The organism is Aestuariivirga sp. (assembly GCF_046294715.1).
In the GTDB taxonomy this organism is placed as follows: Bacteria; Pseudomonadota; Alphaproteobacteria; order Rhizobiales; family Aestuariivirgaceae; genus Aestuariivirga.
The window spans coordinates 1-57,671 of the sequence record NZ_JBKBKI010000008.1; the positions used below are offsets into that span (position 1 = coordinate 1).

Sequence of the window (57,671 nt, forward strand, 5' to 3'; positions counted from 1 at the left end):
CTCCCGTAGGATCGCGATGATCTGCTCTTCGGTAAACCGGCTCTTCTTCATCGTCCAACTCCCCTTTTTGAGGCCGTCGGACTCTACTCATTTTTGGCTCAGTTTGCGGGGCTCACACCACAGGGAATGCTAGAGATAACTAAAAGTCACGGAGCCGTCCGCCAGTTGCGCGATAGAGACTGGCTCGTCGATTATACATCTATCTCGTCTTAAGGTCAGCAGGAGGCTGTCAGTCCGGAAGTGGCCTGAGAAGGATCAAAGGAAGTGCGCCAGGAGCCTGTCCCCTCTCAACTGCCGCATCGAACTCGCTTTGATACAGCTCCACCTCTGCGGAGCGATCCGGACGAACGCTACAGGTCTGAGAGGTGGCGAGCTGACGGGCAAAGCTCGGGAGACCTCGCAGCGGAGCAACAAACCACCCCTTGGCAAGCCGCTGGGCGTCTGCGAGATCGAGCGCCTGGAACACTCCGATCTCAAAGTCGCCCCAGGCTAGAACGTAAAGGCCATTGCTCATGGGAGCATCCTTCGGGTGTCTTCATTCAAGAAAGCTGTATTCATGAAAACTGTGTTCTGGCAACGTCGCATGGGGACGGCCTAATCTGAGCGTGGCACGCTGGTGCGCAACAGCGAGTGTGCATTATGCACGCTGAGGGGAGCGGGTACAGCCTATCAGTGTGGCTGGGCTGAGCGTACCGACACGAGGTTTGAGCCGCCTAGGAGAAGCGGCCCCGCAGCCAGAAATAGGAATAACTGACCGCGGAGCCGCCCGCCGGGTGCACGAGGCACCTGCGAAACGGACTATATACTTTCGAAACACTCGACGCGCTCGGACACTGCAGCGCAGGGGCGGGAACTTTTTTTCCCGCAACCGCTCTTTAAGCAGCGCAACCAGTACACGCTTAGCCCTCCAGGGAATCTGCCCCTGGCTCTCTAGCCCCTCCAACCACTCCTCCGGAGTGGCTGCGGGGGCTTCCGTTTCGGTTGACTGGAACAAATCTCCGCATCCCGCCGTCGTGCGATAAAACAGGAGATGCGAGATGGAGGACGCCCAGCCGGATGGCGCCTTTCTAAGGATCATCAGTCGCGCTCTATGGTTCGTCACAGGCGCATGTGGCGCCGCCATGATCATAGCTGCGGTTGTCGGTAGCCCCTCGACCGCGGACACTTCAGCGATTGCCGCGGAGAGTCGCCCATTGACTGAACAGAGTGGGTTAGCCACAAACTGATCATCCATGCCCTTGGCACGGTGTGAGCTCCGGTGGTCAGCGCCCAGTCCAGAACTTGCCCAGTGTTCGGCGATCAATGGGAGCTATACCTGGATCATTCATGTCCAGCTGACGCGCCAGCTCTTCCCATTCGTGAGCCTGCCTTGCCCACTCCGGGGCAGACTGGGAATCGGCTAACGCCTGCTGTCGGCAAGCCGCTGCACGCTCGCGAACCATCTCCACGAGCTGCATTTGTCCGGGGCTGCTTTTGTATTGGCTGATCTCTCCAGACACATGGCCCTCCAGCATCTGCAGAGTAGAACCCGCTCCCTAAGAGGAAGGTTTCAGTTCTATTCATATTTTAGCTAACGGAAAGTTTCGTCGTTCCGTGCTCGAGACGCCGGCCCTCCAGAGCGCCTGCTGACGGTCGGCCGCTCGTTTATCTGGCTGTGTGGTCACTTGTGGACTATCAGAAAGTCTTAAGGCTTCTACATTGAGAATACTGCCGCACCAGTTATGAGCCCCGGCATCTGAGAGACATAACGCGCGCTCCCGCTCATCGTGAAGGGCAGCCGCCATGTCAGCCATTTGCCTGCAGATCATTCGTAAAGTCCTCACTGAGGCAGCGGCAACCGGTCAAGTCATTGACGTTTATTCTTTGACAGACCGACTTCACTCCGCGTGCCCTGACCTTCGCCGTGAGGAACTCCTCGAAATGATCCTTCGCGAGTCGGCAAGTGTTCCCGGGTGTTCCATTGTCTGGGACCAAGCCCAGCAACCGTAGAGGAACTGCTCTACCGCTCACCCTGCTACTTACCTGGGAGTGCTATGCGCCCGGTTCGCTCTGCCTGTAAGCCTGATGGGTGCTGTTGAGCCAGGCGAGCTGGTTTGGGGTAAGGTCTCCGGTGACGGGTATCTTCGGCAGTGACCGGCCTTGAGCCAGGGCATGGGTCCCAACCAGTCGGCCGATTTCATATGCCCATTGCCAAATTCCCCATCTGTCGTCGAACTTCGGCTTATGGCCAAGTCTGACATCAGCGAAGCCTTGCCGGTAGGCAGTGCTCTCCAGAATGACGCGCGTCGGGACTCTCGTGGACCCCAGCTGCAATCGGCGCTTTTCCTTGGTGGACCCCGGTCCGAAATGTGTCGGATGAGGCAATCCGCTTCTCGTCTCATGCGTAGAAGGAATGTGGTCCCCCGCCGGGGGGCGTTTCGGGGACCACAGCGGTGGGTGGCTAGGCAGCCCCTGTCAATCGAGGCTTCCCGGAATAGCTATGATGTGCGCTTTACACAGGCAGGCCAGCCTGATGAAGCCCTTCGAAGAACTTTTCCAAGGTAGGCCGATCGGTGATCGGAATGAGACGAAGGAAATAGGCTCGCCACTGTTCGGCGTTGTCTCCAGGATAGCTCGCCATCTTCTTCCGCTTGATCGCCATGAACCGCTCCATGGCGGCGTTGGCAGTATTGTGCTGTCCTAGTTTCCAGAGTGCTGCCGCCATACAGGCAAGAGCTTCCTCATAGACCCGGGAGACCCGCACAAAGCCATTGACCGCATCAGCGTACCTGCCGTCGAGATATGCTCCCAGAGCGAGCGTGAAAAAGCAGGACTCGGGCGCCAGGGGGTTGAGCTTGAATGATTCAGCAGAGAAGTGTTGCCGTTCAGCGACCTTGCCATTGCATGTCAAGGCGAAGCCCAACAAGCAGATCGTGAACTGATCGTTCGGATTTTGCGCCAGCGCCGTGCCGGCATGTGCCTTGGCGGCATCGAAATCGAGGTTGCAGTAGAATTCGGCCATGGCAAGCGCTCGATGGGCGTTGCTGTTGGTTTGGTCACTGGCAACCGCCTGCCGGGCGATAGCCAGCGCCTCGTACCTCGCAGCGGAATAGTCGGGACACCAATCGCTTTCATATTCCAGCACATATCCGATCGAGAGCTCGGCATAGGCAGAGGCGAAGTTCGGCTCGCGCGTGATGGCATCGCGAAGCAGGAAACGCGCCGCGAGAATACCTTCCTCGCTGTTTCCTTGTTGCAGAAACCGGGCTTTGAGGAACAGGTCGTAGGCCTCATAGTCGATGACCGGCTTTTGCAATGTGCTGGCCATCTCAAAGGCTTCGATTCGGCCAGCAAGCACAGCGACGGTACATCGAACGATGTCGTCTTGAAGCGCAAATATATCAGCGAATTCACGATCGAAGTGCTCGGACCAGAGCATCGTGTCATCAGCAGCATGAACGAGGCTTGCAGAGACGCGGAGGCGTTGCCCAGCTCGCCGCACGATGCCGCGTACCAGATAGTCAGCGGCCAGGGGGCGCCCCCTGTCTCTCCCGGATTGGACATGCTCCCTCACCGAAGCCGGTGCGAAGACCGCTAAGTCCGCGAATCGGGAAAGTCCGGTCCTCAAATCTTCCGTCAGACCTTCCGCGAAATGCAGGTCATCCGTGGTTCGACTGAGCAGCTCAAAGGGCAGAACAGCGATACAGGCCTTCGGCTTGCGTGACACAGCAGCAGGAGCCGACATCCCCACCGATCCGGTCGGCACGGCCTGTGGCGTCGATACGGTCCGTATTACGTGTTGGGTCAATGCGTCTGGCTCTACACCAAGCTCGCGGTCGAGCTTCTCCCGGAATTGCTGATAGTGCCTGAGCGCGAGGCTCCGATTGTTCATGGCGAGGTGCGCTCTGATGACCGACTGGTGGGCCAGCTCACATAGCGGATCGACGGATAGCACTTGGGTGGCGATTTCCAAGCTTCGACGATGATCGCCCTCCCGCTCGAGAACCCGCAGCAGTCTGGCGGTAGCCTCGCTCCACTGAGCGTCTATAGTCCGGCGATTGTCCTCGATCCAATTGGCGAAGGCGGCATCCTCCGGCGCAAGGCCTTCAATGAATTGGCCACGCCTGAGCGCGAACACCCGCTCCAGTGTCATCCGGTCGTCCGCCCGACGGAAACGCTGAAAGTCCGCAAGATCGGACTCAACGGCAGCCCCTTTCAGCGAAATTGAACTATCGGCTGCGATTTCGATGACATCGCCCACCTTGTTAAAATCGCGGCGCAAATCGACCAGAAGTTGCCGTAGGCTTGCCCGGGCCTGGGCGGTCTGCCGATCCGACCACAGCAAGGCACAGAGCTGATCTCGGCTGACCGGCTTGCCACCGGCCAGCGCAAGGCAAGCCAGCAGACCGATGCCTTTCCGCGGGCGAACCATGATCGAATGGCCCGCCGAAGTTTCGAATTGTGGCGGACCAAACAGCAGGAACCGACAGGCTATCATAGTGTTCTCGTTTGCAGCGCCTTTGGACCCATGTCTAGGCGATCTGCCGCCAGCTTAGCAGAATTGACGCGCAATTGACGGCCACCTGACGCTCCCATTGGCAGAGGTCTGACGGGGCATAGGTAGCTTGCTCCATGAGGAATAGCAGGCAGCTTCCCAGATCAGGAGGAACCCCATGGCCTTTATCATATCGAGCCAAGTCGCCAACCACGGCGCTCTGGTTCCTGGTGCAAGTACGTCAGCGATGATGTTCGGTACGAGTATTGGCCACCTTTTAAGGTCATGCGTTGGTGGCCTTGTACATGTGTCGACGGCGTACGCCCAGGCTCAGGCGCTTGTGTTTGTGAAGCGTGGCGGCGCCACTGTAGAGAGGCAACAGTTGGTCTTCGATACCGACGGCGAAGGGCGCGACCCGAGCTGGTAGTGACCCGTTTCAGTGTTTGCGATTCTTCCATCCCCCAGCACATTCGCGCTCGAGTCCGCAGAGTGGTAGTTGGTGACTACAGGGGTGGACTCCTCGTTCGGCGATCACCTTAAGAACCCGCACCGGTGACCCTGCGCAGCGTGAAGCCGGCCATGGGCTGATCAGGTCTCGCTTTCGACAGCATCTGCCAGTTCGGCAAGCGACCTGAAATGACAGTCCGGACGGATGACCCAGCCGGGGGACGGGCCGCATCCCAGCAGTTCCTGCCGTCATCCAATTAGCCAAGTGCGATGGAGGTCATCATGAAGCGTATCCTGTCGTCACTCGGCGTTGTTCTGCTACTCTCGTCTCCTGCTCTCGCGGCTGGCGAGGACGTTTCGAAGTCACCTCCAGTTGGGGAATACCAGGCCGTCAGCAAGCTGGTGAAGCTGCCGGACTTCCTGCCCGGGATGGGTCAGCTGTTCGTTGACCGCAAGACCCTGCCCGCAGGGCCATTCCCGGACTATGACCATGACGGAAAGCTTGTCAGCACGGAGCGAAAGCGTTCCCAAGAAAAGAGGAATGCGGGAGTGTCTGCGCAGCTGTGGTGCCCTCAAGCGCCATGTCGCCGCGGTTTCACCGAATGCATCCTCAAGTGCGAGAACGAAGAATCTGGTGCGCTTCGTGACTCGAACACTCAAGTGCAACTTACGAACTAGCTGGGGCTGTCCTGCTTTTCGTCTCGGTCAACCACTTTCGATCAAGCCTGCTCTCGAGGAACTCGACTGCACTAGGAAAGTCTTAATTCTGGGCAGCCAAAGTAAAGAACATGACGCCAAGGAGAAAGAGACGGATCTTGAGAATTACATTCTTTGCCGCTTCACTGAGCCTTCTTCTCATCAGCAACGCTCAGGCTGAAGCAAACGTGGTCGAAGAGATTTCGAGGCTCTGCGAGCACTTACACCCTGATGACCTTAACCAACAGGATGCGTGCAACGAGGATCAGGAATTGGCTGTATTTCACCTCGATGCTCAATCTCAGGTTTTCAAAGCTCAGGGCGGCAGTCAGAAATTACTCTCCAAGTCTCTCATCGATTGCAAGAGAAAGGCGATATCCAAAGCTTTGAAGCTTGTTGATTACGTGAAGTTGGACTCGTGCGTGGCCGAGAAGCTCGGCAGCGCTAAGAAGTGAAAAGCAACGCACGGCTGCGGCCGCGTTCTAGGAGGGGCTCGTTCCGGGACGAAGCATCGAGGATCTGATCACTGAACGTCGCTTGTTACGGGAAGGCCACCTCGCGTCGCTGCCCTTCTAAACGACCAGCCGCCTGAACACGCATGATCCGTCGGACGCTGTGCTACCTGAGGGTTCCGCGTCGATAGCATTGCGTCCACCATCGACCAATTATGCCGCTTAGGCTCTACCTACGTCCGGATCGAAAAAGCGGCACAACAAAACCGACTGCGACCTGGGAACCGTAATGCTCACGGTGGAGACCCAGTGATCTATACGTCTGAGGGTACTCTCCGAAAGAAGCCGCTTAGGATATTGGTCCGGTCTCTCCTTCACGAAGCCTGATCCCGTCTCCAAAGGTGTTCAGCGTCACCTTCTTGAAACCATAGAACGCCAAGAGGTTCACTAGCGAATCAGGGTCGAAGTGGTGGAGATGCTCGTCGGGCAGGCGCATGCGCCAGTTGCGGAACCAGTCATCTCCGAGTTCACGCCAGCGACAATACGAAACAGCAAGCGCTAGATAGTTGGTCTTTAGGCGTGCAAGAAAGCTGAGGTCAGGCACGTGTTCGAGGACGTCGAACATGGCGACCACATCCCAGGCAGGCTCAAGAGCCTCCGTCCAGTCCAAAAATCTGACCGCGGCTGGCAAAGGAAAGGCAGTGATGTCACAACCGGCGCAGAAGCGTACACCAGCAATTTGGGCCGCTTCAATGAAGGTTCCAGTCCCATAACCAATTTCCAGCACAGATTCTGGTATGCGATCCAAAAGCCCCAGAATCCAGCCGAGCCTTTGATAGCCCAGTTTAATGGTTCGATCGCTTTTGGCCTGATAATAGGAAATGTAGGTTTCGTCATAAACAATCGGCGTATACTTATTCTGGTGAATGACGCCGAATTGGTCCATGCTGTAGTTGTCGATCATGGCATCTCCGCTACCCCAAGGCCGAAGAGGCATCAATAGCGTCAAAGGATTGCTCAAATCTGACTCTCTGCTGGCTGACCGTTCCGGTGCCGAGGGGCGACTGAGCTATCAATGATCTTCCGAAACCTCGGGTGGGTGCACGGTCCTTGATGCTAGCGGGTGCTCACGACGATCGGCCGTGATCGATCACGAAGGCGCTGGCGGGAAGGGTCGATGCCGATGCCCTCTATGAAGCTCTCCACGAAGGGGGTCGCCGGGCGTTCCATGATATCCCGTGCACAGCCGACTTGCACAATTACCCCCATATCGAGGATGGCGACACGGTCGGCGAGCTCGAAGGCCTCATCCTGGTCATGCGTCACGAACAATGTGGTGTGGCCCGTGCGCTTGTGCAGTTCCTTAAGCCATTTGCGAAGATCTTTCCGCACCCGGGCATCGAGCGCACCGAATGGCTCATCGAGGAGCAGCACGCGAGGTTCGATCGCCAGCGCGCGAGCCAGGGCCACGCGCTGGCGCTGTCCGCCCGAGAGCTGGGCGGGATAACGGCCCTCCAGGCCATCGAGCTGCACGAGACTCAGAAGTTCCATGACCTTTAGGCGGATCAGCTGCTCCGAAGGCCTGCTGCGGCGCGGCTGGGCGCGGAGCCCGAAGGCAATGTTGTCAAGCACCGTCATGTGCCGGAACAAGGCGTAGTGCTGGAAGACGAAGCCGATGCGCCGCTTGCGCAGGCTCAGCGTGTTGGCGTCGAGATCGCCGAAGTAGACATGGCCGGCATCCGGCCGCTCGAGCCCTGCGACGGCGCGCAGGAGCGTTGTCTTGCCGGAACCCGAAGGCCCGAGGAGGGCGACGAGCTCGCCCGCCGCGACATCGAGCGATACGCCTTTGAGCGCCGGGTAACGGCCGAAGTTCTTTTCAAGGTTCCGGATGCTAACGGGAACGGACATCGATGTCTCCTTTGAGGGATCAGTGACGGCGGCCGGCGGCAAGTTCGCCTGCGAAGCGCCATTCGAGCAGGCTCTTGGCGATGAGGGTGAAGAGGGCGAGACCTGCGAGCAGCGAGGCCACCGCGAAGGCCGCTGCGAAATTGTATTCGTTGTAGAGGATCTCGATGTGGAGCGGCATCGTGTTGGTCAGCCCGCGGATGTGGCCCGAGACGACCGAGACTGCGCCGAACTCGCCCATAGCGCGAGCGTTGCAGAGAAGCACGCCGTAGAGGAGTGCCCACTTCACATTGGGCAGTGTGACGCGAAAGAAGGTGTACCAGCCAGAGGCGCCCAGCGTGAGCGCGGCCTCTTCCTCCGCCGTACCCTGCGCCTGCATCAGCGGAATCAGTTCCCGTGCGACGAAAGGAAAGGTCACCAGCACGGTGGCGAGCACGATGCCGGGCACCGCGAAGATGATCTCGATCCCGTTGGCGGTGAGCCAGGGCCCCAGCCAGCCATGCGCGCCGAACAGCAGCACATAGACGAGACCGGAGATCACCGGCGAGACCGAGAAGGGCAAGTCGATCAGGGTGAGCAGCAGGTTCTTGCACCGGAACTCGAACTTGGCGATGGCCCAGGAGGCCGCAAGCCCGAAGATGGCATTGAGGGGGACGGCGATCGCCGCCACCAGAAGGGTGAGGCGGATCGCGGCCTGCGTGTCGGGCTCCGCGAAGCTCTCCAGAAGCACGTCCGCACCCTTGCGGAAGGCTTCGAGGAACACCGTGATGAGCGGCAGGAACAGGATGGCGACGAGGAAGAGGGCGGCGAGCCCGATCAGCAGCAGCCGAGTGTGGGCCGTCTCGCCCGTGGCGCGCTCCGGCGCATGGGCAAGCGGCAGGACGCGGTCAGACATTGCCATATTTTTTCCGGCTCCGGGCTTGCAGGGCGTTGATGAGGAACAGCAACGCGAAGGAGATGGCGAGCATGACAGTGGCGATCACGGTGGCGCCGCCATAGTCGAACTCTTCGAGCTTGATGACGATGAGGAGGGGCGCGATCTCCGAGACCTGTGGGATGTTGCCGGCGATGAAGATGACCGAACCGTATTCGCCAACGCCTCTGGCGAAGGCCAGCGCGAAGCCAGTGAGCAGCGCCGGGTAGACATGCGGCAACACCACCTGGAACACGGTGCGGGCCCGCGAGGCGCCGAGAAGTGCGGCGGCCTCCTCGATCTCTTGCTCGACTTCTTCCAGAACCGGCTGAACGGTGCGCACCACGAAGGGAAGCCCAATGAAGACAAGCGCGATGGTGATGCCAAGCGGCGTATAGGCGATCTTGAAGCCAAGGGACTGCGCGATGGAACCAATGGGCCCGTTGGGCGCATAGATCGCTGCCATGGCGATGCCTGCGACGGCGGTGGGCAGTGCAAAGGGCAGGTCCACGGCTGCGTCGATGATGCGGCGTCCGGGGAAGCGGTAGCGCACCAGAACCCAGGCGATCAACAGCCCGAACACCGCGTTGACGGCGGCCGCGAAAAGGGCCGTGCCGAAGGACAGCCGCAGTGCCGCCAGCGTGCGCGGGTCGATGGCGATCTCGAGGAAGGCCTGAGGCCCGATGGAAGCGGCCCGCAGCACGAGCGCCGCGAGAGGGATCAGCACGATGAGGCTCAGGGCAGCCAGCGTGAGGCCGAGCGCCAGCCCGAAACCCGGGATGACGCTCGGCTGCCGCAGGGAGTACGGCGAAACGCTCATGATCAGTTTGTCGGCTTGTAGATCTGGTCGAAGACGCCGCCGTCGGCGAAGTGGGTCTTCTGTGCCTCGGCCCAGCCGCCGAAGTCCTTGTCGATCGAGACAAGCTCAAGCTTGGGGAAGCGGGCGATGTCGGCGGGGTCGGCGGCAGACGGATCGACCGGGCGGAAGAAGTGCCTGGCGGCGAGCTTCTGTCCGGCGGGCGAGTAGAGGAACTGGAGATAGGCCTGGGCGGCTTCGAGATTGCCCTTGACCTTGGCGTTGCCCTCGACCACTGCCACGGGGGGCTCGGCGAGGATCGACAGAGAGGGAACCACGATCTCGAAATTGTCGGCACCGAATTCCTTCTGGACGAGGAAGGCTTCGTTCTCCCAGCTGATCAGCACGTCGCCGATGCCGCGCTGGGCGAAGGTGGTGGTTGAGCCGCGGGCTCCGGTGTCCAGAACGGGCACGTTGCGGTAGAGGTCCCCGATCCAGGTCTTGACCTTGGCTTCGTCACCGCCGAGCGCCTTTTCGGCATAGGCCCAGGCTGCGAGATAATTCCAGCGCGCACCACCCGAGGTCTTGGGGTTGGGCGTGATCACCTGCACGCCATCCTTTACCAGGTCGTTCCAGTCCGTGATGACCTTGGGATTGCCCTTCCTGACGATGAACACGATGGTGGAGGTGTAGGGGGCCGCATTGTGCGGGAGCTTCGAGGCCCAGTCCTTGGGGAGCTTGTCCGTCTTCGCGGCGATCTGGTCGATGTCCCCCGCCAGCGCCAGCGTCACCACATCAGCCTCGAGCCCGTCGATCACCGCGCGGGCCTGCTTGCCGGAGCCGCCGTGCGACTGGTTGATGGTGATCGCCTCGCCGGTCTTGGCCTTCCATTCGGCGGCGAAGGCTTCGTTGAACTCCTTGTAGAACTCGCGGGTCGGGTCGTAGCTGACATTGAGCAGCACCTTGTCGGCCTCGGCGGTTGCGGCCGAGAAGGCAAAGGACAGGAGGGCGGCGGCCAGAAGAAGAGTTCGGCGGGTCTGAGCAAGCATGGGTGAACCTCCGTTTCGAGCTTGTAGACCTAATACTATATGGGCTTAATAGGGAATCAAGTGGGAAATGTTCTTTTTAGCGAACAAACTGTTCGATTTAAGGAAATCAATCGCTTACCAGCACATCCGCAATAGTCTTGCGGCTCGCGTCCGCTGTCTTTGCAGAGTTCATCACCTCAGCCAGCGTTGTCGTCTCGAGGGCGGAGAGATACCGCGCATAGGCCTTGGAAAAGGCGATCCTGAGTTCGCAATGGGCCTCGTCGCGGCAGTCCTCGCACTTCCGGTAAGCAGTGCGGGACAGGCATGGAAGCGGAGCAATCGGCCCATCGATGACACGAAGCAGAGGCCCGATTGCAATCGTGTCTGGAGGCTTCAGCAGCTCGTAGCCACCATCCCTGCCACGCCGGCTCGTGAGATAGCCGGCCGCCTTCAGCGCCAGCAGTATTTGCTCCAAGAATTTGCGCGGCAATCTCTCCTGTTCGCAGAGCTGACGGATCTGCAGTCCCTTCCCTGGCTCGGCCCGAGCAAGGGCAATCATCGCTTTGAAGGCATAGCGAGCACGTTGAGATATCATCTCTGCCAATTTAGTAGAGAATTCTTCGTAAAACAAGTCATGCTTGTCAGTAACCATAACTTGGTGCTGTCGTCCCGCTCACAAATTCCCCGAATTAGTGTGCACTGTTGGCACCCGGACTGTACAGATCATTGATGGCAAGGAAATCTCTCGAGCAAGCGGAGATGGACGCTGTGGAGCGCCAGCGGTATTAGTTGGAGGAGGCCCGACAGATGGGCGGGGCGACAACGGAAATTGCGCATCACGGCGCCGACCATCGAAGCGGTCTCACACGGGAAAAAAATTCAGGACGTCCGGTGAGTGACAAATGCGGCGAGGATTGTCGTACTCTGTGTCGAATTGGCACCCAGAACTCACCCGCAAAACTCCTCAACTGTTGTCCGCGCACGATGCCCCGCCGCAACGATTGGCCGAATATCTTGCCTTTGAAATGAAACGACCTCCGGGCGAAATAAGCGACCTAAGGCAAAGTTTCGTGTCCCTTCGAGGAACGTTTTGCCACCGCGCACAAGGACAGCTGCGGCCGGAGACATAGGTTCACCTAATCGTTGACCGGGTTTGCTACCGCATAGGCATTCGGCCCGGGCCGTACCCACCGCAAGGGTCCCTCGTGCCACGAGCAAAAGTTCCGCAGGGCGCTTGGGGCCCGCGGCCGCAAAAAGCGGTTGAGGGGAGCAACGGCAGCAGAGTAACGTTTTCTCTTGGTCAGTTGCCTGGATGAGCCGATGGCGAGCACAAATGATCGCGTGAACTCGTCTCCGGAGCCTCCTGCCCGGCTATTGCTGCTCGCCGGGTTCGGCGCCTTTGCGGCTAGCGTTGCCGGCCTCCAGGTCCTGTTCCAGACTCTGCCTGCGGACACGGGAGAAGCCTTCATCGTCTACGTCCATCTCGATCTGACGGCTACAGCAGGCCATACGGTGTTTCCCCTGGTTTAAGATTACCGATGAGAATGTCATTAACGACTAAACGGAATTCCTCAGAACGAAATGTCGTCAAGGCGACAACAGCACTTCTGTTTGTCGGCCTAATGACCCTGTTGTTCATAGTCGGCATGACGTTCTGGCTGAATCAGCGAACCGAGACCCACCTGGCTGAAATTGTCGCCGCCAGAGACATCCGGACCGCAGCAGTGGAAGCCCGCGCAGCCATGCAAGCCGCGGAGGCGAGCCAGCGGGGCTACTTGCTTACTGGTAACGAGATCTATCTTGCCCCCTATAGCACAAGCAAATTGGCCGCAGATCGCCGCCTGTCGGAGCTGAAGAGGTCGATCGCGACCAGGCAAGAACTGCAAACTCCAGTAGAGAAACTCACCGCTCTGCTGGACGAAAAGTTTAGTGAGATGGATAATACCATCGACCTGAAGCGAAGCCGCAAGGACGAGGACGCACTCGCAATCATCCGCACCAATCGGGGCAAGCGTTCCACAGACGAAGCAAACGTGTTTTTTGCCGGCATCATACTTGCAGCTGACGATCGCTTGACGAGAGGGGGTCAGGAGCAAAGCGCGAATGCGAGGTTGCTCAGTGGCGTATCGATTATGGGAGCGGTGCTCATTGTGCTCGTCACCAGTGCAGCAATCTTCGCCGTATCGAATTACGCACGTACCTTGACCGCTGCATGGGAGGAAGTCAGAACGCTGAATAGCGACCTAGAAAAGCGGGTGGCAGAGCGAACCGCACACTTGGCACAGGTCAACGAGGAAGTGCAGCGCTTTGCCTACGTCGTGTCGCATGACCTGCGAGCTCCCTTGGTCAACATCATGGGATTTACTAACGAGATCGAGCAGTGCATGAGATCGCTCGAGGCTGCCGCAAGCGCGCCTGTTGGCGAGCCAACAGAGATAGCGGATCCACAGTTCCTACAAGCGCTAAAGGAAGACGCAGCCGAGGCGATTGGCTTTATTCGCAGTTCCACCAAGAAGATGGATAGTCTAATCAACGCGATCTTGAAACTATCCCGGGAAGGATCGAGAAAGCTCCAGATTGAGGACCTCGACTTGGCCGAACTGCTGCAGTCGACCCTTGGGGCTCTAAAGCATCAGCTGCAATCCTCCGGGGGTACGGTGCGTGTAAACATCAGCCGATTTAACCTCAAGTCTGACCGCCTTTCACTGGAGCAAATCCTCACGAATCTCATCGATAACGCCATCAAGTACAGATCGCCACTCAGACCTCTCCTAATCGATGTGACTGCCCGGCGGGCCGATGAAGGAGTCGTTTCCATTCTTGTAACGGACAATGGCCGAGGCATCGCCACGGAAGGCATTGATCGCGCTTTTGAGATGTTCAGAAGATCCGGTAAGCTCGACCAGCCTGGTGAGGGGATCGGTCTCGCCCACATCCGCACCTTGGTCCGCAAACTCGGCGGCGAGGTCAGTCTGAGCTCCGAGCTCGACGTCGGGACCACTGTAACTGTCAGAATACCGGATTCATACTCCGGAAGGGATGCATAACATGAGCAATGCGGGCAAGCCGGTAACCATCGTGATGATTGAGGACGATGCAGGTCATGCTCGTTTGATCGAGAAGAACATTAGAAGGGCGGGGGTCAATAATGAAATTCGCGGGTTCAGCGACGGCGCCACTGCACTCGAATACCTTCTTGGTGAGGATGGCACGGGGCAGGTCTGTGCGCGACGGCAGCTCCTGATATTGCTGGACCTCAACCTTCCCGATATGTCCGGTCTGCAGATTCTCTCCTCCGTGAAGAGTAATATCCATCTGCGTCGCTCACCCGTCATCGTGCTCACGACGACGGACGACACGCGCGAAATCCAGAAATGCTACGATAGCGGCGCAAATGCGTACGTCACGAAGCCGTTGAGTTATGACGGCTTTTCAGCAGCGATCCGACAGCTTGGCCTGTTCCTTTCGGTCATTCAGGTCCCGGAAAATGCCTGACCGCTTCAAGAAGCCTCTGCGCATTCTCTACGTGGATGATGACACGGCTCTTGTACGGCTGGCCCAACGTGTCCTTGGAAGGCAAGGATTTGACCTGGTCCATGCAAGGAACGGCGACGAGGCACTTGATTTGCTCCGAAAAGGTAAAGTGCACGTCGTCGCCCTTGATCACTATCTTCCAGATGGCACTGGGCTAGAACTGCTCGAGCGTTTTCGCGAACTCGACGGGATGCCCGCTGTCGTTTATGTGACGGGAGCTTCAGAACTCAGCATAGCAGTAGCCGCACTCAAAGCCGGAGCGGTGGATTTCGTACCAAAAACAGTCGGCGACGAATTCATGGTCTTGCTGGCGTCGGCGCTGGAACAAGCCGTCGAAAAGTTCCGCCTGCAGGCTGAGAAAGAGCTGGCAGAACGGGAGATGAGAAGAGCAAAGGAAAGAGCGGAGGTACTGCTGAAGGAGGTTAATCACCGTGTCGCGAATAGCCTTTCGTTGGTCGCTGCGTTGGTGAAGCTCCAGGCCGGAGCCATAGCTGATCCGGCAGCACAGCGCGCATTGAACCAAACCCAATCGAAGATACATGCGATTGCGATGATCCATAAGCGGCTCTACGCATCTGACGATGTTCGCCTCGTACCGCTGCATGAGTATCTGACGGGTCTGCTGGATCATCTTCTGCAGTCTTCCGTGGACCAGTGGCGAGGGCTTCGACTGAAAACGCAGCTTGAGCCGATGTCCCTCACCACCGATCGAAGTGTTAACCTCGGCGTAATCGCTGTCGAATGGATCACGAATGCCTGTAAGTACGCCTACCCCGCAGGCGAAGGCGAGATACGAGTACTGCTGCGGCATCTGGGCGGTGGCAGAGCCCAACTGTCGGTGGAGGACGATGGCATCGGACGAGGCGATCAGACTGTCACGAAAGGAACTGGCCTCGGAAGCCGGATTGTCGGTGCTATGGCCATTAGCATGAATGGAGATGTAGAATATGCAAACCTCTCGCCCGGCACCGCAGCAAAATTGAACTTCTCAGTTCTTGAGGAGGAGCGCGCAAGAGGCGATTCCCCAAGGGTAATTCAATGATCGTCAAGAACCAGTGGCAGTGTGCGGGCCTGAAGAAGACAGTGGTGATGGCATCATTGGCGATTAATTCGCTGGGAGTCGCACCTTCAGGAAGTGAAGAACTGCCACAAGGCATAATCACGCCGAAGGTGTTTGCACCATTTGACTCCTCTGCTCCTTCCTGCGAGTCGCCGCCCCACCATCAGAGGGTGCTGACATTCGCGCAAGATAACCGACGCCAGTTCATGGAGGGCATAAGCTACGGACTGTCGTTGGCCGCGAAGGATCGTCAATTGCGATACGAAGTGCGGCTTGCCGATAACAACGCCGCAAAGATGTTCGAGCAGGTAAACGCTCTAGCGTCTGACAAGATCGGCGCCGTCGTGGTTGCGCCAGTCGATCCGGCGATCCTCAGTCCGGTCTTGCAACGAATGATGCTCGATGGAACCTACATCGGAACCATCGTTGCGCCACCAGCGACAACACTCCTCAATGCTCCGCAATATCTTACGGGACGCGTATTAGGGGATGCAGCAGCTGCCTACATTCGCGACAAATTGGGCGGGACGGCAAATGTCGTTCTACTTACCCACGACAGCATCCAATACCTGACACCTCGCTTCGTGGCAATGCGCGACGCATTGGCATCACTTCCGGGAGTAAATATCATCGCTGACATCTCTCCAGCTACTGTTGACGAACAGGGCGGCTTTGAAACGATGAACACAATCCTGCTCGCGAACTCCAGGATCGACGTCGTGCTCGGTGCTGACACTGTAGTGCTCGGAGCTTTAAAGGCACTGCGAGAGGCCAAACTCGATCGGCCGGAACAGTTTCTGGGCGGAATTGACGGGGAGCCACTGGCCGTGGCGGAAATCAAGAGCCTGTCGAGTCCGTACAAGACAACGGTCAGCCTCAACTCTCCCGTGTTCGCTTACGCTATGGGCCAGCACGCTGCTGACTGGCTAGAGGGCAAGAGCATACCGAAGGCTATGGATATCCTGCCGAGCATCATTACGGCGGAGAATGTGGAGGCTTACGAAGGAGATCTCAAGAATCCAGCCTCCGTTTACTATAACTCGGAAAGGAGGGACTTTTATCTGCGAATGTATGGCAATACCTGCTACACAGATCGCGATCAATTTGTGAATTTCCCGTGGTCTTCCGAGCTAAAGTGAGATTACCTTCGCCCGCAGCCCGCCCGTCTTCTCAGGCCTGGCAGGAGCTCCGGATCGTCCATTCTCTCATGGCTGAATTCAGCGGCGACGGCACGCAGATCGTCTTCCTGTAGCGACGGAGAACGCGTCATCAATTCAACATGTGCTCTCCAGAAGTCCTCTGGAGAAACGCACTTTACAAGCTCCGCCGCCCGGCGGGCGAGTGGGCTGTTGGCGAGCGGCCGGTGCCGAAACACGTATCGCAGAGACTCTCCCAAGCGGTCGCGCACCTTCGCTATGCTTTCGTTCGCAGCGCGACAGTAGGGGCAGGCGTAGCTTCCGTACTCCACGAGGGTAATCGGAGCATCGTTGGTCTCTAGAACGTGATCGCGACCGGCCTCGACCGGGCGGTCAAGCCATCTTTTTCTGGTGCTCTGCGTCATATCGGCAACCTTTAAACAGCCGGAGCTCCCCGGGAGGGTATTCACCCGGTGGAGGTACTCTCCGTGGAGGAACCTTTCTAGTTCTGATCGGTTCAGACCGGAAGCGCCGGTGCCACTTTGCGCAGGAGGCCATGATGCGCATTTCAATTCTGCTAGCGTTTCTACTCTTGCCGCTGCCTGCCCAAGCCCAGGAGGTGCTGACCGGCGAAGCCGCCTTCGGCAGCGCCGAGAACGATGCCGTCGGAATGCGCCGTCATATCACCCCGGACGCGCTCCCCCCGCCGAGTCATCACGAAAATGATTCCGAGGCCCCGGATTTTGATAACGCCCCGACCCTTGTCAGTCCGCCGGAGGGGACACTGCCAAAGGTGCCGGAAGGGTTTAAGATTGAGGTGTTTGCGACAGGCTTGACCCAACCGCGTGTTCTCGAGGTCGCGCCGAACGGCGACATCTTCGTCGCGGAGAGTGAGGCCGGACGGATCAGCGTCTTCGCGGCTGAGGCGATCAGGAACTTGCCGGCGCAACCTGATATATTCGTGAAGGGTTTGAATCGGCCCTTCGGCATTGTCTTCTTTCCACCGGACAATCCCGAATTCATCTATGTCGCCGAAACCAATCAGGTTGTCCGCTTCCCGTATAAGCCAGGCGACCGCGCCGTGACCGGCAAGGCGGAAGTCATTATTCCGAACATCCCTACCGAGCGACACTGGACACGAGATCTCGCAGTGGCTCCCGATGGCCAGCACCTTTTTGTATCCATCGGTTCGGCCTCAAACGTGGCCGGAGCCATGCCCGACCGGCCTCCGGAGGAGATCTCAGCTTTCGAAAAGTCGCATGGTGTGGGTGCCGCCTGGGGTGAGGAGGAAAACCGGGCCGTGGTGCGGATCTTCGATCCCGACGGCAAGAATGTCCGCAATTTCGCAACGGGGCTACGCAATTGTTCGGGTATGGCCGTCCAGCCGGGTACGGGCACGCTTTGGTGCACGGGCAACGAGAGAGATCATATTGGTCCTAACCTTGCCCCCGATTACCTGACCACGGTCGAAGATGGGAGCTTCTACGGCTGGCCCTGGTATTACACTGGGGCCAACGAAGATCCGGCCCATCCAGGTGAACGTCCCGACCTGGCGCAGAAATTGAAGACACCGGACGTCTTGCTGCAGGCTCATTCATCCACCATGCAGCTCGTGTTCTATGAAGGAACGAGTTTCCCGGACGAATACCGCGGTAACATTTTCGCCACTATGCGGGGATCCTGGAACCGGGAATACCGCACTGGCTACAAGGTCGTACGAGCCCATGTGGAGAACGGTAAAGCGACGGGAGTGTATGAGGACTTCATGACAGGATTTGCTCTCGATCAGGAAAACGTCTGGGCGCGACCGACGGGAATAGCTGTTGCGCAGGATGGCTCGTTGCTCGTCAGTGACGACGCCACCGGTACGATCTTTCGAGTCTCGCACGAGTGACGGAACGGTAGCGCACTACCCTTAGGCAAGCCTCCCGTGAGTTTATTCTGGAGTACGCTCGCTGTCTTCAAACGCAGTTGCGCATACTGTTGGACGCGCTGCTCACTCAAGGTTCAAGATTCAAGGCTCTTCCATGTTGTTTCGCTTCGCCCAGTCGATCGGAAACAAGGCGTAAAAGTATGCGCAGCGACGGCCCTTCATGTCATAATCGAGCGTCACGCCCTCAGGTAACCAGACGATATCGCCAGGATGGCACTCCAATTCACCCTGGTCCGTTCTCACGACCATCGACCCTTCGTGGATGAAGAGGATCTCGTCATAAAGGGTCGTCCAGTGAATGCAGACATCTTCTCCAATTTCCATTCCACCCCCCAGGTGCTGGCTGATGGCGGTGGTGATGGTCCTTGCGGTCTGGGTGATCCCCGTCGCCGTCACACAATCCTTGAACGGTAACGCGCTTCTCTTGAACAGTCTGGCTTGAGGCACGGTTCAGTCTCCCTGAGCTTTGACGGTGGACGTGGTGATTCCGCCCGGTGCGAGTTGTGCAAGAAGACGCGCGGCGGCCCGTGGCCTCCTTCCCGATTGCTCCATCCGGTCCTTGTGCCGGACTGCGCCTCTCACCAAGTGCGCGCCGATATAACGGAATGGCTCTGGAGGCAACCAGCGGTCAGGCGGGCGCACCAGACCGCAGGTCGACCACTCGTCCTTCTGGTCCAGGGCCAGGCTCGCGAGAATCCTGGCAGTGACCGGCGTAGTGGCCACTCCGTTGCCGGAAAACCCGTAGCCATAGAGAATGTGAGGAGAGCCGGGGAGGCGGCCGAACAGCGGGAGCCCGCTCCGCGTCCTGTCGATGGGGCCGCACCAGCTGTCGGTGAAAGGAACATGGGCGAGTTCCGGAAAGCCACGTTCCACGCTGGCCCTGATCGCCTCATCCCGCGTGGACCGCCCTTCGAAGCGCTGCCCCTCGATGCTTCCGAAACCGATGATCCCGCCGCTGATGCCGGGCTGGAAGCGATGGTCGGCCGTCGTGCGGAAGCCGGTCACGAAGGTCTGGCTGTCGCCCATAAGCGGTTTGCGCAAGTAACCGACTTTCTCGAGAAGCTCCGGAATTGGTGCGGTGACGGCATCGTCGCTGGCGATGACGAAGATCGCGGAGCGCAGCACGGGAAACATCAGCGACCAAGCATTCATGGTCAGGATGACCGTCCTCGCCGTCATGCGGCCTGTCGCAGTCTCCACAACTGCTGGAACATTCTGTTGAAGGCGCCGCATCGGTGAGTTCTCGAAGATTCTTACACCCCTGGCGAGGGCCACGCGCCGGATGCCGCGCACCAGCTTGCCGGGATGAAGCGTTGCAGCGCCGGGATCGTAAATGCCGCCGCGGAACGACGTGGTCCCGCAGCGCGCCGCGATTTCTGCCGAGGATATCACCTGAAACGGCTCCAGACCGCTCCGAGAGAGCGAGGCGAGGATGCCGCTCCAAGACTCGTCGTGCGCAGCGCAAGTCGAACCCCACACCCAGCCATCTGGTCGGTATTCCGCATCGATGTGGTTCTCCCGGCAGAAGGCGTCGATATTTGCAGCCGATTGCGCGAAGGCATGACCAAGGCGGACCGCGCCGTCCTCGCCGCAGAACGCGCGCAAGGCATCTAGCTTCGCCCACTGCGACAGCACCATACCGGAGTTGCGGCCGGATGCGCCGCCGCCGCAGATGTCCGCCTCGATAATGGCAACCCCACAGGCGGGATCGCGGCTCTTGATCTCGAGAGCAGTCCACAACCCAGCATAGCCGCCACCAACAATGGCAACATCCGTGCGGTTCTCACCGCGAAGGGGCTCCGCATCGGTCTCCCCTGGGGCGATCGCCTCCCTCAGCCAGATGCACCGACCCTCGCGGCGGGTTGGCGTCATGATGCAAGTTGCCTCTCTGCCAGGCCCCGGATCTCCTCCGTCAATGCCGCGGCCTTGCGCCCGACCAGATCGAACAGCACGGTTACGTTTTCGCAGGTCGCATGCTTTTCGTTCGTTTCGACATTCTGCATGCGGTGCATGTAGCTCACCGAGCTGCGGCCGATCCGAATCGGAGACGTTCTTATGATGATCAGTTCACCTGCAGTGAGCTCCCTTTCATAAGTTATGATCTGCTTGCGATCGGCCCATCCAAGGCCTGCGGACTTCAGCTCCCGGAAGCTGCCGAGACTCGCGAGATAATGGAACGTAGCTGAATCGAACATGGCGCAATAGTGCTGCGTGTTCATGTGCCCCATGGAGTCGCAGAGCCAGGGGTAGATCACTCCGCGATGGGTCTCGATGGTAAGGGTCACGGATCTCTGCTCTCACTCAGAATGCGACCATGTCGCCGCCCTTGAGTTTTAGCATCGCGCGCGCCTCCGCTGGGCTCGCCACGTCAAGCGAGAGTTCCGCCAGAATGCGGCTGATTTTCGACACCTGATCGGCATTGCTCTTGGCCAGTTCGCCGGGGCCCAGATAGATGCTGTCCTCAAGTCCTACGCGGACGTTGCCGCCCATCGTAGCGCCCATCGTGACCAGCGCCATCTGGTGTTTTCCGGCAGCCAGAATGGACCAGTGATAGTCGCTCCCGAAGAGGCGATCGGCCGTCTCCCGCATGTGGCTAAGGTGGCTGGGATGGGCACCAATCCCGCCGAGCACGCCGAAGATCGTCTGCACGAACAGAGGAGGCTCCAACAGCTTCCGATCCAGAAAATGCGCCAGCGTATAGAGATGGCCCACGTCATAGCACTCGCATTCAAAGCGCGTGCCGCAACCTTTTCCGAGGCGTTCGATGAAGGTCTCAATCTGATTGAACGTGTTGGAGACGATCACGTCCCGGGTCTTTTCGATGTAAGGTTTCTCCCAGTCATGCTTCCAATCGCTAATCTTCGCTCCTGCGTGGAAAATGCCGAAGTTCATCGAACCCATGTTGAGCGAGCAGAGCTCTGGTTTCGCCAGCAGGGGCGCTGCCAGCCGGTCCTCAATGCTCATGCCGAGCGAACCGCCTGTGGTGATGTTGATCACCGCATCGCAGTTCTGCTTGATGCGGGGCAGGAACTGCATGAATACGGCAGGATCGGGCGTGGGACGGCCGTCCTGGGGGTCGCGCGCATGAAGATGGATCACCGATGCACCCGCCTCGGCCGCGGCGATCGATTCTTGCGCGATCTCATCCGGGGTAATCGGAAGATGCGGCGTCATGCTTGGGGTATGCACTGAACCCGTGACGGCGCAAGTCACGATCACTTTACGGCGCTTTCCCCTCGGGCCTGGATCCTGGACTGACGCCATTTCGACCTCCCGCTGCATTGACAAGCCGCTCCTCTTGCTAATAGCATCACATGGCTTGTGATCACAAGCTAGCAGGTACAGGCAGTCTGTCAACGCCAGCGCGGCGCAGCCGCCGGCCCAAGGAGGAGAAGCCATGAGACTCATGTCGTTCTTGAAGCCGCACGCGCTTGCCGCGGGCTTCGCGTTGTTCGCCATTCAGCCAACGTTGGCGCAGGAGCAGGTGGTCGTCGTGGGATGGGGCGGCGTCTGGCAGGACGCCTACAGGAAGGCGCTATTCCAGCCGTTTGAGAAGGCGACGGGGATCAAGGTTGTCGAAGAGGAGTTCGGCGGGGAATTTGCGAAGATTTCGAGCCAGGTTGAGGCGGGCAAGGTGACATGGGATCTTGCGGCCTTCGAAAGTCCGCAAGTCATACAGGGCTGTGATGAGGGTGTTTTCGAGAAGCTCGACTGGAATGCGCTCGGGGGCCGCGATAAGCAAATCGAATATGCCGCGCACGAGTGCGGAATCGCGTCCGACATCTGGTCGACCGTGATGGCCTGGGACGGCGACAAGATCAAGGATGGTCCGAAGAGCTGGGCTGATTTCTGGGACGTGGCGAAGTTCCCAGGCAAGAGGGGCGCCTACAAGGATGCCCGCATTATGATTGAGATCGCGCTCATGGCAGATGGTGTGAAGAAAGATGAGATCTACGCCGTCCTGGGTGCGGAAGGCGGATTCGACCGTGCCTTCAGAAAGCTCGACGAATTGAAACCGCATATCATTTGGGCGGAAAGCGCTGCCGAAGGTGTGCAGCGGCTCATGGCCGGCGATGTCGCGATGATCGTGAACTTCAACGCCCGTATCACCGGCGCCGCCCAGGAGAACAAGCGCAATCTGGTGATCGGCTGGGACAGCGGCTTCTGGGTAGGCACCGACTTCTGGGTGAAGATCGCCAACGGCCCCAACCCGGCAGCGGCGCAGAAGATGCTCGAGTTCTACGCGAAGCCCGAGACGCAGGCGGAACTGGTGAAGTACCTCACCTACGGTGTTCCGACGCTCGCGGCCTATGATTTGATGCCCGAAGAGACCAAGGCCATTCTCCCGACAGCGCCGGCCAAGGCGTCCGCAGCGGCCGTCTATAGCGATGCCTTCTGGGTGGAAAACCAGGCGGCGGCCACCGAGCGCTTCAACGTCTGGGCCTCGAAGTAGCTCTGTCCTTATTGTTTTGCCAGGCACCCGGGTGGCGGCAGCGCCACCCGGGCTTCATCCGGGAGCAGGCCATTGCTGAAGTCTGAGACGATACCTCTGGTGAACCAGGACATTGCGTCGGCCGTGGCCGAGGCCGAGGAACAATACGTCGCGGCGCACCCGCAATGTGCAAGGCTGGCGAACGCGGCGAGCGAACACTTGCCGGGCGGCAATACTCGAACCACCGTCTTCTTCTCGCCCTTTCCCCTGTTCATCGAAAGCGGGAAGGGAAGCGTTTTGACCGATATGGACGGCAACCGCTATGTTGATTTCATCAATGAATTCACCGCAGCACTATTCGGTCACTCGAATGAAGTTGTTATCCAAACCATCGCGGAGACCGCTAAGAAGGGTATGAATTTCGGCGCTCAGACGAAGCATGAGGCGCTGCTGGCGGCCGAAATCCGGCGCCGCTTTCCCGCGATGGAACTTCTGAGATTCTGCAACTCCGGAACCGAAGCAAATCTCCTCGCCATTGCTGCGGCCAGAGCGGTGACGGGCAAATCGAAGGCGCTCATCTTCGACAGCGCCTATCATGGAGGGCTCTACAGCTTCGGGGCACAGTCCGCACCGCTTAACATGCCGATTCCTTACGTCATGTCCTCCTTCAACGACACCGAGGCCGTCACGCGGGATATCAGAACCCATGCGCCGGATCTCGCCGTCGTCATTGTCGAGCCTCTGCAGGGCGGAGCCGGCGCAATCCCTGGCGAACAGGGATTTCTGCATGCGGTGCGGGAAGAGACCCGTCGCAACGGGGTGCTCCTCCTGTTCGATGAGGTCATGACCTCCCGCACGGGGTGGGGCGGAATGCAGGCGCGCTACGGTATCAAGCCCGATCTGGTGACGCTGGGAAAATACATTGCCGGCGGCATGACGATCGGGGCCTTCGGAGGCCGCGGTGACATCATGAAGCGGTTTGACCCCGCTGTTCCCGGCTCGTTTCCGCATGGCGGCACGTTCAACAACAACGTTCTGGCGATGGCGGCCGGCTACGCGGCGCTCAGCCAAGTGCTGACCGAGGAACGTGTAACGGCCGTCAATTCGCTTGGCGACATGCTGCAGCGGGAGCTGCGTGCAGTTTCAGCCGCGAACGGCGTTCCGATGACCATCACCGGACTGGGCTCCGTCTTCGGCATCCACTTCCATGAAGGCTCCGTGCGCAACGCGCTGGATTTGAGGCGGGGGGAGGTCGGACGAGAGGCGGGGATCGCTGCATTGAAGAAGCTCTTTCAGTTCGACATGCTGAAGGCGGGCTTCTATATTTCCCGGCGCATCATGGGCAGTCTCTCTATCGAGAACACCCGCGCCGAAGTGGAAGGGTTCGTTGCGGCGGTAAGCGAGTTTCAGCAGAGCCGCGGGAGCCTCATCAGATCGGTATTCAGATAATTTCGGAGGCGAGGCGCGATGCGATGGTCCGGGCTGCGTCGTCGATATCGCCGATGATGGCCTGTTTTACCTTTGCCGGGCGGTTGGCTTTGAGGGCTGAGAGCGCGGCATGATGGCGCTCCCAGACGGTGGGCTGCCGGCCGCGAATTTCGGTAACGGGCACATTCAGCAGCGGCCCGATCTGAAGCCACAGCCCCTCTATCATCGCCACGAGCCGCGGCATCTTGCTCGCCTTGTAGAGCGTAAAGTGAAATTCCCGGTTATACGTGAGGCTTTCCGGTGCCCCCCAGTTTTCCTTGCGCTCCATCAGCGCCGTCATCTCTTCCATGTAGGCGATCTCGGTCGGAGAAATCCTGCGTGCTCCTTCCTCGGAAGCCAGCCCCTCGAGCGAAAACCGGATGAGCGTGATCTCCTGAAATTTCTCCTTGGTCAACACGGGCAGGGTGACGCTGCGGTTGGGCAGCAACACCAGAATGTGTTCGGCAACCAGCCGCCTGAGCGCCTCTCTCACCGGCATCATGCTTGTGCCGAAGGAATCGGCCAGGGAGCGGATCGTCATCACTGCTCCGGGCGCGATCTTCCCCTGTATGAGTGCGTCCTTCAGCGTGTCATACACTTCATCGTTGAGCGTGCTGCGCGTGAGCTTTGGGAGGTCAAAGCCGAGACCCGGGTCAGGGCCGCCGGCGTTCTCGAAACTGCTTGCCATTATTCGATTGCACTGGGGTCAGTGTTCTTGGAAATGTGTTATGATCAGGTGTAACGCGTGATCACAAGAAACACAACAGACAAATTGAACATCGGCAAATCGGTCCGCCTCGCCCAGACCATGCGGACATTGCGCAACGTGCTGCTGTGCGTGCCCCTGCTATTGTTTCTCGTCATGGTGTTCGTGTTTCCGCTCGCTGCCTTCACCTATCGGGCCATCGACAACCGTGTTCTCTATGAGACATTTCCACAAACCCATACGGAACTGGTGTCCTGGCAGGCGGAGCACGACGTACCGGAAGCTGCCTTCGCCGCACTTGCGGCCGACCTCAAGGCCATTGAAGCCCCCGAGCGGGTCGCTGTGGCGGCCCGCAACCTCAACAATTTCGCCGAAGGCTTCCGAAGCCTGCTGATGAAAACGGCGAACCGCCTGCCCGAGGCGCCTCCGCCATCCTGGCGTGACTTCTTTTTTGCCGTCGACAAGCGTTGGCAGTCCGCCAATTACTGGGGAGTCCTCAAGCATCAGACCTCGCGCTTCACGCCGAGTTTCCTGCTCGCCGCGCTGGACCTGAAGATCGGCGACAGCGGTGGGATCGTTCGGGTCGATCCAGACCGGCGCCTCTACGTACCGCTGTTACTTCGAACCTTCGAGATCAGCTTGTGGGTCGCTGCGATCTGTCTCGTGCTGGGCTATCCGACGGCCTACGTAATGACCCGCCTGCCGCCCCTGGCCGCCGGGCTTGCGATGGTTTGCGTCCTGCTGCCTTTCTGGACGTCCCTTCTGGTGCGCACCACGGCCTGGATCATCGTGCTTCAGGGGAATGGCCCGGTGAACGGCCTGCTCATGTTTCTCGGCATCATCGGTGCACCGCTCGAACTGATCTTCAACCGATTCGGCACGCTGGTCGCCATGAGCCACGTGCTCCTGCCTTACATGATCCTCCCGCTCTATAGCGTGATGAGGCTCGTGCCGGACAACCAGGTCCGGGCCGCGCAGTCGCTCGGGGCGAATGCGCGGACAGCTTTCCTGCGCGTCTACCTTCCGCAGACCGCCTCCGGGATCGCGGCAGGCCTGCTGCTCGTATTCGTGCTGGCCCTAGGCTACTACATCACGCCGGCGCTGGTGGGTGGCCCGCGGGACCAGATGATCAGCTACATGATCACCTATCAGGTGAACGAGGTCGTCAACTGGGGAATGGCTTCAGCTCTCGGCGTGCTGCTGCTGGTCTCCACACTCCTCCTGCTCCTGGTGCTCAGCCGCTTCATTCGCCTCAAGCAGATCGTGGGCTAGGGATGGCGCTGAAACCCTACGCCACCGCCGAGGACCGCCTGTGGTATTATCTCTCGCGCGCCGTCTGCTTCGCCGTGCTTGGCTTTCTCGTTCTTCCCATTCTCATCGTGGCGCCGATCTCCTTCACCTCCGGCAATCTGCTGGCTTTTCCTCTCCCCGGCTTTTCGCTGCGCTGGTATGAAAGTCTCGTGGAGACCACGGTCTGGATCACCGCTGCCAAGAACAGCGTGGTGATCGGCCTGGCCTCTTCGGCCCTCGCCATGCTTCTCGGTACCACGGCAGCGATGGGTCTCGCCCGCTCGAGCTTTTCCTTGAAGCCGCTCATTATCGGGCTCGTCCTGTCGCCGGTCCTCGTTCCCATCGTTATCACGGCCGTCGGAATCTACTTCGCTTTTGCGGCGGTTGGCCTGTCGGGAACCTATCTCGGGCTCATCATCGCTCACACCGTTCTTTCGGTTCCTTTCGTTGTGATCACGGTGACGGCCTCTCTTGAGAACTTCGATTTTACGCTGGTGCGTGCCGCGAACGCTCTTGGCGCAAGTCCGCTGACCGCCTTCCGGCGCGTGACCTTGCCGATCGTGTTTCCGGGAATTGCGTCGGGCGGACTCTTCGCCTTCGCCACGTCCTTTGACGAAATCGTCGTGACCTTGTTCCTCGCGGCGCCCGATCAGCGCACATTGCCGCGGCAACTGTTCAGTGGCGTGCGAGAATATGTTAGCCCCAGCATAGCCGCGGTTGCGACTTTGCTCGTGATTCTTTCCGCGCTGCTCCTGATCGTCGTACAACTTCTCAGCCGCAGGTTTAACAGGCTCTCGGGGAGGAAGTGAGAACATCGAAGTGCCTTCATCAACTCCCATGGGGAGATCACGGTGGCGATGCTTCGTGTTCGCGATCTGTCCTCACTTCTGTTGGCTCGGTCGGGAGCGACCTTTCGAGGAATGTGTCCCATTGAGGTCGTTAATTTGTGTTTTCCGCCAGTTTGCCGTCCGCCAAGTCCAGCGCCTCGAACTCTCTGCCCTCCAGGTCGCCATAAGCCAGCTCGCAAAGGGCACTTCTCGTATGACCAAGCACGCAGAAGAAGGGCCCGGGGTGCATTTGAAAACGCCTGTGGAACTTTTCACTTTCAACTGCCCCGGCTGCATTCCATCGTCTGGGGTTATGCACCCAGTTTGCTCTGCCTGTAAGCCTGATGATGGGCGCTGTTGAGCCAGGCCAGCTTGCTTAGGGTAAGGTGTCCACTGCCGGGAATCTTCGGCAGTGTCCGCCGCTCCGACAGAGCATGCGCTGCGACCAGACGGCCTATCTCATAGGCCCATTGTCAGACTCCCATGGATCATCGAACTTCAGCCTACTGCCAAGACCGACGTTGCCGACCCCTTGCCTGTAAGGGGTAATCTCAAGAATAACGGCCGTCGGAACTGTTCTTGACCTCAGCTACATCGGCGCTTGGTGGCCCTGATCCGAAATGTGACGGATGAAGCAATCCGGTTCTTGTCTTATGCGTAGATGGTATGTGGTCCCCCGCCGGGGGGCGTTATCGGGGACCACAGCGGTCGGTGGCTAGGCAGCTACCACCGGCCGCACCTGAACGCTATAACTTCATATCCTCAAAAGGAAGCTGCGAAGGGCGCAATGGCTGCCTGCCTCTCGCGCAGGGCAGGGGACAACATCGCTTCCCACTTTCGCGGGCGCTAACGCCGGAGCTGGCTCGGACACCGTGGCAACTGATCACTATTGCCATGAGTTGTGGCGATCCGTCGGCTGAATCGTGCAACCGACGTAGAACTTTCCCCCTGTGATAGTATGAAACCTGCCCAACTTGCCCCATCGAAAGAGTGGGCACAGGACAACACCGGTAATGTTTTCCGGTCCGAGAAAGATAGACTGAGAAGTGACTGTGAGACGATGAAGGCGTTGCTCCCGTCAACTTGTCATTGTTGCTGCGCTGCAGATCGTCGAGTATCGCTCCCCTGAATCTAATGCTTGCGAGTAAATCAGTCGTTGAGATACTGTGAGCAATAGCGCGCGTCGGACGTCGTCTCGTGAATTCATATTCCTCGAACTGCTTGGCTTAGGGCGCGTGCCAGATCCTCGACTTGATAAGGCTTGGACAATATGCTTATCCCCTCCGCATCAGCATCGCGTTGGGACGCTTCTGCATATCCGCTCGTCAGTAGGACTGGCAGGCCAGGGCGGCGTACGCGGAGTTCTCGCGCCAGCTCAATACCGTTAATCCCTCCAGGCATCATAATGTCAGAAAAGACGACATCAATCTTGCGATCATTTGCCAAGGCACCGAGCGCTGCAGCTCCACCCGCCACACGCATGACGGTATACCCGAGTTGCGCCAGCATTTCGCTCACCAGAGCCGCAACCTCGTCGTCGTCCTCGACAAGCAGCACGTTCACCGCGACGTCGACGGAGGGAGGTGACCTCGCCAAGTCCACAGTGTGGACGCTCTCTGCGCTGGGTGCCGCTTCCGATTTCGGGAGAAATAGGTTCACCGTTGTCCCGGTTCCGACTTCGGTCTCGATCGAGACCGTGCCTCCACTCTGTTTGGCAAATCCATAGACCTGAGCCAAGCCGAGACCCGATCCCTGACCAATTTCCTTGGTGGTATAGAACGGCTCAAATACCCGCTCCTTGACTTCGGGACTCATGCCGACTCCGGAGTCGCCCACCGAAAGACGAACGAAATCACCCTGGATGTCTGGCTCAGTAAGGTTTGGAGCATTCGTCGCCGAAATAGAGATTGTTCCTCCTTTTGGCATCGCATCGCGGGCATTCACGGCCAAGTTCAATATTGCAAGCTCAAGTTCACCTGGATCAACCTCCACCGCCCACACACCGTCTACAAACTGCATCTCCACATGCACGTTCCCGCGAAGGCTCCTCTCGAGGAGTTCTTTCATTCCACCGATCTGCAGGCGTAAATCAACAGATTTCCGTTTGCTCTCCTGCCGACGAGAGAACGCAAGTAACTGCCGCGTCAACCCAGCACCGCGCTGTGCCGCCTGCTTCATTGCGTCAATCAGTTTTTCGCGTCGGCCGGGGTCAGTGCTCCGATCCAACATATCGAGGCCGCCAGAAATAACCATGAGCAGATTGTTGAAATCGTGAGCCACGCCGCCAGTGAGTTGGCCTATCGCCTCCATCTTCTGAGCCTGCCTCAGGACCGCCTCGACCCGCGCTCTCTCTTCCATATGAGCACGCAGTTCGCCGTTGGCCGCCGCGAGATCCTTGGTTCGCTCGGCCACGAGGCGCTCGAGTGTTTCCGCCGTCCGGTCTCTTTCCATCAAGAGGCCGCGCACTTCGAACTGTCTCGAGCGCGCTCTTAGCGCCACCTTCACGGCGCTCCTGAGCGTCATCGGATGAATTGGCCGCTCGAGCAGTGCAACATTTCTCAGGGTCTCGGCCACTTTCTGACGCCAGAGAGCAATCCCTTGCTGGGCTTCGTGACTTGTGAGCATGATAAAGGGTAGATCCGACCACGCCGGTTGCCCGCCGATGATGCTCTGCAACGTCGTGAGATCCCTGCCGAAAAGCCCTTCCTCCGCGACGAAAACAGCGCCGACATGCTCACCCAGTTTCGAGACGAGCATGTCGAAATCCTTGCAGACTTCCGCGGCAACGCCCACCCTCTTCAACATCTCGGCCGAGGCTGTCGCATCGCGTCCGATGGGGGCAAAGACGAGTATTGGAGCCCTGAACTTGTCAGCCGTGTTCATCGGAGTTGAGCGGCATCAACGTTTCATTATCGCCGAGATACTCAGGTGATCCCGTGAAGATCCCCCTGAACCCTGTCATAGGCGGGCCAACTTGAATCCCGCCTTTCGTCAGGCGATACTCTCTGATGGAGTTTTCATGATTGCCACTCCGCTTCTTCACCACTGAAAGAGCGCGGCGCACAGAGCCATTGACTTCAAAGTACCGGAGCATCAGCACCGCGTCGCTGAGGTAGCTGATGTCCAGCGGCGTTTCCATGGGTCCAATGAGCCCGTGCTGTGCCAAAATGATGATGGTGAGAACGCCCTGCTGGCCGAGATAGCTGAGCAGTTCATGCATTTGAAGAACGAGAAAGCGCTCATCCGGCATTGCATTCATACAGCCGTTAAGGCTGTCAATGACGATTAGCCTGGCACCTTCATTCTCCACGCTCCGTCGAACGTTAGCAGCGAACTCGCCCGGAGAAAGTTCGGCAGGATCAATTTGTTGAAAGCGAATCAAACCTGCCTCGACCTTTTCATGAAGCTCCAATCCGAGGGTCCTTGCCCGAGCCTCGAGGGTTCCTCGACCCTCATCAAAGGCGAAAAACACCGATTTCTCACCTCTTCCAGCCGCCGCCAGCACATAGGTGAGCGCAAGCGACGACTTTCCCACGCCTGCCGCTCCGATGAGCAGGACATTGGTGCCGCGCTCCAGACCGCCGCCTAACAACTGGTCCAGCTCTTTGACATCGCTGGAGACGCTCTCGTCAGTAAAGGTTGTGTGGTGCTCGGCGGCAATCAGCCTGGGAAAGATGCGAAGTCCGCCTTTTTTGATCACGAAATCGTGGAAGCCGCCCCGGAACTGTATTCCACGCATCTTGAGAACACGGAGTCGGCGGCGTTCTGCTCCGTATTCGATGGCGAGCTGCTCGAACGAGATGACGCCGTGAGATATGGAATGGAGCTGCAGATCGTCGTCTTTCGACGACAGATCATCAAGCAAGATCACGGTGCATTCTCGCTGTGCGAAGAAATGCTTTATGGCCAGAACTTGGCGCCTGTACCGGAGGGAGTTCTGCGCCAGCAGGCGAAGTTCAGAGAGGCTGTCAAACACCACGCGGCTGGGGGACACAGCCTTAACTTGCTCGAATATGAGCTTGATGGTTTCACTGAGCTCGAGTTCAGCCGGGTGAAAGACCGTGAGCTCGCGTTCGGGATCGAGGGCACTCTCTGGGGGCACCAGCTCGAACACTTCAATCCCATCCAGCGACCAGCCGTGCCTCTCGGCCACGAGCTGTAGCTCGCGTTCCGTTTCGGACAGAGTAATGTATAGGACGCGCTCTCCCTTCGTGACACCGCTCAGCAGGAACTGGAGCGCAATTGTCGTTTTGCCCGTGCCGGGTCGGCCCTCGTAAAGATAGAGCCTGTTCGGATCTAGACCCCCTCCCAAGATGTCGTCCAGGCCTTCGCTTCCGGTCGATATCCGTTCGGTCGCGTTTTCTCTCGCGTGCAGCGTGTTCACTTCACCCCCGTCGGATAATCTGTGGATTGTCGATCGCCAAAAAAACGCTAATCAACGTATAACTGACATAATTGTTCCAGTGCTATGTGCAATGTCTGCTTGAGTCATGGCTTGGAATATTGCGTTCCTGCACTGGCCGCAGAGACCACACACCATTGCGCCCATTCCCGAAAGGCCGGAGTCTATAGTTGAATAGCTGGGGTCGCTCGGCTATCCCCGGCGGATGTTTTAGGCGGCGAGGTTCTGAAGCTCCACCGCGCAAGCCAAGGTATATCGCCGGGATCAAAGTCGATGGCACATGTATGGCCATGTCTTCACCTGCAGCTTTTGCATCAACCGCTTGCGAGACCGGTTGGACGCCACAACGTATCGACAATGTTGCCGTGGCATTTCGATTTACGTAAGATCGATTTACGCAGGACGATTTTCCAATGCGTTGTGCCGACACAGTAAGTGGATTGCCAGTGCCACGTATATCGGTTCGAGTTTCTTCTGCTTTTCTTCGTCCCAGCAGCAACCGCGCGAATCCCGAGCAAATCTTTGGCCACTGCTGCATGTTCGCGAGAGGGCGGCAGCTCTTCGGCGCGCCGAGAAGATCTGACCAGGTGTTGCCGCGAGCCTTCACCAGCTCGTGCGCCTTGCGGGCGGCACTGAGGGCTTCCGCGTCATGGGCCGAGCCGGTGAGGCCGAGCAGCTTGGCGAGGGTCGAGCGTTCGGCGGCGGTGAGCTGGTTCATGCTGCCCCTCCCGCAGTGCGCGCATATTGGTCGCAAAACCCCCATGGCCCTTTTTTATAGTGTCGGAAAAATTCAGCCTCTAGCGGAGGCATTAAATCTGCTTGCACTCCAGCTCCATTGACGCATGATCCCGTTGGGCGGCTGCGGACCTAAAGGAGGAACGGATCATGCGTTCTATTCGGGTCACTGCTCTGATGATCGTGTTGGCAGCGCTCAGTGTGGCGTCTTCCGCTTTCGCTGAGGAAAAACAACCCCGTTGGGACCCCGTATGGGATATCGAGGAGTACGATAAGTGCCTCAGATTGGGCTACGGAGAGCAGATGTCCTGCTGCATCGATTCCGGTGGACGTTGGGACGGGCCGAACGCGGGAACAGGTAAATGCGTGGCACCGAGCGCTGCCCCTGCCAAAGGCGGAAGTTCGCTACGGTCTCCTAGGCTGCCGGGGTCAAATACCATTAAGCAGTGAACTCATAGTCAGCAATCACGGACGAAAGTCACAAAAGGATACAAAAGGGTACGGCGGCACCTCAGGAGAGGGCTTTTGTACCCTTCTGTAGCTTTCCGCTGCCCACCTTCAAATCACATCTGCAGCGAATGGCGAGAGTACCAGCTTCCGAGTGGGCCTCCTCTTGGTACCGAGACACTCGATATGTTCAGCGTTCCGGCTGCCATGTCCTTCAGCGCTCGGGAGTGTGTTGCGCCCCCCGCTCAAGAACACCGGCGGCGGGGGCCTTTAGCGACCAGCCAAGGCCCGCGGGAGCGAAGTCAATAGTTACCTTGCTGTTCAGGGAGTTTTCCATCATGCGCTTCAAGATATGAGAACCCAGGCCTGTGTGCCGAGGTCTCACTACGGCAGGGCCGGCCGTCTCCCGCCATTCCAACGAGAATTCCCTCGCGTGGCCAGGGCCATGCTCCTTCCAGGTGACAGTGACCTGGCCCTCCTCGTTTGACAGTGCCCCGTACTTGACCGCATTGGTCGCAAGTTCGTGAAATGCCATTCCCAGCGCCTGGGCGGCGCTGGACGATACAAGCAATGCCGGACCTGAGATGTGTATGCGATGTCCGATGAGCGGCTGCAGGTGGGCGAGCTGGGCGGAGACAAGTGTCTCAAGGTCAATCCCCTTCCAGTGAGCACGGACCAGAAGGTCCTGGCAGGAGGCGAGAGCGGACAGTCGTTCGGAAAAGCGGGCTGCGAAGATGTTCGGATCGGCAGTCCGCGCCATCTGATGGGCGATGGACTGCACCACCGAGAGTAGGTTTTTCGAGCGATGGTTCACCTCGCGCATCAGCATCTGCGCGTGTTCTTCTGCAGTCTTCCGGTCAGTGATATCCTTGATGGTGCCAATCATCTTCACTGGCTTCGCAGCGTTGAATACAATGTCCGCCGCGACTTTCACCCAGCGGACCTCGTTTCCAGGCTGGCGAAGGATGCGGTACTCCACGTCGTACCGATGCGGCCCCAGGTGATGGCTGGCCCGGGCCGTCGCGCGCCGCACTTTCCGAATATCATCAGGATGGAGTGACGACCAGAAGAACTCGTCGGTTACAGTGTGATCTGAGCTCACACCCCAGATACTCCGCACAGTGTTGTCCCAGTAGTAGGTCGGCTCGGGACTATATCTGAACTCGAACACGCCCAGCTGGCCTGCGCGGAGGGCGGTTGCGGCCCGGCTCTCGCTTTCCCTCAGTTGCTCTTCCGAGCGCTTCTTCTCGGAGATGTCGCGATAGAATACCGCAAGTCCGTCGGTGGTGGGGTAAGCAGAGATGGCCAACCAAATATCGTGTGTGTCGGAGACATAGTAGTGCTCAAGTTCAGCCGGCAACTGCTCTTTCAGAACGCGTCGATACGCCGCTTCCACTGCTGTTCCGACCGCGGCCGGCCACACCTCCCAGCAAGTGCGGCCATAAAGCTCCTGAAACGAGCGGCCGTCGATCCGCAACGCTTCCCGGTTCATTTCGAGGATGCGAAAATCGCGGTCCATCACCAGGAATCCCTCGTGAATGGCATCGAGCACCTCGCGACAGCGGGCCTCGCTCACGCGCAGGGCTTCGGCCGCGCGCTTGCGATTGGTGACCTCCTCCGCAACGATGTTGACGGCAACGACCTCGCCGCTCGCTCCCTTGAGAGGTGTCCAGTGTTCGATAAAGCTTCGGACAACCCCCGGTTCGGCGGGTGTCTCTCCTTCTATTTCGAGGTTCAGGAGGGGTTCGCCCGTTTCGGCCACCTTCCGGATGAGAGCCTCGGCGGCGTCCGCAAGGCCGGGCACCACCTCCCGCACGGTGCGACCGAGATGGGCCTCGATTGGCAAGCCGTTTATCTCGGCAAGGCGGGCATTTATGCGTTTGAATCTGAAGTCGGTACCGATAACCGCAAGCCCGACGGGAGCATCACTGTAAATGATGGCGAGTTCGGCTAGCGCCTGCTGCAGTTCCGAGTATTCTTGCAGAAGAAGGTGATGGTCGCATCCCAAGGTGCAGCCTCCACGGTACATAACCGTTGCTGGTGCTCCCCTGATAAAAGGCTAACACGGTGCGATAGAGCGCGCAAACCAAAGAATCTTCTGCGCCGAGGATGAACGGGTGCACTTTGGCACAAAGGGTGCCTCAACGATCTGGCTCTTCCGTCCCTTTGGGGAATAGGTTTATCTTCGTACCTAACGCCTCAAGTGCGGCCTTATCGATGGTGCCGCAACGGCCGAGACACGCAGGAAGAGCCATAGTTCCGCTGACCACCAGCTCGAAAGAGATTTTCAGAGCAATACCACGGGTGGAATGCCCAAATCGGGGCTTTTCACGATGGCGACCTCCCGCACCCTGTGACCACGACCAAGCATCTTCACCAGCAGTTCAATCCACTCATCAAAAGCGCGTTGATCGGTCGAGTAATCGGAAAACCTTTCACGATTATCCCCACAGAAACCAATAGCCTCTCTTATGCTTTCGCCTCTAGCCCCCCTGAATTGATCTATTTGAATCGAGAACTCCTTGCCTAAGGAGACCATCGCCAGCCAGGCACTGAGATTGAAGAGCGAGTAGTGCAAGGGTCTGGTTCTCTCGCATTCCATGTACTGTATGGAGAGTGGACCGAGCTGTTTTCCAAGACGAATAGTGGCGTTTCTTGCTAGGTAAAAGGAGTTCCCGAACTCACCAGAGAATAACGCCGCCGAGCAAAACAGAACAGACGACCAGGTGCCGATATTATTGTCTTTCTTAAGCGCACGGCCGAGCATCCCCGTTGACTCACAATCTCGTAGGAAGCTTCTGAACCATGTCCTTGTTTGGGCGAGTTCATCGGCGGAAATCAGACCGTCATCAGCCAGAATGCGAACCGCATAGGGTAAAAGCGACAGTTGTCGTAGCTCGATGATTCCCGCCTCGTTCAGAACATTCTCTTTCCCGGGTATCAGCTGTGCGTACCTCGCCGTCGGATTTAGACGCGTGGTCGCATTGAGAAACCACAGCCGTAGTAGCTCGGATGCTTTAGCGAGCAAGTGCCTGCGGCCGAGTACCCTGCCGCTAACCGAGAGGCCGTATACTCGGCTAGTAAACTGCATCAGCGAGGCTCTGTCGAACCTACCCGACAGCGGATCGTCGTCGTCGCTTTTCTGGTACTGCAGAACCCCATCTTCTCGGGTCCCATGGGCTGTCCAGTACGGAGCCGCTGAATGATAATCGTTGAAACTCCCGCTCGGCGCGGGCGACGCCTTGTCTGTTATGAAGCGGTCTTTGGCAGAAAGCAGGTCAGCTGAAAACGCAGCCAGATCATGTGTTTCTTTCAAATCATCATGCGCAGGGAAGCCGATCCTGAACTCCAGGTCTGGTTGCCTTTTCGAGAGCGCAAACTGTAGATCTAAATCCAGGGAGCGGTTAACCACCCCTTGAAACCGATTTACAAACCTCTCTTTATCAATCTCGGTGCCCACGCCGTCAGTAGGTAATCGGACAACCCATCCAGCTTGGATGAAGCGTCCCTTGTTAGGAGCCGGCAGAGTGGTCAGATTTTCCCATGGAGCTGGCTTCCAGTCAGTCCAGGGCCCCGGAACCCCAATACGAGAAATCAGCTCCGCCTTGTTACGATGTCCGTATCTCAGTCTTTCATCGAAGAGTTCCTCGGTGTCCGAGTGAAAAGCGATCTGAGGTTCCTCTACCGGCCCTCCTAAAGCGCTCTCTTGCTCTTCAAGAAGAAAACGATCGGCTTCGTCCCAGTCGTAGACCCGACGCATCCCGATCAGAGCAAAACGCGCCGTTGGAGCAGAGGCAATGGCTTCAACAAAGTTCTCCCAGCCGGAGCGGGAGAAGACTACTCCACCATCAAGAACAAGCGTCCAAGTTGAGATTTGCCTACCAACTGAGAGGGCGTGGTTGCGCGCTTCGTTGATGCCGACCAGGTATTGAGACTTGTGCCGTATGACCCATTCTTGGACCAGAGGGTGAACCTGAAAATCATCGTTGAGTACACGTGCCTTGTCGGACAGGGGAAGGCCTGATGAATCCAGAAAGGTATCAAAGTGCCTTCTGGCGTCGAAGGGTAAGTCAATGTACCTCTCGCCGTTGCTCTTCAGAAGTGAGAGGATTTGTTCCCTTTCCTTCGCATCAGCAATCTTGTTGAGAACCCACGTGCGCGTGGAATTCTCAAAGTGGGGCTCGTGCTGGAGAATGTAGCGGACAGATTTGATGTTGTTCTCAGGTGAATGACGAGGCGGAAGAGAATTGCCACAGATCCGGAATATTGAGAATTGCACCCTTGTCCATCCTATTCCAAGCTTCCCTACCAGCGCACTCGGGACTTCAAAGTACTGGGCTTTCAGTCCCCATGAAATGACCGGCAGCGAAGAGAAGCCTCAATGCTGGGCGGTCGGAGATCTGCAGAAGCGCTGCATCCAGTTCACGAAAGCAATCTTACCGGAGGGAGCGCTCCTGTCCACTCTGAAGGATTACTGTCTCATAGGCCAACACTGGCCCACGCTTTGAGCAACCCCGTTAGTACCCGCATTTCCTCCCGCAGCGCCCTGCGATGGCCTCCCCTGAACGCGTTGCGGCTAGCGGTGGTTTTGCCCTCGGGGGTTTTTGGACCTGTTGACCGCTCCCACGGCTTCCAGCGGCGAATGGCCTGCGCCTGACGTGCCCGGCGCTCCGGTGTCCAGGGGATGCTCATCACTTTGCTCCAATAGTTCGTTTGGCTTGTTCTCGTTTTCTCGCTTGCGCGTGGCAGAAGCGGGGCCGTTGACGGTTGTCGTTCCGAGGCGTCCAGCCCTTCAAGGCAATTGTATAGTTGAGCCTCTAAATTGGTGGGTTTTCTGTAGGAATGGTTGTCCTTATGCTGTGAATCAGCAGGTACCAGTGCGAGAAGCAGAGGTCCGGTGACGGATACTGGAACTGGTGGAGCTTCACTGCAGGTGGCAGCAAGTGGGAAGTTTATCATGGCACGGGCAAGTTCGCAGGCATGACTGGCGGCGGTACGTGTAAGCCGGTAGCCAATTTCTCCGACCGCTATACACTGTCATGTGAGCGGACCGTGGCAATGAAGTGACTTCATCATCGACTTCCCTTCTTACAGGAACTTGGCGCGCTGACTGCCAGGTGTTCCGGACTTCCCACCTCTAGCAATTCGCTTTGTTTCATCCGTGGCTCCTAAGACCCCCAGTTCACCTAACCGTTCAACTTCGCGGTCAATTGGAAGTTCGTCATCCAGTTCTGAGGCATGGCAAAATACCATCTAGCGTCCATCTCATTTTTGATTATGGGTTCTGTTGCCATTTGCTAGGACCCGTTCTCCGCACCGCAAGAAGATACGCCGATGTTAAAGTTGCACTCCAAGTTGGGACCTGAGCCTGCACCCGTCGTAGATGACCTCCACAGGAAGGAGGAAGCGCCTCATCGCGTCCCTTAGCAACGGCCGGTTTAAGAAAGAACAAGCCTTACTATCTGATATCCTTGAGTTTGCACCCCTGCTTTCTGAAGTCTGCCAAAGCGATTTGTGCCCCTCTATAAGCCGCCTGTCGGTCGGCATTGCTATTCTTCTTGTTATAATAGACTTCCATATTTGAGTCGTAAGCGTTGTATAAAGCTTTGCAGATTTGTTTATTACTATTGCTAGTGGGCTGCTGTTGCTTTTGCTCCGCGATGGTACTTGAGGGTGCCGTGGAAGCGACCATTAGGGCAATACTGCCCGCGAGCGGTAATTTCTTGCAAAAGCCTGCCAATTTATTGCGACGCATCGCCGAGAAAGCCGTACCGCACATTGCTAGACTCCTCTCTGTCCGGTATCCACGTCGTGACCGTCAGATCAGAGAGTGCATCCGTAGAAGAGCCTTTGCAAGCGTCTCGGGAACTCCGGGACCACGAGCGGAGCACTTGTCCCAGAAGCCTTCTGCGACCTTTCCGGCGCTTCACCTGCAGCCGCTCCTCGGAATAGAGGCGGCGGACCTTCTCGCGACGTCGCACTATGGAAGGTGAGACGCCATTCACTCCCCCCGGCCCTTTCCGGTCTTGACTTGAAGACTACCGGCGTCACGAACTCCATGAGAAGCAGAGAGAGTTAGCTGCCAGCACCTCTCCCTCCGCCATTATTGTCCATGCGCCCAATGTTCCACACCCAGGGTTTGCTCTTGGTCTGTCATCTAAGGCGGGCTGGAAGTCTACCGGCGGAGTTCAGAGTGAACTGCGCGCTGAGCCAGAACGATGCCGATGCCACCGAGAATGGCGACGGTGGCGACCACGAGACGGACGGAGATAGCCTCGGAAAGGATCACTGCGCCACCAATGGCTGCGATCGCAGGCACCGAAAGCTGAACAGTTGCGGCTCTTGAGGCGGTCAGTCCCCTCAAAGCACCATACCAGATGACATAGCCACATCCCGAGGCAATTGCGCCAGACATGACAGCCAGCGCCACTCCATTCGGAGTGGAGTGAACGCCGTGCCAGAAGATCAGATTTGTCAACAGCGCCAGAACCGCAGCTAAGCAAAAGTTCCGAGTAGTGGCCTGAAGAGGATCAAGGCCCCGGCCCTTGAGGGAGTATACGCCCCACGCAACGCCGGCCATTCCCATGAGCACCGCACCGAACGGGTCCGGCGCAGTGACACCCGGCAGCACAAGATAGACCAGACCAACAATTGCAAGGCCCAACCCGATCCATGACACTGATGAGAAGCCTTCTCCTTCCCGCAATGCCCAGATGAACATCGTGAGCTGAACAGAGCCAAACAAGATGAGCGCTCCTGTTCCGGCAGACAGTGAAAGATAGGCGAAAGAAAAGCATATCATGTAGGCAAAGAGCATCATCGGCGTCACGGGGTTACCCCTGATCACATTTCGCAAACTGAACCCCGTCTGCGTTTGCGAAATCGCGGCAAGAGCAAGAGCGCCGGACACTGCTCTGATGGTTGTGAAGCTCGCTGCATCGATGAGGTGGAGGCCCAGCGCAAGACGACATAGGAGCGAGTTGGCGGCAAACGCCAGCATCGCAAGCACGGTGAAAGTCAGCGTGCGCCCGGACATGAGCCAGCATCCTCCTCGCCAGAAAGGACCCTTAGCACGTTTCTGATGCTGTCCGCGCCTTCCCAGGCGGTCGCCGTAGCTGAAGGTTGCGCCTGGGAACGGGCCGCTGTCAGGCACGTTGCAACTGCAGAATTTCCCTGGCTACCATCTCCTGAAGTCTCCAGAGGTAGGAATCATGAATTCCCATCTCCTCGAGGTGAATCACTGTGTTTCGGAGATACTCGGCACCGGAACCCCAGTGACCGCAGGCCCGAGCAAGAGCATGTGCAATTTCCTCCATGGGGCGATTTGCCCTGTAGTAATCGAGCCGAACGGGTGCGGCATAGAATGTCAGCGCCTTGAAGGAGCCTTCCGCATGGTGGACATCGATCCATCGCGCTCCCTCCATCGCTTCGTGACTGCCGATTTCGCGCACCAGCAACCTGAGCAAATGGCTGGCCAGGTCCTGGTCAGGCATCCGAAGGGCGATGCCTTCACATCGTCCACCCTGGTCGAGGCACATCATGTAGCCGTACTGCTCGGGGCTTGCGCGCCACCGCGTCAAGCGAAGGGAAAACGCCCGCTGCCATCCATGCGCCACAACTCTGCGTCTCTCTTGCGGGTGAAACTCAGGTTTCCAGATGAGCGATCCATAGCCAAATACCCAGAACGGCCCGGGCGGCTTGCTCGCGAGCAGTTGATCAACAGCCGTCCGATGGTCCTGTTCCGTGAAGTAGTCGTAGCTGTCTGCAATACTTCCCGGGTCGGCGACATCGCGGTGGCAGCGCGCCACAAGGTCTGCCGTGAGCATCATCTGTCGCACGCCTGGCTGCATCTGTGCCATCCTGTCGAACGGTTCATCCCTTCAAGCGAACGACCTTTGCATTCATGTCACGGGCGCGCGGGTCCATAGCCAGTCAGGGCGGCGGGGAGAGACCCTGCCCTTGATGGCAGCCTCGATACAGTCCGAAAGACTTCCAAGACGGACCTTCCGGCCAGACAGTCCCGGCCCGTAATGCGCATATTTTCCCGAATTGGTCATCACGGTATGGGCGCCAGCGGGAAACACCGGTTCCGATATGGAGCACCAGCAGAGATCGGGCAGGACCTGAACGCCATAGCTGTTGAGACGCTGCAATGTGCCATCCGTACGAATGTCGCTGATGACCTGGCGTCCGGCCGTCACGATAACGGCGGGGCCGGCGCTTCTCTGCCTGTCTCCAAGCACCGCGCCCAATCCTCGGCAAAGCGCCCGGCACTCGCTGGCCGACGCATGAGGACTGCCGATCGCGACGAGGTCCACGTCCGCGGGCCCGCCGTTGAGGGCCTCCCAAGCATCGAGCATGTCCTGACGCGAGATCTGCCTGGCGGTGGCGTGAGGCAGGGGAGGCAGCGCCGATTCAGGCGTGATGCCCTCGATGTGGAGCATGGGTGCGGCCGATGTCGTGCCGAACGCGGCACACAGCGCCTTCAGATCGTCCTGCGAAGGGCAGAGCCCCGCAAGCCCGCGGACGAGCGGTATGCAGTCAGGGGCCAGCTTGCCGGCGAGATAACCGATGAGCGGCCAGAACGCGTCGTCTGGCCTGCAGGGACTGTCGACATCCAGGATCATCTGCGCGCGCCGGCTTTCCTCGAGGTAGACGCCTGACTCCGGTGCGCGCCCCGTTATTGCAATGCAGAGGTCAAGGAAGTCCGGGTGCTTCGCCGTCCTCGCGCCGATCACGGAGTTTGCATAGATCACGGCATTGGATTCGGACCAGGCAATGGCGTCGCCCTGCGACGGGGCGCTTTCCAGCAGGTAGGGAGAGCAGGTGAAGGTGGGCGCGCAGCCCATCTGCACATAGGCGTCGGCCAGCCTCGCCGCAGGTCCGCCGAAGGCGGGAGGGGTACCCTGCCGCTGCCAGTTTGTCCGGTCCACGGAAATGGCATTCATCGTCGTGGGAACCCGGACGCGTGCGCCCATCCTTGCGAACGCCTCGGCGAAGGTGAGGTTCGCGGGGCTCGCATAGATGCAGCCGTCGATATGCCCCTGGGAGACGTCGATGAGGCGGCGGGAGCCCTGCTGAACCGCCATCGCACAGATGATCCGCATGGCCTGCTGCGTGGCCTTGCCCTCCGCTCCGGACAGCATCGCTTCGTCCCGGGGGGAGAGTTCCAGCGACGCATACGTCCCTTTCGTGAGCGGCACCCGCTCGCCCGCGAAGGAGATCTCCTCGCCGGTGATCGAAGCCGAGGGTGCCTTCTCGAGTGCCTCGAAAACCGGCGACGAGACGCGCGCCACCGGCAAGGGCTTCCCGAACACTTCGGCCGCGACAATGGCGCCCAGCGTCAGCACGTCCTCGGATTCGGTGAAGATGAGTGCCGCTGGACCCCGGCCTGTCAGGATGAGATCCAGCAGAACCCCTGATCCCGAGCAGGAGCCGCGGCTGGCGGGCATCATGAGGATCGAGCCCGTGAGGCTCGTCCCGTGCAGGGGGTGGTGAATGTCGATGACCTCGCCGGTTCCAGGATCGACGCCTCCCCAGAAACTCAATGCCTCCCGCGTGGCGACGACCCGGCCGGCCGCCATGCCGGAAAGAATCGAGAAGGCGCTGAGGTCAGTCATCGGTCATTTGCTCGGGCCGAAGCAGGAGGTCGTGTGCACTGGGTATTCAAGTCGCCCCGCCGATGCACATGCTTTGCCGGCGCAATTCCGCGGCCGCCGTTTCGGCTCTCGCCGGGGAATGATCCTGCTCTTGTTCATCGTTCCTCACGCGTCTGTCTTATACAATTTCCAGGTCCAGTGGCAATTCCAGCGCTGGCCGGCCCCGGGTGCCGACCGCCAGCCGGCGTGCACGCCAAGTGGCTTCGGTCCTGATCCGAAACATGGTAACCTCCGGCGCTGCGATTGCATTCTCGGGGAGACTGCGATTTGCGCGAGACACACGATACGGTGATCATCGGCGGGGGCCAGGCAGGTCTGGTCATGAGCCATCACTTGCGCCAACGGGGACGTGAACACATCGTCCTCGAGCGGCACCGGATTGCCGAACGCTGGCGTAGCGAGCGCTGGAATTCCCTGCGTTTCCAGTTGCCCAACAGCTGGCTCGCACTGCCTGGCAAACCGTACCAGGGTACCGATGCCGACGGTTTCTCGCACTACACCGATGTCGTGCAGTTGCTCATCGACTTCGCCGCCGCGATCTCTGCGCCTGTGCGCACGGGCGTGGACGTGATGAGGCTCGCGCGCGACAGCCAGTCGAGCGGCTATGTCCTGGATACGACGTCGGGAGAGATCAGGGCACGGCATGTCGTCATTGCAACGGGCCCCTTCCAGCGTCCTTCGCTACCCGCATTCGCCGCCGGCGTTTCTTCGCGCGTTTACCAGACGGACTCGTCCCGCTATCGCAGCCCGGAGGACTTGCCGACCGGGGCCGTTCTGGTCGTCGGCAGTGGAAACTCGGGTTGCCAGATCGCGCATGAACTGTTGCGGAGTGGCCGGCGCGTCCTTCTCGCCGCGAGCCGTCACACCAGCGTGCCCCGGCGCTACCGGGGAAGAGACGTGATTTGGTGGTACGATGCCCTGGGCCGGTTCGACGTCGACATCGAGACGTTGCCGGGGAAACGATACCCTCCGACGACCCTCATGACGGGCATGGACGGAGGCTACGATATCTCGCCACGGCTGCTGGCGGGCGAAGGCGCGAAACTCGTCGGGCGTATTCGCGGTGCATCGGGTGAAAGACTGCAGCTCGGCGATGACTTGGGGAAAATATTGAACGCTGCGGATGAAAGCCATGCGGCCTTCATCGCCGCGGCAGACAGGTGGGCGGTCGCTTCCGAAGCCGGTGCCGAGCTGGCGCCGAAAGAGACGTTCGCCCGGCCCGGTCCTCTCCTCGTCGAGACATGCCCGGAGCTGGATTTGCAGGAGGAGGGCGTTCGCAGCATCGTCTGGGCAAACGGCTATGGCTTCGCTTTCGATTGGGTGAAGCTTCCGATCATCGGCGAGGGAGGCGCTCCGGTACAGAGGCGGGGGGTCACCGGATGCGAGGGGGTGTATTTCCTCGGCCTTCACTGGATGCATAGCTTCCGGTCTGCAATCCTGACCTTTGTCGAGCGCGATGCGTCATACCTGGCGGACCACATCGACGGCCTGTCGGGCGCGGCCCGCGGCTGAAAGCCCCGGGAGATGGATGCCGGCCGGGCGCTTCAATGCCTGTGCTCAGCGCCGCACACGCCGGGCGAGGTAATCCCGCGTGAATTCGGCATAGCCGTTTGCGGTCACCGCCAGGCGGTCGCGCAGCATCCGGTGCAGCTCCGGGAGGCGATGGAAGGGCACGCCCGGGGCGACATGGTGTTCCACATGATAAGGCATGTTCCAGGCGAGGAACCGGACCGCGCGATTGGTAAAGGTCGTCCGCGTGTTTTCGAACATGTTGGCCACCCTCGGGCAATCGCCGTGCTCGGCCAGAAGATAGAGGCGCAGGAAGGGCTGGCCCATCAGCGCGGGCACCACCCATGTCCACAGGACGAGGGGCGACAGGAGAAGACTGGCCGCCAGGATGACGTAGACCAGCGCCATGAGCCGCGCCTCGAGAACGATGCGGCCCCTGGCGCGAGCGGGGAGATAGGGTGCCTCCGCGCGGCCCACGGCCAGCGTGGCGATGAGACCGAGCTGGGCGATCCAGTAGGGGAGCCCGGAGACATGCCAAAGCCAGCCCCGCAAGTTCGCCGGCTTCCCGGATTCGAGTTCCGGGTCCTGGCCTTCGATGTTGGTCCAGCGGTGATGGGCCAGGTGGAAGTAACGGAACCACAGGAAGGGAAGGACCAGCACAAGCCCGGCGAGATGCCCCACGGCCTCGTTCAGAGAGCGGGATGCAAAAGGCGTCTGGTGGGTGGCCTCGTGCTCGAGAGTAAAGAGAAAGACGAGAAGTAGCCCCTGCACCGGCAGAAGCAGCCACCATCCCGGAATTCCGATGGCGATGAGGGTGCCCACGGCAAGAATGAGGCCGAGATGGCCAGCGAGGTGCAGAAGGCCGGCGGCATCCGATAGCTGCGCGAGCCGCGCCTTCTCCTCCGCCGGCACGCTCGCCAGCCAGTCCCGGTGATCCATCACCGCCCAATCCTTCCATCGCTGCCGCGCCCCGGACCCTCATAGCAGATGGTGGCCCGGGCGGCGAGCCGGAGGCTCCCTCCTCCTCAAGCGGGGGTGGGCGCATCCTGGCGCAGCAGCCCCTCGCGCTTGAGCTCCTGCCAGAACTCGCCCGGGATGGGGTGCGAAACCAGTTCGAGATTCTGGTTCATCTGCTGCAGATTGCGGGTGCCCGGCACATGGGAGGCGACGGCGGGATGCGCCAGGAGGAACTGCAGGGCGGCAGCAGCGAGAGGCACTCCATGGCGGGCGCAGACCACTTCGATCTTCTTCACCTTCTCCATGATGTGGACGGGTGCGGGGGCGTAGTTCCACTTGGCGCCGGGAACTGCGCCCGTGGCCAGGATGCCGCCATTGAAGCCCCCGCCGATCACGATCGCCGTGCCGCGCCGCTCGCACAGGGGCAGGAGTTCGTCGAGCGCGTCCTGCTCCAGAAGCGTGTACCGGCCGGCCACCAGCAGCGTGTCGAAATCGCCCGCCTTCATGAAGTCGAGCATCACCTCCCAGTTGTTCACGCCCACGCCGATGGCTTTTACCGCACCTTGTTCGCGGAGCTCGATCAGGGCGCGGTAGCAGCCGTCCATGGCCTGCCGGAAATAGACCTTCTGCATCTCGGGCCCGTGGGTGAACACATCCGCGTCGTGGATGAAGAGAATGTCGATGTATTCGAGACCAAGCCTCTGGAGGGAGTCCTCGAAGCTGCGCATCGTTCCGTCATAGGAATAGTCGAAGCGGCACTTGAAGGGCGCACCGTCCACCCAGGGCCTGAAGTCGATGTCCTTGCGGCGGGCGGGCTTCAGCACGCGGCCGACCTTGCTCGAGAGGACATACTCCTGGCGTGGCCGCCAGCGCAGATAGTGCCCCAGGCGGAGTTCCGAAAGGCCGTGCCCGTAATAGGGCGCGGTGTCGAAGTAGCGCATGCCCGCGTCCCAGGCGCGCTCGATCATCGCGCCCGCCTCGTCCTCGGGGATGGGCTTCAGAAAATTGCCGATGGGTGCGGCGCCGAAGCCCATGTCGGTGATGTCGAAGCCGAGGCGGCCGAACTTGCGGATCTTGATGGCAGGCATGGAGAATCTCCCTATGGGCTCGATGTGCGTTCAGCTGCCGGTTCGCAGCGGATGGGCCGATGGCGGCAGGAAACCTTCTTCAACCGCGGGGCCGCAGCGGCGGCCCGCGAGCAGCAATGCCACGGTCCTCGTGGCAGGAGAAACGGCAGCCGATCTCGTGTCCGGAAAGCCAGCACCCGCCGCCATCAGCCAGGCCTCCTCAGCCATTTCATGAGATGGGTCGCCACGGCGCAGCAGGTGCCTGACTGATTGTGAAGACTGACGGCGGCGATGGTCCGCATGCGGAGGGGATCGGCCGCCTCGATGCGGTAGGTCACCGTCACCGTGTCCCCGATCCTGACACCCTGCAGAAAGCGGACCCGGTCATAGCCGAGCGAAACGGGATAGTGCTCGCGCATCAATGCGCCGCATTGCTCGCCAATGAGCGTGGAGGCGCGGGACATGTAGCCGACCAGCAGCGCGCCATGAGCGATGCGGCCGCCATAGCCCGTGGCGGCCATGGCCGTTTCGTCGACGTGGTTGGGCGAGAAATCCCCCGTGATACCCGCGAACAGATAGACGTCGCTCTCCCCCACCGTCTTGGAGCAGCTGACGGACGCCCCTACCGCTTCCTCGCAAGGGTTCATGTCAGGCCTTCAGCAATTCGCGCGCGATGATGCTGCGCTGGATCTGGTTCGTGCCTTCATAGATCTGCGTTATCTTGGCGTCGCGGTAGAGCCGCTCGACCTCGAAGCCGCGGATGTAGCCGGAGCCTCCGAAGATCTGGACTGCGTTGGCGGTGTGAAGGACTGCGCTGTCGCCTGCGAAACACTTGGCGATCGAACAGTCCATGGTGGCGGGAAGACCGGCATCCATGATCATCGCCGCGCGGTGGACGAGGGCGCGCGCGGCGGTGATGTCCTTCTGCATGTCGGCGAGCATCCACTGCAGGCCCTGGTTCTCGGCGATTGCGCGGCCGAACTGCCGGCGTGTGGCGGCGTATTCGAGCGCCGCCTCGAGCCCTGCCTGCGCGATGCCCACGGCCAGGGCGCCGATGCCGATCCGCCCCTTGTCGAGCACGCTCATCATGATGTGAAAGCCGCGGTTGAGCGTGCCGAGAAGAGCGTCCTCCGCCAGTGCGACGCCGTCGAAATGAAGTGCCCCGACAGGCGAGGCGCGCTGGCCCATCTTGTGTTCCTTCTTGCCCCGCGAGACGCCCGGCGCATGGAGGTCGACGATGAAGATCGACATGCCGCGGTGACCGGCCTCCGGGTCCGTGCGGGCGAGCACGAAGCCGAGGTCGGCCACGGGCGCATTGTGGATCCAGATCTTCGAGCCGGAGAGGCGCCAGCCCGCGCCGTCCCGCACGGCCGTGGTCCGGATTCCGGAGACGTCGGTTCCGGCCTCGGCTTCGGTGATGCAATAGGCCACGCGCTTCTTCGCGGCGAGGATGCCGCCGAGATGGGCATCCCGCTGCGACGGGCTGCCGTGGACGGAGAGAAGCGTGCCGATGAGCTCGACCAGGCCGCACTGGTCGGCCACCGAAGCGTAGCCGCGCGACAGCTCTTCCATGACGAGGGCGTAGGAGAGCGCATCGAGGCCCGCCCCGCCGAACTCCTCCGGGACGGTGATGCCGAAGAGACCGAGTTCGGCCATCTCTGCATAGATTCCCTCGGGGAAGCGCTCTGTCTCGTCGAGTTCCTGCGCAAGGGGCTTCACACGCGTGCCGGCGAAGCGCCGCGCCGTCTCGCCGATCTGGCCATATGTCTCGGCTGAGAAGCGTGGAAATGGAATGGCGGATGCTGGCTGTATCATGGATGCTTCTTCACAAGCCTGAGGATGGTTTCGAGATTGAAGGCGAGCCGGGCCTCGAGGTTCTCGGATGCCATGAGGTCACGCTCGTACACGATCGATCCGGTGAAGCGGTTGGTGAGATAGTAGTACCCGATGGCGGCAATGGTGATGTTGAGCTGGACCGGATCCACGCCCGCACGGAAGAGCCCCGCGGCAACGCCGCGGTCGAGAATGTCCTTCACCATGGCGACGAGCCGGCCGCTCGTCTGGCGGATCGCTTCCGATGACTTCAGGTGCCGGGCCCGGTGCAGGTTCTCGCTGTTGACGAGCGTCAGGAACTCGGGATGTGCGATGTAATAGCTCCAGGTGAAGCGGACGAGCTTGGCGAGCGCCTCGTCGGGGGGCAGTTCATCGAGCTTCAGCGTCTGCTCGGCGGAGCGGATGCCGAGATAGGCGTTCTCGAGAACGGCAGTGAAGAGCCGCTCCTTGCTGCCGAAATAATGATAGATCATGCGCTTGTTGGCGCGGGAGCGGGTGGCGATCTCGTCCACCCGGGCGCCCCCCAGGCCCTTGCGCGCGAATTCCACCGTGGCGGCATCGAGGATCCGCTTCCGCGTCAGATCGGCATCCCGCGGCATGGCTTCGCGTTTCTTTTTCGTTTCCCGCGGCGGGGCCGAGAGGTTGTTCACGAAGGCTCCTCGATCGCTGCCGCCGGGCAGGCGCCGGGGGAGGCGCGCACCTGCTCGGCGGGTATTGACTTCACCACAGAATGCAGTAACTAGTTAGTGCAGTAAAGCCAAAAGATCGGGAGGACCAAATGGCTGCCAAGACCGTGTCTGATCTGCCGTTGAAAGCGACGCTGAACCGCCGCGCCATGCTCAAGGGTACGGCCGGGGCCGTGGCCGCCGGCGCGCTGGGAAGCTCCTTCCCCATGCCGGCCATTGCCCAGGAAACGACGTGGACCCTCGCCAATTCCCTGCGCTCCGTGGCCAACCCCTATCACGCGACCTTCGCCAAGGGCGGCGAGGACTTCGCCAAGTCGATCGGCGCCAAGTACGAGGTGCTGGTGACCGAGGGCAATTCCGAGAAGGGAATTGCGGACATCAAGGCCCTCCTGCAGCGGACGGGCGGCAAGCTCATCCTCAACGTCGATCCCAACGATTCACCGGATGCCCGCGTGATCGTGGAAGAGGTGAAGAAGGCGGGCGGCTTCGTCGTCACCCAGTGGAACAAGCCCGACGATCTCCACCCCTGGGACCATGACCCGAACTACGTCGCGCACATGTCCTTCGACGGTGTGCCCACGGCCGAGGCCATCGCCAATGAATTGTTCAAGGCCTTCGGCGGCGAGGGCGGAATCGTGGCGCTGGGCGGCATCCTCTCCAACGTTCCGGCGATCGAGCGCAAGATGGGCCTCGACAATGCCATCGCCAAGACGAACGGCAAGGTGACGCTGCTGGACTTCCAGCCGGCGGACTGGAACGAGCAGAAGGCCTTCGAGATCACCCAGGCCTGGCTCACCCGCTTCGGCGACCAGATCAAGGGTGTTTTCGCCGCCAATGACGGCATGGGCATGGGCGCCCTCGAGGCGCTGCGGCAGAACGGGCTCGCGGGCAAGGTGCCGGTCGTCGGCATCGACGGAATCGATGCCGCCGTGGCCGCCATCGAGGCAGGCGAGTTCGCCGGCACCATCGCGTGGGATCCGCTGTGGACCGGAGGCATGGGCCTCGCCATTCCCTACGCCCATGTCACAGGCAAGATCGACATCACCAAGGAGCCCAAGGAACACCGTGAGTTCTACGGCACCGGCATCGTCGTCACCAAGGAGACCGTGGCCGACTACAAGGCCAATCCGCCCAAGGTCGATTTCAACGACCTGTGGGGCAAGGCGACGGGTCAGATCCAATACCGCGGCTGACCTCCCTGACGCCGATGGCACTGACCGGGTGCGCTGCACCCGGTCATCTTCGGCGCCGACGCATTGCGGAGACGAAACGTGGCCTCTCTCGCCATACGTGACGGACGGGCTTGGAGCCACTGGCGCCGCTGGGCGCCCGTCGCGGTGCTGATCGGGCTCTGCCTCGTCGTAGGCCTGATCAACCCCTCTTTCTTCTCGGCCGGAAATGCGGTGCGCATGCTGAACACGGCGGCCATACCGCTCGTCGTCTGCATGGGCGCCACCTTCATCATCCTGATGGGATCGATCGACCTTTCGGTCGAGGGCACGATCGCGCTCTGCGCGGTGGCTGCGAGCATGCTTGTGGCCAATGATTTCACCGGCCTGTCGCTTGGACTCTGGTCGGTTCCGGCCGCGATCCTGCTGGGCGGCGCGCTGGGATTGCTGAGCGGTCTCGTCCACGTCAAGCTCAAGATCCCGTCCTTCATGACCACGCTTGGAATCGGTTTCGCCGGGATCGGCATCGCAACCGCGATTCTCGGCGGTGTCATGGTGCGCATCGCGGACAATGATTTCCGCAGCTGGCTTTCGCTCGGCCGCATGTTCGGCGTTCCGGCCGCGGTGTGGATCGCAGGCCTCGCGGTGCTCGCTGCCTGGGTCATACAGGAGCGCACCCGCATCGGCCGCTGGCTCTATGCGATCGGAACGGATGAGCAGACGGCACGCAACTCGGGAATTCCCATCGAGCGCACCCGCATCCTGATCTTCGGCATCGCCGGCCTCTTCTATGGGCTGGCCGGGGCACTTTCCGCAGCTCAGATCGGGCGTGGCCACGCCCTGATCAGCCAGGACCGGCTGTTCACCGCCATCACCGCAGTGGTCGTCGGCGGCACCGCGCTTTCGGGCGGGGTCGGCTCGGTGCTGAATTCGGTGATCGGCGTCTTCATCGTCATCGTGCTCGGCAACGGCATGGTGCTGATGGGGATCGAACCCTATGTGCAAAAGGGGGTGCAGGGGCTCCTCATCATCGCGGCGGTGGCCTTGGCGCTGGACCGCTCGCGCCTGGACGTCGTCAAGTGACAGCACCCGCTCTCGAAATCCGCGGCGTCTCGAAGTCCTTTCCGGGGGTGAAGGCGCTCGATGACGTGAGCTTCGCCATCCGCCGTGGCGAAGTCGTGGGCCTCATCGGTGAGAACGGCGCCGGCAAGTCGACGCTGCTCAAGATCCTGAACGGCGTCTACCAGCCCGATTCGGGCGGCATCTTCGTCGACGGCCGGCAGGTCAGCGTATCGTCGCCGCGCCAGGCCTTCGACTCCGGAATCGCCATGGTGTTCCAGGAGCAATCGATCCTGCCGACGCTCACCGTGGCCGAGAACATCTTCCTGGGCCGGGAAGAGGAATTCCTCCGCTTCGGGCTGATCTCCAGGACCCGCATGCACAGGGCGGCGGCCGAGGAACTGAAGAAGGTTCACCTCGACATCGCTCCCGGCATGCGCTGCGCCGAACTCTCCTTTGCCGCGCGCCAGATGGTGGAGATCGCCAAGGCGCTGTCGCTCAACAGCCGGATCAAGGGCGACGTGACGATCCTGCTCGACGAGCCGACCTCGGTCCTGGAACAGAAGGAAGTGGACCTTCTCTTCCGCATCATCCGCGACCTGAGGGATCGCGCAAGCTTCGTATTCATCTCGCACCGGCTCGAGGAGGTGCTGGACATCTCCGACCGCGTCTACGTCATGCGGGACGGGAAGGTCGTGAAGGAGCTTCCCTCGGCCTCCGCGACCGTGAAGGAGCTGCATCAGTTGATGGTGGGCCGGCAGCTTCATCACGAGTACTACCGCGAGGCCCGCCAGACTGAACCCTCCGCCTCGGTTGTGCTGAGCTGCCAGGGCCTCACCAGGGCCGGCGCATTTCATGATGTAGGCTTTTCGTTGCATGAAGGCGAGGTGCTCGGCATCGCCGGCGTGGTGGGCTCCGGCCGCGAGGAACTGGCGCGCTGCCTTGCGGGGCATGTCAGGCCGGATGCCGGCGCGCTGACAGTCGGTGGCCGCCCGGTGCAATACGCGGCCCCCTATGAGGCAACCGCCTCGGGCGTGGGGCTGGTCCCGGCGGAGCGGAAGATCGAGGGCCTCGTCGCGCCATTCAGTGTTGCGGAAAACATGACCCTGGCCGCGCTGCCGAAGTTCGTCGCCAGGGGTGTCATCCGCTTCGCGGCGGAGCTCGACACGGCACGCGAGTGGATCGGGAGGCTCAAGATCAAGACGCCGTCGCCCGAAACCATGGCAGGCTCGCTCTCCGGCGGAAACCAGCAGAAGGTGGTGCTGGCGAAGTGGCGCATCGCCGGGGTGAAGGTGCTGATCCTCGACCATCCCACGCGCGGCATCGACGTCGGCGCCAAGGAGGACGTTTATGATCTGGTCCGCGACATGACGGCGGAGGGGCTTGCCGTGATCCTGCTCGGCGACACCCTCGAGGAGGTCATCGGCCTGTCGAGCCGCATCCTCGTGATGAAGGACGGCGCCATCACGGCGCGCCTCGAGTCGCCTCCCGGCGGCAAACCCGCGCAGGTCGACCTGCTGAAACACATGGTGTGACATGGGCGAGATGCGAAAACGGCTCGATGTCTGGCTTCCTCTCATCGTTCTCGCGGTGCTGGTCCTCGCGGTCGGCCTCTACGATCGAACCTTCTTCTCCGCCGGCAACATCCTCGAGGTCACCGCCGACACCATGACCCTGTTCCTGATGGCCTCCGGCGTCACGCTGGTCATCATGATGGGCGGCATCGATCTTTCGGTGCAGGCGGTTGCCTCGATGACGAGCTGCATCCTTGCAGTGTATCTGCCGCAGCTCGGCTTCTTCGCCATTCCGCTTGCCGTGCTCGGCGGAATCATCGCGGGCTTTGCGGGAGGATATGTCTCGACCAGGCTCCGGATTCCCTCCTTCATCGCGACGCTTGCGGTGAGCGGCGCCGTCCTGAGCGCCGGCTACTGGTTTTCCGATACGCGCTCGGTCAACATTCCCGCCGAACTGAGCCAGACCTACCTGTTCTGGGCGGTGGGCGATTTCCTGGGCGTGCCGAACGAGATCTGGGTGGGCGCCGTGTTCCTGCTCGTCCTCAGCGCTGTTCTGGGTCTGACACCGTTCGGCCGGCTGGTGCGGGGCATCGGTGCCCAGGAGCGCGCGGTGATCGCATCCGGAATCAACGTCGACCGGGTCAAGATCGCGGCCTACACGCTCTCCGGAACGATGGCCGGGATTGCCGGGATCGTGATGGCGGCACGGCTCGGCTCCGGCTCGCCGACACTTGCCAACGAGTTCCTGCTTCCCGCCATCGCCTGCATCGTGGTCGGCGGCACGGCCATCACGGGCGGCGTCGGCTCTGTTTGGCGCACCTTCGTCGGCGCGCTGATCGTACAGGTGGTGCGGATCGGCATGACATTCATGGGCGTTTCGGTGTTCGCGCAGCAGATCGTCTTCGGCGTCATCCTCGTCGCCGCCGTCGCCGTGACCATGGATCGCGCCAAGGTGCTCGTCATCAAGTAGGAGAGACAGGTGAAGGAACTCGCCATGCCCCGCGTAAACGGCATCCCGCTTCTGGGAGCGGGAACCTATCCGCTGATGGGAGAGGACGCCCGCCGCGCGGTTCTCATGGCGGTCGAGCTCGGCATTCGTCACATCGACACCGCCCAGATGTACGGCAACGAGAAAGAGGTGGGGCGCGCCCTCGCAGAGTCGGGATTACCCCGCAGTTCCTTCCATGTGGTCACCAAGGTCGACCCGGGCAACGTCGGTGCTTCCCGGTTCGCCGCCAGCGTCGCGCGCTCCGTGGAAGACCTCGGCGGGCCTGCGGACCTGCTGCTCATCCACTGGCCGCCGGAGGAGCAGGAATTCGATGCGGCTCTCGACAGGCTGATGGCGGAAAAGCAGAAGGGCCACGCCCGCGCCATCGGCGTCAGCAACTTCTCGCCCGCCATGATGCGGCGGGCCCAGGCCCGGTGTGGCGGGGCGATCGTCAACAACCAGGTCGAATTCCATCCCTTGCTCGACCAGTCCCGGCTGCTGGCCGCGGCGCGCGAACTCGGGATTGCGCTTTCGGCCTACTCGCCCCTGGCGCGCGGGGCGGCGCTGAAGCCTGCCGCCATCGCATCGGTCGCCGCGCGCATCGGACGTTCGCCTTCGGAAGTCGTGCTTCGCTGGATCCTGCAGCAGGGCGTCATCGCCATTCCGATGACCACGAAGAGGGAGAATGCCTTGTCCAATCTCTCCGCACTGGGCTTCGAGCTGACGGCGGAGGACATGGCGGCGATTTCCGCCATCGGCACGAAACAGGGGCGCACCATCAGTCCGGCGTGGATGAACGGGCGCTGGGAGCCCTGACCTCAGGTGGCCGTCGCGAAGCGTTCGCGGCATACGGAAAGCGTTTCCGCGATCGGCCGCTTCCACCAGTTCCCGGCAGAAAAGATCTCCACCTCGACGAAGCCCTCATAGCCGGCCGCCTCGACGTCGCGCCGGATCTTCGGCACGTCGATCACGCCATCGCCCATCATGCCGCGGTCGTTCAGCACGTCTTCGGTGGGAACCAGCCAGTCACAGACGTGAAAACCAAGGATCCGCCGCGCGGCGCCGGCCCGTGCGATGGCCTGCCGCAAACCGGGATCCCACCAGACGTGGTAGACGTCGATGCAGACGCCAAGCCAGGGCTCGTTCACTGTGCCTTCGATGGCTTCGCACATGGCGAGGGCTTCCGACAGAAGCGAGAGGCAGGAGCGATCCGCCGCGTAGACCGGATGGAGCGGCTCGAGCGCGATGCGCACGCCATGGGCCTTGCCATGATCGAGAAGCAGGGCCGTGCCTTCCGCCACCTGGGCGCGGGCTCCTGCGATGTCCTTCGATCCCGCGGGCAGGCCGCCCACCACCATGACGAAGCTCCTGGCGCCCAGTTCGGCCGCATCGGTGATGGCCCTTCGGTTGGCTTCGATGTTCTGCTCGAATGCGGCCTTGTCAGCAGCAGGAATGTAGGTGCTGCGGCAGTAGCCGGGCACGCCGAGGCCGGCCGCGCGGATCTGCCTTGCGATGGCGCCGATATCCTTGCCCTCGACTTCGCGCCGCCAGGGGGCAATGCCGCCGAAGCCGGCGCGTGCCACGGCGTCGATCACCTCCTCGATCGTGGCCTGGAAGCCCAGCGTCGCGGTATTGACGGCGCAATCCTTCAGCCTTGCCGAGAGATCGCGCATCACGCGCCATGAACGGCAAGAAGCTGCTTCATGCGCTTCACCGCCAGCTCCGGGTCGGAGAGCAGCCGCGCCTGGTCCGCGAGCTTGAAGACCTCGGTGAAATAGGAGAGCGGCCGCATGGCCTGTGCGCCGTTCACCATGATGAAGTGGTCCTGATGGCCGTTCAGCCATGCCAGGAAGACGATGCCGGTTTTGTAATACTGCGTGGGTGCGCGGAAAATGAGCCGCGACAACGGCACGGTCGGCGCCATGAGGGCCTCGTACTTCTTCATCGCGCCCCTGCTCAGCGCGGAGAGGGCGGCGGAGGCCGCGGGCGCTATGGCGTCAAAGATGCCGAGGAGGGCGTGGGAATATCCCTGGTCGTCTCCGGCAATCAGCGCGGGGTAGTTGAAGTCGTCGCCGGTGTACATCTTCACCCCGGCGGGAAGGCGGCGCCGCATGGTGATTTCCTTGTCCGCGTCGAGCAGCGAAATCTTGATGCCGTCGACCTTCGCCTCATTCGCGGCAATCGCGGCAAGGCAGGTTTCCATCGCGGGCTTGAACTCCGCCTTCCCCCAATAGCCCTTGAGGGCGGGGTCGAACATGTCGCCGAGCCAGTGCAGGATGACGGGCCGTTCGGCTTCCGACAGCACCTTTCCATAGACCTTCACGTAATCATCGGGTGACTTCGCGACGCGCACGAGGGCGCGGCTGGCCATCAGGATGACGCGGCCGCCGAGCTTCTGGATGGCGTGCAGCTGCTCGAGATAGGCCTTGATCACATGGTCGAGAGTCCGAGCGGCGGCGGGATCGAGCTGATCCGTGCCGCAGCCCGAGAAGATCACGTCCTTGCGCGGCCCGGCGTCCTCGAGAGAGCGGCCGATGAGGTCCAGCGCGCGCGGCCAGTCGAGGCCCATGCCGCGTTGCGACGTGTCCATCGCCTCGGCAATGCCGAAACCGAGGTCGAGGAGATGGCGGCGGAAGGCGAGGGTGCGCTCCCAGTCGAGGGCGGGAGGGCCCGAGGGATCGGCTCCGCTCATCGGGTCGGCAACGACATGGGCCGCCGCGAAGGCAACGCGGTTGAAGGGCGCCTTGGGCCTTCGCGCGGAGAGCGGCTCGCCCGTGAGCTTGTAGGGTCCGTCCGGAAACCTGATCTTCATGGCTCAGTACCTCACGCTCAGGAGACCACCATCGGCCTGGATGACCTGGCCAGACGTGTAGGGCAGCAGACCCGAAGCCAGTGTCGCGGCGATGCGACCGACCTCCTCCGGCGTGCCGAAGCGCCGGATGACGGTCAGGCCGCCCTCGATCAGCGCGTCGTATCTCGCCTTGGAAGGGGCGGTCATGTCCGTCTCGATGAAGCCGGGCTGTATCTCGTAGACGCCGATCCCCGCATCCGAGAGGCGTGCGGCAAAGAGCTTGGTGATCATCGAGGCTCCCGCCTTCGAGATGCAGTACTCCCCTCGCGCGATGGACGGGGCGACCGCGTTGGCGGAAGACACGGTTACGATGCTGGGGTGTCCGCCGCCTTCCTTTTTCAGCAGCCGGCGCGCGAAGGCCTGGGTGAGAAAGAAGGTGCCGCGGGTGTTGACGGCCTGGCAGCGGTCATAGCTCTCGGGCGTGACGTCGAGGAGGTCGCCGCGGCTCAGGACCGAGACCCCTGCATTGTTGACCAGCGTGGTGAGAGGGCCGAGCGCCGTCTCCGCGGCGGCGAGCAGCGATTCATGCGTTTCGATGCGGCCGATGTCGGCGGCGAGCGCGGCGGACTTGCGGCCGCGTGCAGCGATATCCGCCGCCACGGCGGAGAGCTCCTCCGAGGCCACGACATCCGCCACCGCCACGTCAAAGCCCTGTTCGGCAAGGGCGAGCGCTATGGCCTTGCCGATGCCGCGCCGCCCGCCGGTGACGAGTGCCGCCTGTCTCATTGCCGTTCCTCTATCTTTGCCAGCGTCTCCGGCGTGCAGACCACGCGGAGGATCGTCTTGGTGTTGAAATCGAGCCGCTTCTCCAGCGCCGCCTTGTCCATCAGGTCCCGCTCGAAGACGATCGATCCGGTGAAGCGGTTGGTGAGATAGTAATAGCCGATGGCGGCAATGGTGATGTTGACCTGAACGGCGTCGAGATCTCCCCGGAACAGGCCCTCTCGGGCACCGCGCGCCAGAAGGGCCCGCATGCGTTCGACGAAGGGGCGGCTCATCTCGCGCATCCGCTCGGAGACCTTGATGTGCCGCGCCTTGTGGAGGTTCTCGCTGTTGACGAGGGTGATGAATTCGGGGTTGTCGAGGTAGTAGGACCAGGTGAAGCGCACCAGCCGCTTCAGGGCGGTGAGGGGATCGTCCTTCTCGATCTCGAGCCGCGCTTCGGCTTCGCGGATGTCGGCATAGGCATCCTCGAGGGTGATGCGGAACAGGTCGTCCTTGTTGCCGAAATAGTGATAGAGCATGCGCTTGTTGGTGCGGGCCCGCGCGGCGATATCGTCGACCCGCGCGCCGCCCAGCCCCTTCCGGGCGAACTCGGCCTTGGCGGCCTTGAGGATTCGCGCCCGGGTGGCTTCCGGGTCACGTGCCTTGAAGGAAATGGCTCTGGCCAAGATTCCGCTCTTGAAATAACCAACTGGTTATTTATAAACGGATCCACCGCACCGAACAAGGGGCTTGCAGCGGCAATGTATGACTATGTGATCGTCGGGGGAGGATCGGCAGGCTGCGTGCTCGCCGCGCGGCTCTCCGAGATGGAAGCCACGAAGGTGCTGCTCATCGAAGCGGGGCCGCGCGACACGAACCCCTACATCCACATGCCGGTGGGCTTCTTCAAGATGACGGCGGGCCCGCTGATCTGGGGGTATGAGACGGCGCCGCTGCGCCATGCCAACAACCGTACCACCGTCTATCCTCAGGC

49 protein-coding genes and 1 pseudogene (1 of these 50 running past the window's edge) are annotated in these 57,671 nt (G+C 60.4%); 18 read left to right on the forward strand and 32 right to left on the reverse strand.

All coding sequences use genetic code 11. The features are described from left to right. Positions 1–229: 229 nt before the first annotated feature. Positions 230–514 (reverse strand): hypothetical protein, encoded by a 285-nt coding sequence (locus ACK4HL_RS07580; RefSeq protein WP_409758090.1) that lies wholly within the window; start codon positions 512–514, stop codon positions 230–232. A 1,977-nt stretch (positions 515–2,491) separates the two neighbouring features. Beyond that, complete coding sequence (locus ACK4HL_RS07585) at positions 2,492–4,411, reverse strand: BTAD domain-containing putative transcriptional regulator (RefSeq protein ID WP_409758093.1); 1,920 nt, start codon at positions 4,409–4,411, stop codon at positions 2,492–2,494. 792 nt (positions 4,412–5,203) lie between these two features. Here ACK4HL_RS07585 and ACK4HL_RS07590 point away from each other — a divergent pair. Together ACK4HL_RS07590 and ACK4HL_RS07595 are read left to right on the forward strand one after the other, a co-directional pair. After that, positions 5,204–5,599: a hypothetical protein gene (locus ACK4HL_RS07590; RefSeq protein ID WP_409758096.1), complete on the forward strand. Its 396-nt coding sequence runs from the start codon at positions 5,204–5,206 to the stop codon at positions 5,597–5,599. Between the two features lie 137 nt (positions 5,600–5,736). Then, positions 5,737–6,072: a hypothetical protein gene (locus tag ACK4HL_RS07595; RefSeq protein ID WP_409758099.1), complete on the forward strand. Its 336-nt coding sequence runs from the start codon at positions 5,737–5,739 to the stop codon at positions 6,070–6,072. 346 nt (positions 6,073–6,418) lie between these two features. Here ACK4HL_RS07595 and ACK4HL_RS07600 read toward each other — a convergent pair whose 3' ends face one another. From ACK4HL_RS07600 to ACK4HL_RS07625, 6 genes and pseudogenes are all read right to left on the reverse strand, one after another. Further along, positions 6,419–7,033, reverse strand: a complete 615-nt coding sequence (locus ACK4HL_RS07600; RefSeq protein ID WP_409758102.1) for a class I SAM-dependent methyltransferase — start codon at positions 7,031–7,033, stop codon at positions 6,419–6,421. Between the two features lie 227 nt (positions 7,034–7,260). Further along, positions 7,261–7,977: pseudogene (locus tag ACK4HL_RS07605) on the reverse strand (sulfate/molybdate ABC transporter ATP-binding protein); the annotation flags it as partial. A gap of 19 nt (positions 7,978–7,996) precedes the next feature. Then, positions 7,997–8,875, reverse strand: a complete 879-nt coding sequence (gene cysW, locus ACK4HL_RS07610; protein ID WP_409758105.1) for a sulfate ABC transporter permease subunit CysW — start codon at positions 8,873–8,875, stop codon at positions 7,997–7,999. Continuing rightward, a complete protein-coding gene (cysT, locus tag ACK4HL_RS07615) occupies positions 8,862–9,707 on the reverse strand; it encodes a sulfate ABC transporter permease subunit CysT (RefSeq protein ID WP_409758108.1) in 846 nt (281 codons plus the stop codon). Before cysT ends, cysW begins: the two co-directional genes overlap by 14 nt. Before the next feature lie 2 nt (positions 9,708–9,709). Continuing rightward, positions 9,710–10,732 carry a sulfate ABC transporter substrate-binding protein gene (locus ACK4HL_RS07620; protein ID WP_409758111.1) on the reverse strand — a complete coding sequence of 341 codons (1,023 nt, stop codon included), beginning with the start codon at positions 10,730–10,732 and terminating at the stop codon, positions 9,710–9,712. Between the two features lie 106 nt (positions 10,733–10,838). Beyond that, positions 10,839–11,342: an RrF2 family transcriptional regulator gene (locus ACK4HL_RS07625; RefSeq protein WP_409758114.1), complete on the reverse strand. Its 504-nt coding sequence runs from the start codon at positions 11,340–11,342 to the stop codon at positions 10,839–10,841. Between the two features lie 913 nt (positions 11,343–12,255). Between ACK4HL_RS07625 and ACK4HL_RS07630 the strand changes: the two genes are divergently transcribed. Genes ACK4HL_RS07630 through ACK4HL_RS07645 form a run of 4 tightly spaced genes read left to right on the forward strand, consistent with a single transcriptional unit; the run spans position 12,256 to position 16,444 of the window. Then, a complete protein-coding gene (locus ACK4HL_RS07630; protein WP_409758117.1) occupies positions 12,256–13,758 on the forward strand; it encodes a sensor histidine kinase in 1,503 nt (500 codons plus the stop codon). A gap of 1 nt (position 13,759) precedes the next feature. Next, complete coding sequence (locus ACK4HL_RS07635; protein ID WP_409758120.1) at positions 13,760–14,206, forward strand: response regulator; 447 nt, start codon at positions 13,760–13,762, stop codon at positions 14,204–14,206. Continuing rightward, entirely contained in the window at positions 14,199–15,287 is a 1,089-nt protein-coding gene (locus tag ACK4HL_RS07640) for a sensor histidine kinase (protein ID WP_409758123.1), read from the forward strand. The genes ACK4HL_RS07635 and ACK4HL_RS07640 overlap by 8 nt, the downstream gene beginning before the upstream one ends. Further along, positions 15,284–16,444: a sugar ABC transporter substrate-binding protein gene (locus ACK4HL_RS07645; RefSeq protein WP_409758126.1), complete on the forward strand. Its 1,161-nt coding sequence runs from the start codon at positions 15,284–15,286 to the stop codon at positions 16,442–16,444. Before ACK4HL_RS07640 ends, ACK4HL_RS07645 begins: the two co-directional genes overlap by 4 nt. A gap of 2 nt (positions 16,445–16,446) precedes the next feature. On the opposite strand, the gene ACK4HL_RS07650 is transcribed toward ACK4HL_RS07645, so the two are convergent. Beyond that, positions 16,447–16,866, reverse strand: coding sequence for a DsbA family protein (locus ACK4HL_RS07650; RefSeq protein WP_409758129.1), 420 nt, complete (start codon positions 16,864–16,866; stop codon positions 16,447–16,449). A gap of 131 nt (positions 16,867–16,997) precedes the next feature. Here ACK4HL_RS07650 and ACK4HL_RS07655 point away from each other — a divergent pair, with 131 nt between their 5' ends. Next, on the forward strand, positions 16,998–18,335 hold the full coding sequence (locus ACK4HL_RS07655; RefSeq protein WP_409758132.1) for a PQQ-dependent sugar dehydrogenase: 1,338 nt from the start codon (positions 16,998–17,000) through the stop codon (positions 18,333–18,335). Between the two features lie 120 nt (positions 18,336–18,455). Here ACK4HL_RS07655 and ACK4HL_RS07660 read toward each other — a convergent pair whose 3' ends face one another. Genes ACK4HL_RS07660 through ACK4HL_RS07675 form a run of 4 tightly spaced genes read right to left on the reverse strand, consistent with a single transcriptional unit; the run spans position 18,456 to position 21,638 of the window. Beyond that, the gene (locus tag ACK4HL_RS07660; RefSeq protein ID WP_409758135.1) at positions 18,456–18,821 is read right to left on the reverse strand and encodes an AraC family ligand binding domain-containing protein; all 366 of its coding nucleotides are present in this window, start codon (positions 18,819–18,821) and stop codon (positions 18,456–18,458) included. 3 nt (positions 18,822–18,824) lie between these two features. Next, a complete protein-coding gene (locus ACK4HL_RS07665) occupies positions 18,825–20,246 on the reverse strand; it encodes an NAD(P)/FAD-dependent oxidoreductase (protein ID WP_409758138.1) in 1,422 nt (473 codons plus the stop codon). Further along, positions 20,243–20,659, reverse strand: coding sequence for an acyl-CoA thioesterase (locus ACK4HL_RS07670; protein WP_409758141.1), 417 nt, complete (start codon positions 20,657–20,659; stop codon positions 20,243–20,245). Before ACK4HL_RS07670 ends, ACK4HL_RS07665 begins: the two co-directional genes overlap by 4 nt. A gap of 16 nt (positions 20,660–20,675) precedes the next feature. Next, entirely contained in the window at positions 20,676–21,638 is a 963-nt protein-coding gene (locus ACK4HL_RS07675) for a 3-keto-5-aminohexanoate cleavage protein (protein WP_409758494.1), read from the reverse strand. 133 nt (positions 21,639–21,771) lie between these two features. Here ACK4HL_RS07675 and ACK4HL_RS07680 point away from each other — a divergent pair, with 133 nt between their 5' ends. Together ACK4HL_RS07680 and ACK4HL_RS07685 are read left to right on the forward strand one after the other, a co-directional pair. Further along, positions 21,772–22,827, forward strand: a complete 1,056-nt coding sequence (locus tag ACK4HL_RS07680; RefSeq protein WP_409758144.1) for an ABC transporter substrate-binding protein — start codon at positions 21,772–21,774, stop codon at positions 22,825–22,827. 99 nt (positions 22,828–22,926) lie between these two features. Further along, entirely contained in the window at positions 22,927–24,255 is a 1,329-nt protein-coding gene (locus tag ACK4HL_RS07685) for an aspartate aminotransferase family protein (protein ID WP_409758147.1), read from the forward strand. On the opposite strand, the gene ACK4HL_RS07690 is transcribed toward ACK4HL_RS07685, so the two are convergent. Continuing rightward, entirely contained in the window at positions 24,248–24,961 is a 714-nt protein-coding gene (locus ACK4HL_RS07690) for a GntR family transcriptional regulator (protein WP_409758150.1), read from the reverse strand. The two genes, ACK4HL_RS07685 and ACK4HL_RS07690, sit on opposite strands and share 8 nt — an antisense overlap. Positions 24,962–25,045: 84 nt before the next feature. Here ACK4HL_RS07690 and ACK4HL_RS07695 point away from each other — a divergent pair, with 84 nt between their 5' ends. Next, complete coding sequence (locus tag ACK4HL_RS07695; protein WP_409758153.1) at positions 25,046–26,251, forward strand: ABC transporter permease; 1,206 nt, start codon at positions 25,046–25,048, stop codon at positions 26,249–26,251. 2 nt (positions 26,252–26,253) lie between these two features. After that, complete coding sequence (locus tag ACK4HL_RS07700) at positions 26,254–27,078, forward strand: ABC transporter permease (protein WP_409758156.1); 825 nt, start codon at positions 26,254–26,256, stop codon at positions 27,076–27,078. A gap of 1,221 nt (positions 27,079–28,299) precedes the next feature. Here the strand turns inward: ACK4HL_RS07700 and ACK4HL_RS07705 are convergent. From ACK4HL_RS07705 to ACK4HL_RS07745, 9 genes are all read right to left on the reverse strand, one after another. Then, positions 28,300–29,979: an ATP-binding protein gene (locus ACK4HL_RS07705; RefSeq protein ID WP_409758159.1), complete on the reverse strand. Its 1,680-nt coding sequence runs from the start codon at positions 29,977–29,979 to the stop codon at positions 28,300–28,302. Next, complete coding sequence (locus ACK4HL_RS07710) at positions 29,966–31,480, reverse strand: ATPase domain-containing protein (RefSeq protein WP_409758162.1); 1,515 nt, start codon at positions 31,478–31,480, stop codon at positions 29,966–29,968. Before ACK4HL_RS07710 ends, ACK4HL_RS07705 begins: the two co-directional genes overlap by 14 nt. Positions 31,481–31,562: 82 nt before the next feature. Next, positions 31,563–32,216 (reverse strand): hypothetical protein, encoded by a 654-nt coding sequence (locus tag ACK4HL_RS07715; RefSeq protein ID WP_409758165.1) that lies wholly within the window; start codon positions 32,214–32,216, stop codon positions 31,563–31,565. 678 nt (positions 32,217–32,894) lie between these two features. Then, the gene (locus ACK4HL_RS07720; RefSeq protein WP_409758167.1) at positions 32,895–34,688 is read right to left on the reverse strand and encodes a PAS domain-containing protein; all 1,794 of its coding nucleotides are present in this window, start codon (positions 34,686–34,688) and stop codon (positions 32,895–32,897) included. 279 nt (positions 34,689–34,967) lie between these two features. After that, positions 34,968–36,959, reverse strand: coding sequence for an alginate lyase family protein (locus tag ACK4HL_RS07725; protein WP_409758170.1), 1,992 nt, complete (start codon positions 36,957–36,959; stop codon positions 34,968–34,970). A gap of 1,179 nt (positions 36,960–38,138) precedes the next feature. Then, positions 38,139–38,459, reverse strand: coding sequence for a hypothetical protein (locus tag ACK4HL_RS07730; RefSeq protein WP_409758173.1), 321 nt, complete (start codon positions 38,457–38,459; stop codon positions 38,139–38,141). 396 nt (positions 38,460–38,855) lie between these two features. After that, positions 38,856–39,716: a DMT family transporter gene (locus ACK4HL_RS07735; protein ID WP_409758176.1), complete on the reverse strand. Its 861-nt coding sequence runs from the start codon at positions 39,714–39,716 to the stop codon at positions 38,856–38,858. Positions 39,717–39,825: 109 nt separating this feature from the next. After that, entirely contained in the window at positions 39,826–40,509 is a 684-nt protein-coding gene (locus ACK4HL_RS07740; RefSeq protein ID WP_409758179.1) for a gamma-glutamylcyclotransferase, read from the reverse strand. A 72-nt stretch (positions 40,510–40,581) separates the two neighbouring features. Continuing rightward, positions 40,582–42,300 (reverse strand): aconitase X, encoded by a 1,719-nt coding sequence (locus tag ACK4HL_RS07745; RefSeq protein ID WP_409758182.1) that lies wholly within the window; start codon positions 42,298–42,300, stop codon positions 40,582–40,584. A 306-nt stretch (positions 42,301–42,606) separates the two neighbouring features. On the opposite strand from ACK4HL_RS07745, the gene ACK4HL_RS07750 reads away from it, so the two are divergent. Continuing rightward, positions 42,607–43,851 carry a flavin-containing monooxygenase gene (locus ACK4HL_RS07750; protein ID WP_409758185.1) on the forward strand — a complete coding sequence of 415 codons (1,245 nt, stop codon included), beginning with the start codon at positions 42,607–42,609 and terminating at the stop codon, positions 43,849–43,851. Positions 43,852–43,896: 45 nt separating this feature from the next. On the opposite strand, the gene ACK4HL_RS07755 is transcribed toward ACK4HL_RS07750, so the two are convergent. The 5 genes from ACK4HL_RS07755 to ACK4HL_RS07775 form a co-directional block, all read right to left on the reverse strand. Continuing rightward, entirely contained in the window at positions 43,897–44,787 is an 891-nt protein-coding gene (locus ACK4HL_RS07755) for a fatty acid desaturase (protein WP_409758188.1), read from the reverse strand. Between the two features lie 86 nt (positions 44,788–44,873). Then, complete coding sequence (locus ACK4HL_RS07760) at positions 44,874–45,893, reverse strand: aldo/keto reductase (RefSeq protein WP_409758191.1); 1,020 nt, start codon at positions 45,891–45,893, stop codon at positions 44,874–44,876. A gap of 185 nt (positions 45,894–46,078) precedes the next feature. Beyond that, on the reverse strand, positions 46,079–46,519 hold the full coding sequence (locus ACK4HL_RS07765; protein ID WP_409758194.1) for a MaoC family dehydratase: 441 nt from the start codon (positions 46,517–46,519) through the stop codon (positions 46,079–46,081). Position 46,520: 1 nt separating this feature from the next. After that, on the reverse strand, positions 46,521–47,687 hold the full coding sequence (locus tag ACK4HL_RS07770) for an acyl-CoA dehydrogenase family protein (RefSeq protein WP_409758198.1): 1,167 nt from the start codon (positions 47,685–47,687) through the stop codon (positions 46,521–46,523). Continuing rightward, positions 47,684–48,304: a TetR/AcrR family transcriptional regulator gene (locus ACK4HL_RS07775; RefSeq protein ID WP_409758497.1), complete on the reverse strand. Its 621-nt coding sequence runs from the start codon at positions 48,302–48,304 to the stop codon at positions 47,684–47,686. Before ACK4HL_RS07775 ends, ACK4HL_RS07770 begins: the two co-directional genes overlap by 4 nt. A gap of 179 nt (positions 48,305–48,483) precedes the next feature. Here ACK4HL_RS07775 and ACK4HL_RS07780 point away from each other — a divergent pair, with 179 nt between their 5' ends. The 5 genes from ACK4HL_RS07780 (at position 48,484) to ACK4HL_RS07800 (ending at position 53,937) form a co-directional block, all read left to right on the forward strand. Next, positions 48,484–49,584, forward strand: a complete 1,101-nt coding sequence (locus ACK4HL_RS07780) for a sugar ABC transporter substrate-binding protein (protein WP_409758201.1) — start codon at positions 48,484–48,486, stop codon at positions 49,582–49,584. 78 nt (positions 49,585–49,662) lie between these two features. Next, entirely contained in the window at positions 49,663–50,643 is a 981-nt protein-coding gene (locus ACK4HL_RS07785; RefSeq protein WP_409758204.1) for an ABC transporter permease, read from the forward strand. After that, the gene (locus tag ACK4HL_RS07790) at positions 50,640–52,154 is read left to right on the forward strand and encodes a sugar ABC transporter ATP-binding protein (protein WP_409758207.1); all 1,515 of its coding nucleotides are present in this window, start codon (positions 50,640–50,642) and stop codon (positions 52,152–52,154) included. Before ACK4HL_RS07785 ends, ACK4HL_RS07790 begins: the two co-directional genes overlap by 4 nt. A 1-nt stretch (position 52,155) precedes the next feature. Next, positions 52,156–53,103 (forward strand): ABC transporter permease, encoded by a 948-nt coding sequence (locus tag ACK4HL_RS07795; protein WP_409758210.1) that lies wholly within the window; start codon positions 52,156–52,158, stop codon positions 53,101–53,103. A gap of 24 nt (positions 53,104–53,127) precedes the next feature. Then, a complete protein-coding gene (locus tag ACK4HL_RS07800; protein ID WP_409758213.1) occupies positions 53,128–53,937 on the forward strand; it encodes an aldo/keto reductase in 810 nt (269 codons plus the stop codon). A gap of 2 nt (positions 53,938–53,939) precedes the next feature. Here the strand turns inward: ACK4HL_RS07800 and ACK4HL_RS07805 are convergent, their stop codons facing one another. Genes ACK4HL_RS07805 through ACK4HL_RS07820 form a run of 4 tightly spaced genes read right to left on the reverse strand, consistent with a single transcriptional unit; the run spans position 53,940 to position 57,363 of the window. Next, positions 53,940–54,794 (reverse strand): sugar phosphate isomerase/epimerase family protein, encoded by an 855-nt coding sequence (locus tag ACK4HL_RS07805; RefSeq protein WP_409758216.1) that lies wholly within the window; start codon positions 54,792–54,794, stop codon positions 53,940–53,942. Then, positions 54,794–55,933, reverse strand: a complete 1,140-nt coding sequence (locus ACK4HL_RS07810; RefSeq protein ID WP_409758219.1) for a dihydrodipicolinate synthase family protein — start codon at positions 55,931–55,933, stop codon at positions 54,794–54,796. Before ACK4HL_RS07810 ends, ACK4HL_RS07805 begins: the two co-directional genes overlap by 1 nt. 3 nt (positions 55,934–55,936) lie before the next feature. Next, on the reverse strand, positions 55,937–56,698 hold the full coding sequence (locus ACK4HL_RS07815; RefSeq protein WP_409758222.1) for a 3-ketoacyl-ACP reductase: 762 nt from the start codon (positions 56,696–56,698) through the stop codon (positions 55,937–55,939). Continuing rightward, positions 56,695–57,363: a TetR/AcrR family transcriptional regulator gene (locus ACK4HL_RS07820; RefSeq protein ID WP_409758225.1), complete on the reverse strand. Its 669-nt coding sequence runs from the start codon at positions 57,361–57,363 to the stop codon at positions 56,695–56,697. Before ACK4HL_RS07820 ends, ACK4HL_RS07815 begins: the two co-directional genes overlap by 4 nt. 75 nt (positions 57,364–57,438) lie before the next feature. Here ACK4HL_RS07820 and ACK4HL_RS07825 point away from each other — a divergent pair, with 75 nt between their 5' ends. Next, positions 57,439–57,671, forward strand: partial view of a GMC family oxidoreductase gene (locus ACK4HL_RS07825; RefSeq protein WP_409758228.1) — the beginning only. 1,354 nt of this gene lie beyond the right edge of the window; the window shows 233 of its 1,587 coding nt (coding positions 1–233); the start codon lies at positions 57,439–57,441; the stop codon falls past the right edge of the window.

Excerpts from the sequence above, each read along its gene's own strand:
- ACK4HL_RS07580 (WP_409758090.1), bottom strand. The coding sequence starts at position 514 with ATGAGCAATGGCCTTTACGTTCTAGCCTGGGGCGACTTTGAGATCGGA.
- ACK4HL_RS07585 (WP_409758093.1), bottom strand. The coding sequence starts at position 4,411 with ATGGTTCGCCCGCGGAAAGGCATCGGTCTGCTGGCTTGCCTTGCGCTG.
- ACK4HL_RS07590 (WP_409758096.1), top strand. The coding sequence starts at position 5,204 with ATGAAGCGTATCCTGTCGTCACTCGGCGTTGTTCTGCTACTCTCGTCT.
- ACK4HL_RS07600 (WP_409758102.1), bottom strand. The coding sequence starts at position 7,033 with ATGATCGACAACTACAGCATGGACCAATTCGGCGTCATTCACCAGAAT.
- cysW (WP_409758105.1), bottom strand. The coding sequence starts at position 8,875 with ATGGCAATGTCTGACCGCGTCCTGCCGCTTGCCCATGCGCCGGAGCGC.
- cysT (WP_409758108.1), bottom strand. The coding sequence starts at position 9,707 with ATGAGCGTTTCGCCGTACTCCCTGCGGCAGCCGAGCGTCATCCCGGGT.
- ACK4HL_RS07620 (WP_409758111.1), bottom strand. The coding sequence starts at position 10,732 with ATGCTTGCTCAGACCCGCCGAACTCTTCTTCTGGCCGCCGCCCTCCTG.
- ACK4HL_RS07630 (WP_409758117.1), top strand. The coding sequence starts at position 12,256 with ATGTCATTAACGACTAAACGGAATTCCTCAGAACGAAATGTCGTCAAG.
- ACK4HL_RS07635 (WP_409758120.1), top strand. The coding sequence starts at position 13,760 with ATGAGCAATGCGGGCAAGCCGGTAACCATCGTGATGATTGAGGACGAT.
- ACK4HL_RS07640 (WP_409758123.1), top strand. The coding sequence starts at position 14,199 with ATGCCTGACCGCTTCAAGAAGCCTCTGCGCATTCTCTACGTGGATGAT.
- ACK4HL_RS07645 (WP_409758126.1), top strand. The coding sequence starts at position 15,284 with ATGATCGTCAAGAACCAGTGGCAGTGTGCGGGCCTGAAGAAGACAGTG.
- ACK4HL_RS07650 (WP_409758129.1), bottom strand. The coding sequence starts at position 16,866 with ATGACGCAGAGCACCAGAAAAAGATGGCTTGACCGCCCGGTCGAGGCC.
- ACK4HL_RS07655 (WP_409758132.1), top strand. The coding sequence starts at position 16,998 with ATGATGCGCATTTCAATTCTGCTAGCGTTTCTACTCTTGCCGCTGCCT.
- ACK4HL_RS07665 (WP_409758138.1), bottom strand. The coding sequence starts at position 20,246 with ATGACGCCAACCCGCCGCGAGGGTCGGTGCATCTGGCTGAGGGAGGCG.
- ACK4HL_RS07675 (WP_409758494.1), bottom strand. The coding sequence starts at position 21,638 with ATGGCGTCAGTCCAGGATCCAGGCCCGAGGGGAAAGCGCCGTAAAGTG.
- ACK4HL_RS07680 (WP_409758144.1), top strand. The coding sequence starts at position 21,772 with ATGAGACTCATGTCGTTCTTGAAGCCGCACGCGCTTGCCGCGGGCTTC.
- ACK4HL_RS07690 (WP_409758150.1), bottom strand. The coding sequence starts at position 24,961 with ATGGCAAGCAGTTTCGAGAACGCCGGCGGCCCTGACCCGGGTCTCGGC.
- ACK4HL_RS07700 (WP_409758156.1), top strand. The coding sequence starts at position 26,254 with ATGGCGCTGAAACCCTACGCCACCGCCGAGGACCGCCTGTGGTATTAT.
- ACK4HL_RS07705 (WP_409758159.1), bottom strand. The coding sequence starts at position 29,979 with ATGAACACGGCTGACAAGTTCAGGGCTCCAATACTCGTCTTTGCCCCC.
- ACK4HL_RS07715 (WP_409758165.1), bottom strand. The coding sequence starts at position 32,216 with ATGAACCAGCTCACCGCCGCCGAACGCTCGACCCTCGCCAAGCTGCTC.
- ACK4HL_RS07730 (WP_409758173.1), bottom strand. The coding sequence starts at position 38,459 with ATGTGCGGTACGGCTTTCTCGGCGATGCGTCGCAATAAATTGGCAGGC.
- ACK4HL_RS07735 (WP_409758176.1), bottom strand. The coding sequence starts at position 39,716 with ATGTCCGGGCGCACGCTGACTTTCACCGTGCTTGCGATGCTGGCGTTT.
- ACK4HL_RS07740 (WP_409758179.1), bottom strand. The coding sequence starts at position 40,509 with ATGATGCTCACGGCAGACCTTGTGGCGCGCTGCCACCGCGATGTCGCC.
- ACK4HL_RS07745 (WP_409758182.1), bottom strand. The coding sequence starts at position 42,300 with ATGACTGACCTCAGCGCCTTCTCGATTCTTTCCGGCATGGCGGCCGGC.
- ACK4HL_RS07755 (WP_409758188.1), bottom strand. The coding sequence starts at position 44,787 with ATGGATCACCGGGACTGGCTGGCGAGCGTGCCGGCGGAGGAGAAGGCG.
- ACK4HL_RS07760 (WP_409758191.1), bottom strand. The coding sequence starts at position 45,893 with ATGCCTGCCATCAAGATCCGCAAGTTCGGCCGCCTCGGCTTCGACATC.
- ACK4HL_RS07765 (WP_409758194.1), bottom strand. The coding sequence starts at position 46,519 with ATGAACCCTTGCGAGGAAGCGGTAGGGGCGTCCGTCAGCTGCTCCAAG.
- ACK4HL_RS07770 (WP_409758198.1), bottom strand. The coding sequence starts at position 47,687 with ATGATACAGCCAGCATCCGCCATTCCATTTCCACGCTTCTCAGCCGAG.
- ACK4HL_RS07775 (WP_409758497.1), bottom strand. The coding sequence starts at position 48,304 with ATGCCGCGGGATGCCGATCTGACGCGGAAGCGGATCCTCGATGCCGCC.
- ACK4HL_RS07780 (WP_409758201.1), top strand. The coding sequence starts at position 48,484 with ATGGCTGCCAAGACCGTGTCTGATCTGCCGTTGAAAGCGACGCTGAAC.
- ACK4HL_RS07795 (WP_409758210.1), top strand. The coding sequence starts at position 52,156 with ATGGGCGAGATGCGAAAACGGCTCGATGTCTGGCTTCCTCTCATCGTT.
- ACK4HL_RS07800 (WP_409758213.1), top strand. The coding sequence starts at position 53,128 with ATGCCCCGCGTAAACGGCATCCCGCTTCTGGGAGCGGGAACCTATCCG.
- ACK4HL_RS07805 (WP_409758216.1), bottom strand. The coding sequence starts at position 54,794 with ATGCGCGATCTCTCGGCAAGGCTGAAGGATTGCGCCGTCAATACCGCG.
- ACK4HL_RS07810 (WP_409758219.1), bottom strand. The coding sequence starts at position 55,933 with ATGAAGATCAGGTTTCCGGACGGACCCTACAAGCTCACGGGCGAGCCG.
- ACK4HL_RS07815 (WP_409758222.1), bottom strand. The coding sequence starts at position 56,698 with ATGAGACAGGCGGCACTCGTCACCGGCGGGCGGCGCGGCATCGGCAAG.